Source organism: Actinoplanes rectilineatus, assembly GCF_000962825.1.
In the GTDB taxonomy this organism is placed as follows: Bacteria; Actinomycetota; Actinomycetes; order Mycobacteriales; family Micromonosporaceae; genus Actinoplanes; species Actinoplanes rectilineatus.
This window is the reverse complement of record NZ_JZKF01000007.1, coordinates 171882-225675: the sequence shown is the minus strand read 5'-3', so window position 1 is coordinate 225675 and position 53794 is coordinate 171882. Positions and strand designations below refer to the sequence as shown.

49 protein-coding genes and 1 pseudogene (1 of these 50 running past the window's edge) are annotated in these 53794 nt (G+C 71.1%); 25 read left to right on the top strand and 25 right to left on the bottom strand.

The window, feature by feature from the left end; all coding sequences use genetic code 11:
* Positions 1-133: 133 nt before the first annotated feature.
* A complete protein-coding gene (locus WH85_RS08515) occupies positions 134-475 on the bottom strand; it encodes a gamma-glutamylcyclotransferase family protein (protein WP_045741156.1) in 342 nt (113 codons plus the stop codon).
* 44 nt (positions 476-519) lie between these two features.
* On the opposite strand from WH85_RS08515, the gene WH85_RS08510 reads away from it, so the two are divergent.
* From WH85_RS08510 to WH85_RS08495, 4 genes are all read left to right on the top strand, one after another.
* Entirely contained in the window at positions 520-1044 is a 525-nt protein-coding gene (locus WH85_RS08510; RefSeq protein WP_045741155.1) for an NUDIX domain-containing protein, read from the top strand.
* A 270-nt stretch (positions 1045-1314) separates the two neighbouring features.
* Complete coding sequence (eno, locus tag WH85_RS08505; RefSeq protein ID WP_045741154.1) at positions 1315-2583, top strand: phosphopyruvate hydratase; 1269 nt, start codon at positions 1315-1317, stop codon at positions 2581-2583.
* A 50-nt stretch (positions 2584-2633) separates the two neighbouring features.
* Positions 2634-3410: an SAM-dependent methyltransferase gene (locus WH85_RS08500; protein ID WP_045741200.1), complete on the top strand. Its 777-nt coding sequence runs from the start codon at positions 2634-2636 to the stop codon at positions 3408-3410.
* Between the two features lie 36 nt (positions 3411-3446).
* Positions 3447-6116 (top strand): alpha/beta hydrolase family protein, encoded by a 2670-nt coding sequence (locus WH85_RS08495; RefSeq protein WP_045741153.1) that lies wholly within the window; start codon positions 3447-3449, stop codon positions 6114-6116.
* Between the two features lie 46 nt (positions 6117-6162).
* On the opposite strand, the gene WH85_RS08490 is transcribed toward WH85_RS08495, so the two are convergent.
* The gene (locus WH85_RS08490) at positions 6163-6918 is read right to left on the bottom strand and encodes an SDR family NAD(P)-dependent oxidoreductase (protein WP_045741152.1); all 756 of its coding nucleotides are present in this window, start codon (positions 6916-6918) and stop codon (positions 6163-6165) included.
* An 89-nt stretch (positions 6919-7007) separates the two neighbouring features.
* Between WH85_RS08490 and WH85_RS08485 the strand changes: the two genes are divergently transcribed.
* Entirely contained in the window at positions 7008-7613 is a 606-nt protein-coding gene (locus WH85_RS08485) for a TetR/AcrR family transcriptional regulator (protein WP_045741151.1), read from the top strand.
* 36 nt (positions 7614-7649) lie between these two features.
* On the opposite strand, the gene WH85_RS08480 is transcribed toward WH85_RS08485, so the two are convergent.
* The 4 genes from WH85_RS08480 to WH85_RS08465 all read right to left on the bottom strand — a co-directional run bounded on the left by WH85_RS08480 (position 7650) and on the right by WH85_RS08465 (position 11976).
* Positions 7650-8117, bottom strand: a complete 468-nt coding sequence (locus WH85_RS08480; RefSeq protein ID WP_045741150.1) for an NUDIX domain-containing protein — start codon at positions 8115-8117, stop codon at positions 7650-7652.
* A gap of 64 nt (positions 8118-8181) precedes the next feature.
* Positions 8182-8823, bottom strand: a complete 642-nt coding sequence (locus WH85_RS08475; RefSeq protein ID WP_045741149.1) for an NADPH-dependent F420 reductase — start codon at positions 8821-8823, stop codon at positions 8182-8184.
* Between the two features lie 214 nt (positions 8824-9037).
* Positions 9038-10672, bottom strand: coding sequence for an amidohydrolase (locus WH85_RS08470; protein WP_045741148.1), 1635 nt, complete (start codon positions 10670-10672; stop codon positions 9038-9040).
* 14 nt (positions 10673-10686) lie between these two features.
* Positions 10687-11976: an MFS transporter gene (locus WH85_RS08465; RefSeq protein ID WP_045741147.1), complete on the bottom strand. Its 1290-nt coding sequence runs from the start codon at positions 11974-11976 to the stop codon at positions 10687-10689.
* A 116-nt stretch (positions 11977-12092) separates the two neighbouring features.
* On the opposite strand from WH85_RS08465, the gene WH85_RS08460 reads away from it, so the two are divergent.
* The gene (locus WH85_RS08460; RefSeq protein ID WP_045741146.1) at positions 12093-12986 is read left to right on the top strand and encodes a LysR family transcriptional regulator; all 894 of its coding nucleotides are present in this window, start codon (positions 12093-12095) and stop codon (positions 12984-12986) included.
* Here the strand turns inward: WH85_RS08460 and gabT are convergent.
* Positions 12983-14293, bottom strand: coding sequence for a 4-aminobutyrate--2-oxoglutarate transaminase (gene gabT / locus WH85_RS08455; protein ID WP_045741145.1), 1311 nt, complete (start codon positions 14291-14293; stop codon positions 12983-12985). The two genes, WH85_RS08460 and gabT, sit on opposite strands and share 4 nt — an antisense overlap.
* 93 nt (positions 14294-14386) lie before the next feature.
* On the opposite strand from gabT, the gene WH85_RS08450 reads away from it, so the two are divergent.
* Both WH85_RS08450 and WH85_RS08445 read left to right on the top strand, forming a co-directional pair.
* Positions 14387-15184 carry a helix-turn-helix domain-containing protein gene (locus WH85_RS08450; protein ID WP_045741144.1) on the top strand — a complete coding sequence of 266 codons (798 nt, stop codon included), beginning with the start codon at positions 14387-14389 and terminating at the stop codon, positions 15182-15184.
* A 116-nt stretch (positions 15185-15300) separates the two neighbouring features.
* Complete coding sequence (locus tag WH85_RS08445) at positions 15301-15693, top strand: nitroreductase/quinone reductase family protein (RefSeq protein WP_169792423.1); 393 nt, start codon at positions 15301-15303, stop codon at positions 15691-15693.
* 502 nt (positions 15694-16195) lie between these two features.
* Here the strand turns inward: WH85_RS08445 and WH85_RS08440 are convergent.
* Complete coding sequence (locus WH85_RS08440; RefSeq protein WP_045741142.1) at positions 16196-17128, bottom strand: NADP-dependent oxidoreductase; 933 nt, start codon at positions 17126-17128, stop codon at positions 16196-16198.
* A 67-nt stretch (positions 17129-17195) separates the two neighbouring features.
* Positions 17196-18050, bottom strand: a complete 855-nt coding sequence (locus WH85_RS08435) for an MmyB family transcriptional regulator (protein WP_045741141.1) — start codon at positions 18048-18050, stop codon at positions 17196-17198.
* A 108-nt stretch (positions 18051-18158) separates the two neighbouring features.
* Here WH85_RS08435 and WH85_RS08430 point away from each other — a divergent pair, with 108 nt between their 5' ends.
* Together WH85_RS08430 and WH85_RS52815 are read left to right on the top strand one after the other, a co-directional pair.
* A complete protein-coding gene (locus tag WH85_RS08430) occupies positions 18159-19097 on the top strand; it encodes an NADP-dependent oxidoreductase (protein ID WP_045741140.1) in 939 nt (312 codons plus the stop codon).
* Complete coding sequence (locus WH85_RS52815) at positions 19094-19333, top strand: hypothetical protein (RefSeq protein WP_045741139.1); 240 nt, start codon at positions 19094-19096, stop codon at positions 19331-19333. The genes WH85_RS08430 and WH85_RS52815 overlap by 4 nt, the downstream gene beginning before the upstream one ends.
* Positions 19334-19378: 45 nt before the next feature.
* Here the strand turns inward: WH85_RS52815 and WH85_RS08420 are convergent.
* A pseudogene (locus WH85_RS08420) lies at positions 19379-19747 on the bottom strand (NAD(P)-dependent oxidoreductase); the annotation flags it as partial.
* 83 nt (positions 19748-19830) lie between these two features.
* On the opposite strand from WH85_RS08420, the gene WH85_RS08415 reads away from it, so the two are divergent.
* Positions 19831-20013: a hypothetical protein gene (locus WH85_RS08415; RefSeq protein WP_157410892.1), complete on the top strand. Its 183-nt coding sequence runs from the start codon at positions 19831-19833 to the stop codon at positions 20011-20013.
* Between the two features lie 152 nt (positions 20014-20165).
* Here WH85_RS08415 and WH85_RS08410 read toward each other — a convergent pair whose 3' ends face one another.
* From WH85_RS08410 to WH85_RS08395, 4 genes are all read right to left on the bottom strand, one after another.
* Positions 20166-20492, bottom strand: a complete 327-nt coding sequence (locus WH85_RS08410; protein WP_045741137.1) for a hypothetical protein — start codon at positions 20490-20492, stop codon at positions 20166-20168.
* 10 nt (positions 20493-20502) lie between these two features.
* Entirely contained in the window at positions 20503-21132 is a 630-nt protein-coding gene (locus tag WH85_RS08405; protein ID WP_045741136.1) for a superoxide dismutase, read from the bottom strand.
* Between the two features lie 156 nt (positions 21133-21288).
* The gene (locus tag WH85_RS08400) at positions 21289-22650 is read right to left on the bottom strand and encodes a permease prefix domain 1-containing protein (RefSeq protein WP_245673858.1); all 1362 of its coding nucleotides are present in this window, start codon (positions 22648-22650) and stop codon (positions 21289-21291) included.
* On the bottom strand, positions 22647-23009 hold the full coding sequence (locus WH85_RS08395) for a PadR family transcriptional regulator (RefSeq protein WP_045741134.1): 363 nt from the start codon (positions 23007-23009) through the stop codon (positions 22647-22649). Before WH85_RS08395 ends, WH85_RS08400 begins: the two co-directional genes overlap by 4 nt.
* Before the next feature lie 278 nt (positions 23010-23287).
* Between WH85_RS08395 and WH85_RS08390 the strand changes: the two genes are divergently transcribed.
* Positions 23288-25264, top strand: coding sequence for a protein kinase domain-containing protein (locus tag WH85_RS08390; protein ID WP_045741133.1), 1977 nt, complete (start codon positions 23288-23290; stop codon positions 25262-25264).
* Here the strand turns inward: WH85_RS08390 and WH85_RS08385 are convergent.
* The gene (locus WH85_RS08385; protein ID WP_157410891.1) at positions 25245-25535 is read right to left on the bottom strand and encodes an alpha/beta hydrolase; all 291 of its coding nucleotides are present in this window, start codon (positions 25533-25535) and stop codon (positions 25245-25247) included. The two genes, WH85_RS08390 and WH85_RS08385, sit on opposite strands and share 20 nt — an antisense overlap.
* A 161-nt stretch (positions 25536-25696) precedes the next feature.
* On the opposite strand from WH85_RS08385, the gene WH85_RS08380 reads away from it, so the two are divergent.
* The 5 genes from WH85_RS08380 (at position 25697) to WH85_RS08360 (ending at position 32242) form a co-directional block, all read left to right on the top strand.
* On the top strand, positions 25697-26614 hold the full coding sequence (locus WH85_RS08380; RefSeq protein ID WP_045741131.1) for an ABC transporter permease: 918 nt from the start codon (positions 25697-25699) through the stop codon (positions 26612-26614).
* Positions 26611-27606 (top strand): ABC transporter permease, encoded by a 996-nt coding sequence (locus tag WH85_RS08375; protein ID WP_045741130.1) that lies wholly within the window; start codon positions 26611-26613, stop codon positions 27604-27606. Before WH85_RS08380 ends, WH85_RS08375 begins: the two co-directional genes overlap by 4 nt.
* Entirely contained in the window at positions 27603-29267 is a 1665-nt protein-coding gene (locus tag WH85_RS08370) for an ABC transporter substrate-binding protein (RefSeq protein ID WP_045741129.1), read from the top strand. The genes WH85_RS08375 and WH85_RS08370 overlap by 4 nt, the downstream gene beginning before the upstream one ends.
* Positions 29264-30907, top strand: a complete 1644-nt coding sequence (locus WH85_RS08365; RefSeq protein ID WP_045741128.1) for a dipeptide ABC transporter ATP-binding protein — start codon at positions 29264-29266, stop codon at positions 30905-30907. The genes WH85_RS08370 and WH85_RS08365 overlap by 4 nt, the downstream gene beginning before the upstream one ends.
* Before the next feature lie 243 nt (positions 30908-31150).
* Entirely contained in the window at positions 31151-32242 is a 1092-nt protein-coding gene (locus WH85_RS08360; protein ID WP_083448868.1) for a M35 family metalloendopeptidase, read from the top strand.
* A 364-nt stretch (positions 32243-32606) separates the two neighbouring features.
* Here the strand turns inward: WH85_RS08360 and WH85_RS48110 are convergent, their stop codons facing one another.
* Positions 32607-33446: a helix-turn-helix transcriptional regulator gene (locus WH85_RS48110; protein ID WP_045741127.1), complete on the bottom strand. Its 840-nt coding sequence runs from the start codon at positions 33444-33446 to the stop codon at positions 32607-32609.
* Between the two features lie 102 nt (positions 33447-33548).
* Between WH85_RS48110 and WH85_RS08350 the strand changes: the two genes are divergently transcribed.
* Complete coding sequence (locus WH85_RS08350) at positions 33549-34292, top strand: SDR family oxidoreductase (protein ID WP_045741126.1); 744 nt, start codon at positions 33549-33551, stop codon at positions 34290-34292.
* A 4-nt stretch (positions 34293-34296) separates the two neighbouring features.
* On the opposite strand, the gene WH85_RS08345 is transcribed toward WH85_RS08350, so the two are convergent.
* Positions 34297-34788 (bottom strand): universal stress protein, encoded by a 492-nt coding sequence (locus WH85_RS08345; RefSeq protein ID WP_083448867.1) that lies wholly within the window; start codon positions 34786-34788, stop codon positions 34297-34299.
* 224 nt (positions 34789-35012) lie between these two features.
* Here WH85_RS08345 and WH85_RS08340 point away from each other — a divergent pair, with 224 nt between their 5' ends.
* On the top strand, positions 35013-36296 hold the full coding sequence (locus tag WH85_RS08340; RefSeq protein ID WP_157410889.1) for a diaminopimelate decarboxylase family protein: 1284 nt from the start codon (positions 35013-35015) through the stop codon (positions 36294-36296).
* Here the strand turns inward: WH85_RS08340 and WH85_RS08335 are convergent, their stop codons facing one another.
* Entirely contained in the window at positions 36297-37169 is an 873-nt protein-coding gene (locus tag WH85_RS08335; protein ID WP_052720258.1) for a hypothetical protein, read from the bottom strand.
* Positions 37169-38041 carry a hypothetical protein gene (locus tag WH85_RS50215; protein WP_157410888.1) on the bottom strand — a complete coding sequence of 291 codons (873 nt, stop codon included), beginning with the start codon at positions 38039-38041 and terminating at the stop codon, positions 37169-37171. Before WH85_RS50215 ends, WH85_RS08335 begins: the two co-directional genes overlap by 1 nt.
* Positions 38042-38172: 131 nt before the next feature.
* Here WH85_RS50215 and WH85_RS08325 point away from each other — a divergent pair, with 131 nt between their 5' ends.
* A complete protein-coding gene (locus WH85_RS08325; RefSeq protein WP_157410887.1) occupies positions 38173-38877 on the top strand; it encodes a hypothetical protein in 705 nt (234 codons plus the stop codon).
* 28 nt (positions 38878-38905) lie between these two features.
* Here WH85_RS08325 and WH85_RS08320 read toward each other — a convergent pair whose 3' ends face one another.
* On the bottom strand, positions 38906-40291 hold the full coding sequence (locus WH85_RS08320) for a DUF4331 domain-containing protein (RefSeq protein ID WP_045741122.1): 1386 nt from the start codon (positions 40289-40291) through the stop codon (positions 38906-38908).
* 91 nt (positions 40292-40382) lie between these two features.
* On the opposite strand from WH85_RS08320, the gene WH85_RS08315 reads away from it, so the two are divergent.
* From WH85_RS08315 to WH85_RS08300, 4 genes are all read left to right on the top strand, one after another.
* Complete coding sequence (locus tag WH85_RS08315) at positions 40383-41618, top strand: tetratricopeptide repeat protein (RefSeq protein ID WP_052720257.1); 1236 nt, start codon at positions 40383-40385, stop codon at positions 41616-41618.
* A gap of 575 nt (positions 41619-42193) precedes the next feature.
* Positions 42194-43600: a sulfite exporter TauE/SafE family protein gene (locus WH85_RS50210; protein ID WP_211275311.1), complete on the top strand. Its 1407-nt coding sequence runs from the start codon at positions 42194-42196 to the stop codon at positions 43598-43600.
* A gap of 527 nt (positions 43601-44127) precedes the next feature.
* A complete protein-coding gene (locus WH85_RS08305; RefSeq protein WP_052720253.1) occupies positions 44128-45585 on the top strand; it encodes an NB-ARC domain-containing protein in 1458 nt (485 codons plus the stop codon).
* Between the two features lie 74 nt (positions 45586-45659).
* Positions 45660-46895: an MFS transporter gene (locus tag WH85_RS08300; protein ID WP_045741120.1), complete on the top strand. Its 1236-nt coding sequence runs from the start codon at positions 45660-45662 to the stop codon at positions 46893-46895.
* An 85-nt stretch (positions 46896-46980) separates the two neighbouring features.
* Here WH85_RS08300 and WH85_RS08295 read toward each other — a convergent pair whose 3' ends face one another.
* Entirely contained in the window at positions 46981-47808 is an 828-nt protein-coding gene (locus WH85_RS08295) for an isocitrate lyase/PEP mutase family protein (protein WP_211275310.1), read from the bottom strand.
* A gap of 45 nt (positions 47809-47853) precedes the next feature.
* Positions 47854-48297, bottom strand: a complete 444-nt coding sequence (locus WH85_RS08290; RefSeq protein WP_045741118.1) for a hypothetical protein — start codon at positions 48295-48297, stop codon at positions 47854-47856.
* Positions 48298-48440: 143 nt separating this feature from the next.
* Here WH85_RS08290 and WH85_RS08285 point away from each other — a divergent pair, with 143 nt between their 5' ends.
* Positions 48441-49337 carry an endonuclease/exonuclease/phosphatase family protein gene (locus WH85_RS08285; RefSeq protein WP_083448865.1) on the top strand — a complete coding sequence of 299 codons (897 nt, stop codon included), beginning with the start codon at positions 48441-48443 and terminating at the stop codon, positions 49335-49337.
* A gap of 147 nt (positions 49338-49484) precedes the next feature.
* Here WH85_RS08285 and WH85_RS08280 read toward each other — a convergent pair whose 3' ends face one another.
* From WH85_RS08280 to WH85_RS08270, 3 genes are all read right to left on the bottom strand, one after another.
* Positions 49485-50000: a DUF4260 domain-containing protein gene (locus WH85_RS08280; protein ID WP_063775473.1), complete on the bottom strand. Its 516-nt coding sequence runs from the start codon at positions 49998-50000 to the stop codon at positions 49485-49487.
* A 282-nt stretch (positions 50001-50282) separates the two neighbouring features.
* Positions 50283-51392 carry an SGNH/GDSL hydrolase family protein gene (locus WH85_RS08275; protein WP_052720252.1) on the bottom strand — a complete coding sequence of 370 codons (1110 nt, stop codon included), beginning with the start codon at positions 51390-51392 and terminating at the stop codon, positions 50283-50285.
* Between the two features lie 10 nt (positions 51393-51402).
* Positions 51403-53794 carry the 3' portion of a helix-turn-helix transcriptional regulator gene (locus WH85_RS08270; RefSeq protein ID WP_083448864.1) on the bottom strand. 287 nt of this gene lie beyond the right edge of the window, so 2392 of the gene's 2679 nt are visible here — the last part of the coding sequence; its start codon lies beyond the right edge, outside the window; its stop codon occupies positions 51403-51405.

Genomic DNA, 53794 nt, shown 5'->3' with positions numbered 1-53794 from the left:
GACCCCCGACGAGTCCAGTTCGTCAAGGTCATTCGTTCCCGCTCGGTCAACACCAGCGGCACCATCGGACGGCCAGCACGCGACATCACTCGACGCTACCCCCGAATAATCGGCGAACTTCAGACGCAGGACACTAGTTCTGGGGCGCCGCGACGTACACCCAGGCTGTGTCTCCGGAGGCCAGGGGCGCGGACACCCGCTGGTAGTCGTCGACCTCGTACTCGTCGGCGGCCACCAGCTCCGCGTCGGTGACCTCGAGGACCGAGCCGTCCACCGTGTCGGCGGTGTCGCCGGTGGCGAGCAGGATCGGGTGGTGGGTCAGGCCGCTCACCGCGAGCACGTGCGGATCGGTGATCAGCACCCGGTCGAGGCGGAACCCGACGATCCGGTCCGGGCAGGCGGTCAACTCACGGCCGAACGTGGCCTTCTGCACGGCCGGGTCGCGCAGCGTTCCGTAGGAGAACAACAGGGGCACCGCGTCAGCCTAACCCTGTTGCCCGGTGTTGAGATCATCACGCGATGGAACAGGTCAGCAGTCGCGTGGTCTATCGCAATCCGTGGATGACGGTCCGGGAGGACGAGATCCGGCGGGCGGACGGCAGCCCCGGCATCTTCGGCGTCGTGGAGAAGCCGGACTTCGCGCTCGTCCTGCCCCGTACCCGCGAAGGGTTCTGGATGGTGGAACAGTTCCGCTATCCGGTGGGGCGGCGGGCGTGGGAGTTCCCGCAGGGCGGCTGGGGCATGGATGCCACCGGCGGCGACCAGGCCGACCTGGCCCGCCACGAGCTGGCCGAGGAGACCGGCCTGCGCGCCGCGTCGATGGTCCACCTGGGGCATCTCTACGAGGCGTACGGCTACTCGACGCAGGGCTTCGACGTTTACCTGGCGACCGGCCTCGAAGAGGGCGAACCCGACCGCGAGGCCAGCGAACAGGACATGATCCACCGCTGGTTCAGCGACGCGGAGATCACCGCGATGATCCGCACCGGGCAGATCGTGGATGCGCCGTCCCTGGCCGCCCTGACCCTGTTCACCCTCACCTGACCACGTGGAACTCCGGGTGGGCGGCCTTGACCGGCTCAGGCACGGCGCCGGCCGGGCCGGGCACCTGCTGACCGTCGGGGCTGAGTAAGAAACTGAGGTCCCGACGCGTTGCGGTTGCTGGTAGGCGGGATGCCGCACGGCTGCGGAGCCGCCTGCCGGGGACCTTAAACCCGCACCTCGGGGTACGGGTCAACGCGATTCTTCTCGCGATGACAAGGCTGCCCACCACGGGCCAGGCTGGTGCCGTTACGACGGAACAGGGAGTGTGGGATGACAGCCATCAGCCGGGTCATCGGGCGGCAGATCATCGACAGCCGGGGCAACCCGAGCGTCGAGGTCGACGTGGTGCTCGAGGACGGATCGTCGGGGCGGGCGGCCGTGCCGTCGGGGGCGTCGACCGGGGCCAACGAGGCCGTCGAGCTGCGGGACGGCGATCCGGCCAGGTTCCACGGCAAGGGGGTCGGCCGGGCGGTCGCCGCCGTCAACGGGGAGATCGCGGCGGCGGTGACCGGGCTGGACGCCGAGGATCAGGCGCTCGTCGACGCGACGATGATCGCGCTGGACGGCACGAAGGACAAGGGCCGTCTGGGCGCCAACGCGATCCTCGGGGTGTCGCTGGCGGTGGTGAAGGCCGCGGCTCAGGCCCACCGGCAGCCGCTCTACCGGTATGTCGGCGGGGTCGGTGCGCGGGTCCTGCCCGTCCCGATGATGAACATCGTCAACGGCGGGGCGCACGCCGACAATCCGCTCGACTTCCAGGAGTTCATGATCGCTCCGGTGGGGGCGACGTCCTTCTTCGAGGCGGTGCGGATGGGGTCGGAGGTGTTCCACACGCTGCGGCGTCAGCTGGCCGCGGCGGGACACGGCACCAATGTGGGGGACGAGGGCGGGTTCGCGCCGGACTTCGCGGACGCTGACGAGGCGCTGCGGTTCGTGGTGCGGGCCGTCGAGGAGACCGGGTACCGGCCGGGGGTGGACATCACCGTGTGCCTCGACCCGGCGAGCTCCGAGTTCTTCCGGGACGGCGTTTACGCGTACACCGGAGAAGGGGTGGAAAGGTCGGTGGACGAGCACATCGGCTATCTGCTGGACCTGGCCGGGCGGTATCCGATCTCCTCGATCGAGGACCCGATGGCGGAGGACGACTTCGCCGGGTGGCGGAAGCTCACCGACCAGGCCGGTGACCGTCTCCAGCTCGTCGGCGACGACGTCTTCTGCACCGACGCCGACCGGCTGATCAGTGGCATCGAGGGTGGTTACGCCAACGCGATCCTGGTGAAGGTCAACCAGATCGGCACGCTGACCGAGACGTTGCGGACGGTCGAGACGGCGCACCGGGCCGGCTACCGGGTGGTGATGTCGCACCGTTCCGGCGAGACCGAGGACACCACGATCGCCGATCTGGCGGTGGCCACCGGATGCGGGCAGATCAAGACGGGGTCGCTGTCGCGCAGCGACCGGACCGCCAAGTACAACCAGCTGATCCGCATCGAGGAGGAGCTGGGCGCCTCCGCCCGCTACGCCGGCCTCCCTTATTGATCCTCCTGGATCACGGTGGGACGGTGGACGGTGTGAATCCGACGAGCGGTATGAACGAACCCGATGTCGACACCACCACACACAGCAGCGCGCGGGTCTGGAACTACATCCTCGGTGGCACCGACAACTACGAGGTCGACCGGGCGCTGGCCGACCGGATGCTGGCGGCGTTCCCCGGGATGGCGGTGCTGGCCCGCGAGCAGCGCCGGTTCCTCGGGCGCGCGATCGGCTACCTGGTCCGCGAGGCCGGGGTGCGCCAGTTCCTCGACATCGGCACCGGCCTGCCCACCGCCGACAACACGCACGAGGTCGCCCAGCGGCTGGCGCCCGAGTCGCGGATCGTCTATGTCGACAACGATCCGCTGGTGCTCGCCCACGCGCGGACGATGCTCACCAGCAGCCCCGAGGGCGCCACCGACTACATCGACGCGAACGTGCAGGACCCGGAGCGGATCCTGCGCGAGGCGGCCCGGACTCTCGACTTCGGCAAGCCGGTGGGATTGATGATGTTCGGCATCCTCGGGAACGTCGCCTCCTACGACGAGGCCCGCGGGATCCTGAAGCGGCTCCTCGGCGCGCTGCCGCCGGGCAGCTACCTCGCGCTGTCGGAGGGGACCGCCACCAGCGATCAGGCGCAGTCCGGCAAGCAGGTGGCCGCGGAGCAGGGTCATGCCTACACCCCGCGGACGGTGGCTCAGGTCGAGGGCTACTTCGAGGGCCTCGACCTGGTCGAGCCGGGTGTGGTGCCGACGCCGCACTGGCGTCCGACCGGCGGCGAGGTGGCGTCGGCGATCGACGGGCGCGGTGGAGTCGGCCGCAAGAGCTGATTCATCCATTTGCATCTGTCGACTAAGCATGGACGGATGCGAAGACTGTTCGGGGCCGTCCTGCTGGCGGCGGCCCTCGTGATCAGCGGGACGGGGCCGGTGGCGGCGGCGCCGGTCGTGCCGGCCGGACCGGGTGCCGCCCTGCCGGACGGCTGGTTCGTGGCCGGCGGCAAGCTCGGCTGGCGGGCCGAGCGGCAGGTGCCGGCCGGGGACGCCGCCGTCGAGTTCTGGTCCGGGGAGCGGCGCCTCGGCGTGCCCGCGTTCACCGCCGATCACACCACGTTCACCCTCGACCTGAGCCGGGTGTTCAGCCTGGCCGACCTGTCGGTGCGCACCGGCGGACGGCGCCTCGACCGGGTCGAGGCGCTGCCCCGGCGTACCGCCGAACCCACACCGTCGCCGGCACCGACCCTGCCCGCCACCACCACCGATCCGGGCGTCAAGGGCAAGTTCAAGACCATCTCCGGCGGGTACGCGCTGAGCAGCGTCACGTTGCCCGACTATCCCGAGCCGGTGGAGATGGAAGCCGTCGTGGTCGCGCCGAAGGGGGCGACCGGTCCCCGCCCCCTGGCACTGTTCCTGCACGGACGCCACCCGACCTGCTACTCCGGTGACGACTGGACGATGCAGTGGCCCTGCTCCGAGGGGACGCAGCCGATCCCGAGCCACCGGGGTTACCTGCAGGCGCAGGAACTGCTCGCGTCGCAGGGCTGGATCACCGTGTCGATCTCGGCCAACGGCATCAACGGACAGGACGCCGGGCTGGAGGACGCCGGGGCGCAGGGCCGCTCCTCGCTGGTCCGCGAACACCTCGCCCGGTGGGCGGACTGGTCCGGCACCGGCCGGGCCGGCGCCCCCGCGATCGTCCGGTCCGCGCCGCGCGCCGACATGGGCCAGGTCTTCCTGATGGGACACTCCCGGGGTGGTGAGGGCGTCAACCGGGCCGCGATGGACTCGCTGACCCCGCCGCCCGGTGACTCGATCGCCACCCGCTGGACGATCCGCGGCCTCATGCTGATCGGCCCGACGATCTTCGGCCACGATCCGGTGCCGGACGTGCCGTCGGTGACGATCCTGCCCGGCTGCGACGGCGACGTCGCCGACCTGCAGGGGCAGATGTTCGTCGACGCGACCCGGGGTGTCAGCCGGGGCCGGGCCCTGCACAGTGCGCTGTTCATGATCGGTGCCAATCACAACTACTTCAACACCGAGTGGACACCGGGACAGGCGGTCGCGTTCGCGTTCGACGACTGGGCCGGCTGGGACCCGGACGACCCGGTCTGCGGCACCGGTGCGCCGACCCGGCTGACCGCGGCGCAGCAGCAGGACGCCGGGGCCACGTACATCGCGGCCGCGGCCCGGCTGTTCACCGGCGAGGACCGGATGCGCCCGCTGCTGGACGGCAGTGGGGTACGCGCACCGTCGGCCGGCCCGGCCCGGGTGCTCAGCCACGCGCTCGGCGGCAACCGGGTTCCGGCGCTGCTGCCCGATCCGGCGACGGTCACCGGCGGCGGGGCCCGGATCTGTGCGCTGGTCAGCGGCGACGACGACCGGTGCCTGGCGCCGCGGGCCACCTACTTCCCGTCGGTGCACGGGACCCCGTTCCGCAACACGGTTCCGGAGCCCGGCCGGTGGGCGGCCGACGTCAGCTGGTCGTCGGCCGGAACACCACTGACCCTGACGCCGGCGCGGCCGGTGTCGCTCGGCGACTCCCGGGACCTGGCGCTGCGGCTGATCGTGCCGCCGGAATCGACCGGAACCCGGTTCGGTGTGACGATCGTGGACACGGCCGGGCGGCGTACCGTGCTCGGCGACGTCGCCGCCGACGGCCTGCCGGCCGGCATGATGCGGGCCTCCTACTGGGCGCAGGAGTTGCGGGTGCCGCTCGGTGACTTCCGTGGCCGGATGGCGGGGCTGGAGTTGACCCCGCGGACGGCGAGCGGGCAGGCCTGGCTGCTCGACGCGTGGGGCTACCGGCCCGGCACCCCCGATCCGCGCCCGGTCGCCCTGCCCCGGGTGGACATCGGCGGCCTCACCGTGACCGAGGGCGACACCGGTTCGGTGACCTATCAGGTGCCGGTGCGGATCAGCGGCGGCGACGGTGGCGGCGGCCGGCTGCGGCTGGCGATCCTCGACCGGCTCTCCGGCGGGAGCGTGACCTGGCAGGTGACCGTCGCGCCCGGCACCGGGCTGATCGAGGTGCCGGTGGAGGTGCCCGGCGACACCCTGTACGGCGAGGGCGAGGCGCAGGTGGTGCTCGCCAAGGCGGAGCAGGGTCTGGTCGTCGGCGACTACACCGGTGTCGTGAACGTCCTCAACGACGACCCGATGCCGGTCGTCACCGTCGCACCGGTCACGGACACGGTCGCCGAGGGCGGCACGCTGACCTGGCGGGCGACGCTGTCCACCCGGGCCGAGGCATGGATCCCGGTCGACGCGTGGGCGGTGCCGCCCGCCGACGGCACCGAGCTGTCCACGCGGGACGTCGACCCGGACTGGCTGTGGAGCCTCACCGGCCGCGAACCCGACCCGGAGCTGCCGTTGTCGGGGGCGGACGTGTTCCCGTACACCTTCGTGGAACCGGGGGAGATCTCCGCCGACCTGACCGTGCCGACGATCACCGACGACGTGGCCGAGGGGCCCGAGACGGTCGAGCTGGAGTTCGGCAACGACCTCGGGACGTTCCGCGGGACCGTGACGGACTGAGTCGCCGTCCGTGCCCGGCCGGCCGGCCGGGCACGGACGTCTTTCGTCAGGCGGCCGGGAACACCTGCACCTCGCCGCCGTCGGCGAACAGCTCGCTGCCGGTCATGTAGCTCGACCGGTCGCCGGCCAGGAAGAGCGCGGCCTGCGCGATCTCGGCCGGGTCCGCGACCCGGCGCAGCGGCGTGGAGGCGGCCATCTGCGCGAGGAAGCCGTCGACGTGGGTCTCGTCGCCGGGGATGCCGCGCAGGCCGGGCGTGTCGGTCGGCCCGGGGACCAGGACGTTGACCCGGATCCGGCGCGGGGCCAGTTCGGCGGCCCAGACCCGGGCGAACTGCCGGATCGCCGCCTTGGACGCCGAGTAGGTGCCGCCGCCGGGGCCGCCGCGACTGGCCGTGGTGGAGCCGGTCAGCACGATCGACGACCCGTCCGGCATGAGCGGCAGCATCTTCTGCACGGTGAAGGTGGTGCCGCGCACGTTGGTGTCGAAGGTCCGGTCGAAGCTCTCCGGGGTCAGGTCGGTGAGCGTGTTGAACTCGCCGCCGCCGGCGTTGGCGAAGAGGACGTCGAGCCGTCCGGCGCTCTCGGCGATGCGGGCCGCGACCGTGTCCAGGTCGTCCAGGTCGGCGATGTCGCCACGGATCGCGGTGGCGCCGATCGCCGCGGCGGCCTCGTCGAGTTCGGCCTGCCGCCGGCCGGTGATGAAGACCCGGGCCCCCTCGGCCGCGAAGAGGGCGGCCGTGGCCCGGCCGATGCCGGTGGCGCCGCCGGTCACCAGGGCCACCTTGCCGTCGAGGTCAGTCATGGGGTGCTCACTCTCGTTCAGTTCCGGACTGTACGGTCCAATACAAGCACAATGTTGACCGGTCGGTCCAGAACGAATATCGTCGGGGTATGGCACGCCCCCGCAAGTTCGACGAAGAGCAGGTGCTGCGCTCCGCCACCGAGGCATTCTGGAACGCGGGCTTCGCCGCGACCTCGCTGGACGACCTGATGCAGGCCACCGGCCTCGGCAAAGGCAGCCTGTACGGCGCCTTCGGCGACAAGCAGGCCCTGTTCCAGCGGGTCCTCGACGGCTACTGCGCGACCAGCACGGCACACCTGCGCGACCACCTGGACGGTCCCGGCTCGTCGTCGGCCGACCGTCTGCGGGACCTGTTCGACACGATGGTCACCGCCCTCGGGCAGCCGGGCCCGCACCGGTCCTGCCTGCTCGCCAAGTCGGCGGCCGAGCTGGCGGCCACCAACCCCGAGGTCGCCGACCGGGCACGGCAGACGTTCGTCACGATCGCCGGACTGCTGCAGGCCGAGATCGAGAAGGCCCAGGTCGCAGGTGACGTCCCCGCGGACCGGGACGCCCGCCGCACGGCCCGTCACCTGCTGGCGGTGCTCCGCGGGATGGAGGCGCTGGCCCAGGCCGACGTGGGCGAGGACGTCCTGCGCGATGCCGCCGACGCCGCCCTCGAGGTCGCCGGGCTACGGCGTGATCCGGCGACGTGACCGGTGCCGACACCGGACTGCTTCACGGCGTACCCCTCAAGGGGTCAGATGGCCCGTCGCCTGCAGCAAAGCCCGGCTGAAACGGTTGAGACCGATCGCGGGCAGGCGCTGCGGGGCGAACCAGCGCAGCTCGCTGATCTCCTCCCGGTCGGGCGCCGGAGTCCCGCCGGCGACGGCGGCCTCGAAGACGGCGGTGACATAGGCGGCCCGGTCCCCGTTGGCGTAGGTCACCTCGTAATCGGCGCCGCCGAGCACATCCAGCAGCCGCAACCGGTGGATCCGCAGGCCGGTCTCCTCGCGGATCTCCCGGACCGCCGCCTGGGCCGGGGACTCGCCCAGGTCGACCGCGCCGCCCGGCACCGCCCACCCGTCCTGCTTGCCGGTGTGCCGGACCAGCATGAGCCGCCCGTCACCGTCGCGGACGAGGACCGACACCGACGGCAGCAGGATCAGTTCGTGGCCGATCATCGCCCGTAGCCGGGCCAGGTGCGCGGAGATACCCACCGTGCCAAGCTAACGCCTGCCCCGAGGCCGATTCTTCCGGGTCGCGGTCTCCGGCCGCCGCCGGTCAGATCGTGCGCGTCGCCTTCGCCAGGTTGGCTTCCAGCTCGGCCCGGTCCTGCCTGACGACGTACGCCGGACGGTCCCGCTCGACCCGCCACGACTCGCTCAGCGGGCTGACGTCGACCGCGTCGAATCCGATCCGGTCGTAGAGTTCGGTGGCGAACGCGACCGCATCGGGATGGTCCGAGGAGACCACCAGCGCGCGTCGTCCCGGCGTGCCGGACGGGGAACCGTCGGTGGTGATGGCGGCGGCCGTGATGTGGTTGAACGCCTTGACCACCTTGGAGCTGGGCAGGTGCTGCTGCAGCAGGCCCGAGGTGGTCGCCTCGCCGCGGTCGAGCTCGCCGAACCGGCCGTCGCGTTCCCAGTAGTAGTTGTCGGTGTCGAGCACGATCTTGCCGGCCAGCGGCTCGACGGGAACGTCCTTGTACTTGCCGAACGGCACGGTGACGACCACCACGTCACCCGCGGCGCCGGCCTCCCGTGCCGTCGCCGCCCGCGCGGACGGCCCCAGGTCGTCGATCAGGGCGGAGAGGGTCTCGGGGTCGCGCGAGTTCGCGATCACGACGTCGTGTCCCAGCGCGATCACCGCCCGGGCCACCTGGCTTCCGATGTTTCCGGCCCCGATGATTCCGAATGTCGTCATGATCTGTCGCAACTCCGCAGCACCCGGTCCTATTCCCGCGAAGTCGATCGATCCTGTAGGTGTTGATCGTGGCCGTGATCGCGGTCGGGACCGCCTGACCCGCCGGTCGTCGCCGTCGGCGCGTGGTCGCAGGGCTATCTCCGGCTCCCCGGGACGCGGTCGGTCAACCGCCCGGCACGCTGATCGGTCAGCGAGCCGGGCGGCACGGCCGAGATCAGCGGCGCTCGTGGACGGTCTCGCCGCCGACGACCGTCGCGACCACCGCCACGTCGCGGATCTCCTCGGCCGCGACGGTGAGCAGGTCCCGGTCGAGGACGGCGAAGTCGGCCAGCAGGCCGGGCCGGATCCGTCCCTTGAGGTGTTCCTGGTGGGTGGCGTACGCCGAACCGTGCGTGTACGCGCGGAGCGCCTGCTCCACGGTGAGCGCCTCGGCGAGCCCGAACGCCGCGCCGGAGGCGGTCCGCCGGTTGACCATGTCGTGCAGGCCCCACAGCGGCGGCGAGTCGACGACCGGGGCGTCCGAGCTGCCGGGCAGTTCGACGCCGGCGTCCACCCAGGTCCGCATCCGGTAGAGGCCGGCGGACCGGTCCGGGCCCATGGCGGCGAGCAGCCCGTCGCCGGTCTCGGACACGAACCGGCCCTGGGGGACCGGGATCAGTCCCAGGTCGACGATCCGGCGTACCTGCTCGGGGCTGGTGACCGCGCAGTGCTCGATGCGGTGCCGGGGGTCGGCGCGCGGGTGCAGGCGCTGGGCTTCGGCGTACGCGTCGAGGACCACGTCCAGGGCGGCGTCGCCGATGGCGTGGGTGGCGACCTGCCAGCCGTTGCGGTGCGCGTCGACGATCTGCCGGCGTAGTTCGGGCTGCTCGACGCGGAGGAAGCCCCGTTCACCGGGGGTGTCGTGGTAGTCGCAGCACATCGCGGCGGTCCGGCCGATCAGCGAACCGTCCGAGACGATCTTGACGCCGCCGACGCGTACCCAGTCGTCGCCGAGCCCGGACCGCAGGCCCAGGTCCAGGCCGTACCCGTTCTCGCCGGGCCCGATCGGGCCGAAGTCGTGCAGCGCCTCGATGTAGGGCATGACGGTGGTGCGGACCCGCAGCCGGCCGGACTGCCGGGCGTCCTGGAAGGCGCGCAGGTCGGCGCGGGACGAGCCGAGCCCGCCGACGCCGCCGATGCCGGGTTCGGTGATGCTGGTGATGCCGCGGGCCAGGCAGTGCTCGGAGGCGGCGGCGAGCGCGTCGCCCAGCTGCGGCAACGGCACCGGGAACAGCACGTCCGACACGCGCGTCATGGCCTCCTCCTGGAGCAGGCCGGTCGGCACCCCGTCGACGCGGACGACGGCGCCGCCGGGCACCTCGGGCAGGGCGTCCAGTCCGGAGAAGCCGGCGGCCCGGGCGGCGGCGGAGTTGGCCACCGCCATGTGCTTCGAGGTGTGCACCAGCCACACCGGATGCTCCGGCGCGATCCGGTCCAGCTGCTGCGCCGTCGGGTGGGCGCCGATCTTGTTCTGGTCGTACCCGTGCCCGATGATCCACGTGCCGGGTGCGAGTCGCGCGGCGCGCCCGGCCACCGCCGCGAGCAGGGCGTCGAGGGTCGGCGCTGCCGGCGCCGACACATCGAGCTGGAGCATCTCCCGGCCGACCATGGAGAAGTGCTGGTGGGCGTCGTGGAAGCCGGGGACCACGGTGGCGCCGCCGAGGTCGACGACCCGCCGGGCGGAGACGCCGTCGAGGTCGTCGTCGAGGGCGGCGACGCGGCCCTGCCAGACGCCGATCCGGGTCGCGCGGGGGTGGTCGTCGTCGACGGTGTGGACGACGGCGTTGGTGAAGATGGTGTCGAGTCGCACGGTCGGTTCCCCTCTCAGGCGGCGACGGGCCGGCGGCGGGTCCAGGCGGCCAGGCCGGCGACTCCGGCGGCGGTGACAAGCAGGATGACGATGTAGAACACCGCGATGCCACCCCAGCCGCCGGTACGGGTGGCGATGTACTGGGCGATGAACGGGGTGGTGCCGCCGATCAGCGTCGAGCACAGCTGGTAGCTCAGCGAGATGCCGGTGTAGCGCACCCGGGCGGGGAACGCGGCGGCGAGGAAACCGGCCAGGACGGCGTAGTAGCCGGCGCCGGCGACGATGCTCAGCGCCAGTCCGATGAAGATCGGCACGGCCTGGCCGGTCTGCACCAGCAGGAACATCGGGATCGCCACGACGACGTTGGCGGCCAGGCAGACGGTCATGAAACGGGCCGGGCCGGTGCGCTCGGCGATCAGCGCGGCGAACGGCTGCCAGACGAACTGGGTGATGGCCAGCAAGAGCAGGATGTTCAGCATCGTCTGCCGCGGAACGCCCAGCTCGGTGGTGGTGTACGAGAGCATGAACGTGTTGGTGAAGTAGGCGGCCGCGATGCCGCTGACACTGGCCAGCAGGGCGAGCACGACGACCACCGGGTGCCGGGTGAGGACCTCCTTCAGCGGGGCGCGTTCCGGAGCTGCGGCGGCGACCCGTTCGGTGAACTCCGGGGTCTCCTCGACCTTGAGCCGCACCACCAGGCCGATCACCACGAGGACCGCGCTGACCAGGAACGGCAGCCGCCAGCCCCAGGACAGGAACGCATCGTCGTCGAGCCGGCTGACCAGCAGGAACGCGAAGGTGGCGAGGATGCTGCCGGCCGGGGAGCCCTGCTGGACGAACATGCCGGCGAAGACGCCCCGGCCGCGTTCGGCGCTCTCCGAGGCCATCAGCACGGCGCCGCCCCACTCGCCGCCGACCGCGAAGCCCTGCAGGAAGCGGAGCACGACCAGCAGGATCGGGGCGGCGACACCGATGCTCGCGTACCCGGGGAGCAGACCGATGCAGGTGGTGGCCGCGCCCATCAGCACCAGGGTGGTGACCAGGGTGCCGCGGCGGCCGAACCGGTCGCCGAGGTGGCCGAAGACGATGCCGCCCAGCGGGCGGGCGACGAAGCCGACCCAGAGGGTGGCGAACGAGGCGAGGATGCCGGCGGCCGGGCTCACCTCGGGGAAGAAGACGGTGCCGAAGACGAGGGCGGCGGCCGTACCGAAGATGTAGAAGTCGTACCACTCCACGGCGGTGCCGATGAACGAGGCTAAGCCCGCGCGGCGGGCTCGCCGGGAGTCGGTGGTCAACACGCCCATGGGTTCTCCTGAATCGGCGAGGTGCAGTGCGGCCAAGCCTTCCGGCCTGTGCTCATGCCGTCCAATGCCGGATGGTTTCCGTTTCCTTGCCTTCCAGGCAATGCGAGAATCCGCAGATGGTCGAACTACGCGTCCTGCGCTACTTCGTGGCGATCGCCGAGGCCGGCAGCCTGACCGCCGGCGCCGAGGCGGTCCGCATCAGCCAGCCTGCCGTGTCCCGGCAGCTACGGGCGCTGGAACGGGAGCTGGGGGCGGATCTGTTCCGCCGGGGCAACGGGCCGCTGCAACTCACCCGGGCCGGCAGCCGCATGCTGTCGGTCGCCCGCGACCTGCTGCGCCGCGAGGGCATGGCCCGGCAGGTGCTGCGCCTCGGCGCGTCCGGCGAGCTGAGCGGCACCCCGGAACTGACCGTGGTGGCGCCGCTGGCCACCCTGCACGACCTGGTGGCGCCGCTACTCGCCGCCCGCGGGGCGGACCTGCCGGTGATCGACGGGGTGGAGATGGAACCGGCCCGGGTCTTCGACGAGATCGTGGCACTCGGTGCCGACCTGGGACTGTCGACGTACCCGCCGCCGGCCGGCTGGCGGGCCCGGCGGCTGCCGGACATCCCGCTCTACGCGCAGGTGCCGGCGGGCCATCCGTACGCGGAACTCGACCGCATCGAGCTGATCGACCTGCTCGACGACCCGCTGATCGTGATGAACCGGACCAACATGGCCCGGCTGGTGGTCGACGAGGCCCTCGCCGGGCTCGACCGGCGGCCGGCCCGGCTGGTGGAGATGAGCTCCTCGCTGCTGGCGCAGGGGCTGGCGGCGGCCGGCCGCGGGGTGGCGCTGCTGACCAACTGGTCACGGTTCGACCTGGCCGCCGTGCCGGTGAGCAACGGCGGCCGTCCGATCCTGATCCCGATGTACGCGGGCTGGGACCCCACCCACTACGCGGCCGATCTGCTGATCCACCTCATCGACGAGATCGAGGAGTTCTGCACGACGGCGATCGCGCGGTCCTAACCGGCCAGCGCCTCGCCCAGCACGTCGAGGGCATCGTGCAGCAGGTCGTCGGAGATGGTCAGCGGCGGCAGGAACCGCAGCACGTTGCCGTAGGTGCCGCAGGTCAGCACGATCACGCCACGCCGGTGCGCGGCGGCGGCGACCGCCTTGGCCAGCGCCGCATCCGGCCGCCCGGAGTCCGCTTCGACCAGCTCGACGGCGATCATCGCGCCGCGGCCGCGGATGTCGCCGATCCGCGGGTCGCCGTCGCGCAACGCGGACAGTCGCGCGGTGAGCAGCTCGCCGATCCGCCCGGCCCGCGCGATCAGCCCGTCCTGCTCGATGGTCTCGATGGCGGCGAGCGCCGCCGCACAGGCCAGCGGATTCCCGCCGTACGTGCCGCCGAGGCCGCCGGTGTGCGCGGCGTCCATGATCTCGGCCCGGCCGGTCACCGCGGACAGCGGCAGGCCGCCGGCGATGCCCTTCGCGGTCACGATCAGATCGGGTACGACGTTCTCGTGCTCACTGGCGAACCAGGCCCCGGTACGGGCGAACCCGGTCTGCACCTCGTCGGCGATGAACACCACCCCGTGCTCCCGGCACCAGCCGGCGAGCGCGGGCAGGAACCCCGGCGCCGGGGTGATGAAACCGCCCTCACCCTGGATCGGCTCGATCACCAGGGCCGCCAGGTTCGCCGCACCCACCTGCTTGTCCAGCTGATCGATCGCCCGGGCGGCGGCGTCCGCCCCGGACAGCCCGCCGTCGCGGTACGGGTACGACAGCGGTGCCCGGTACACCTCCGGGGCGAACGGCCCGAACCCGTGCTTGTACGGCATCGACTTGGCCGTCATCGCCATCGTCAGGTTGGTCCGCCCGTGATAGGCGTGGTCGAACACCGCGACGGCCGGCCGCCCGGTGGCCAGCCGGGCGATCTTCACGGCGTTCTCCACCGCCTCGGCGCCGGAGTTGAACAGGGCGGTCCGCTTGTCGTGCGTACCCGGCGTCAAGCGGTTGAGTGCCTCGGCCACGGCCACGTACCCCTCGTACGGGGTGACCATGAAACAGGTGTGGGTGAACGCCCGGACCTGCTCGGTGACGGCCGCGACGACCCGCGGATCGCTGGCGCCGACACTGGTCACCGCGATGCCCGAACCCAGGTCGATCAGGTGGTTGCCGTCCACGTCGACCACCACGCCACCGCCGGCACCCGCCGCGAAGACCGGCATCGTGGTGCCCACCCCGAAGGCGACCGCGGCCTTCTTCCGTGCCATCAGTTCCTGCGATCGCGGTCCGGGGATCGCCGTCACGAGTCGTCGTCGTTGCTCCATGTCAGCAGTCTGCGAAGCTCCAGCTATGCCGTCCAATACTTGTTGAGCCACCAACCCATGCCTGCCGGGCATGTCGAGTCGTAGGCTGACCGGATGGAGACGTCGGGCCGCCGGGCGCTGGGGGAGTTCCTTCGGACGATGCGGGAGCGGCAGCAGCCCACCGGCTCCGAGTCGGCGGTCTCCTCACGGCGCACTCCGGGCCTGCGCCGTGAGGAGGCCGCCGCGCGGGCGAACATCTCCGTGGCGCACTACATCAACATCGAACGGGGCACCGGCGCCAGCCCGTCCCCGCAGGTGCTGAACGCGATCGCGCGCGGGCTCCGCCTCGACCCGGGCCAGACCCGGCATCTGTTCGAACTCGCCGGCGAAGCCCCACCCCGGCCCCGGCAACCGCCGATGGAGCTGCCCGCCGCCACCAGCCGCCTGCTGCGCACACTGGAACCCACCCCGGCCCTCGTGCTGAGCGCCCGGTTCGACGTCATCGCCCAGAACGACGCCGCCGTCGAACTGCTCGAGGATTTCACCGTGACGGCCCCGCGCCGCCGTAATCTGATCCGGCGGCACTTCCTGCCCGAGGCCGGTGACGACGGCGACATCTGGACCTCGGCCGGGCTCGAAGCCTTCACCCGGTTCGCGACCGCTCAGCTGCGCCGGACGGTGGCCCGGTACCCCGACGACGAGGAGACCGCCGCACTCGTCACCGAGCTCCGCGAACACAGCCCGCACTTCCGGGAGGCCTGGGCGCGGGTGCACACCGGATTCCGGGGCTCCGGCCGGGTGGCTCTCGGCGCCGAGACCGTGACCTGTGACGTCATGCTGGTCCCCGACCAGGACCAGTACGTCGTCTTCCTCTCTCCGGACGGCGGACTACAGGTGGCGTCCCCGTCCTGACCCGGGAGATACAACCTGTGGCTGTCTCCTCGATCCTCCGCGCGATAGCTTCGGATCGCTATCGAGGAATGCGGAAAGATCCATGGAGAACAAGTATGAGTGGCTGGATCGATCCGATGATCGACGAATTTCAGCGCAGCGGCGGCGATCACCCCCGCTTCGGGCGTGACCTGGTCCTGCTGCACGGGATCGGAGCGCGGACCGGCGAGCCCCGTTCCCATCTGACCCGGGGAATCGCCTTCCGCGGAGGATGGGTCGTCGCGGCCACCTTCGGCGGCAATCCCCGGAACCCCGCCTGGGTGAACAACCTTCGCGCCCACCCCGACATCGATGTCGAGGTGCCGTTGCCGACGGCCGGCATCGAAACCCACAGTGTGCGCGCGGTCGAACTCGACGGACCCGACCGCGAGGCGGCCCGGCAGAGGTTCCGTGCCGTCTCACCGGTCTTCGCCCAGTTCGAGGCCGGCGTCGACCGGACCATCCCGATCTTTCACCTGATCGTTCGCTAGACACGTTTCGTCGTCAGGGTCCGCGTGGCGAATTCAGCCGCCCACCACGCCCGTAATCACCACACCCACCCGAGCGTGGTGACTTCAGGCGCCCAGCACGCCCGTAATCAACACACCGCCACGGGTGTGGTGACTTGGGGCGTCCAGCGCGCCCGTAATCAACACACCGTCACGGGTGTGGTGACTTCGGGCGCCCAGCGCGCCCGTAATCACCACGCGGACGGGCTTCGCACCCTGACCGCGAAACGTGTCTAGTCCGTGGCGACGGCGGCCGCGACAGCGCGCGCCTGCGGTGTCGCCGAGGCGGTCAGGGCTGTGTCGAGACGGCTGGGGGAGAGCCGGGACCGGCCCGTCGGTCATCGTGAAGCCGTCGTCCTCGCCCGCCACGACCGGATTGCCGATGGCGTAGTACCGGTCGTGGCCGTCGATGTGCGAGATCCGGAACAGGTCCAGGCCTCGACGGTGGACTCCGCCGCCCCGGTGACGGCGGTCGTGCCGAGGTTCAGGCGGGCAGGACGATGGTCTTTCCCGGAATGCGGCCGGCGGCTGCTTCGGCGTGCAGGGCGGGCAACTCGGTCAACGGGATCCGGCGGGTGACCTCGACCCGCAGTTCGCCCTTGTCGATCATGGTCACGAGTTCGGTGAGGCGTTCGCGGTGGGGCAGGACGAACACGGTCGCCGCGGTGACACCGCGGGACTCGTCGCCCGGGGTGGCCATGAAGGCGGTGGTGCTGACCACCTTGCCGCCGTCGCGGACCAGGGCCACCAGCGCGGTGAACCGGTCCGGGTCGATCGGGGCGAGGTTGAGCAGCACGTCGACCGGCTGACCGATCGCGGTCAGGGCCTCCGTGGTGGTGTAGTCGACGATCTCGTCCGCCCCGGCCGCCTGGACGGCCTCCCGGCTGCGGGCGGTGGCGGTGGCCACGACGTGGGCGCCGGCCTGCTTGGCCAGGGCGACGGCGTACTTGCCGACCACGCCGCCGGCGCCGTTGATGAAGATCCGCTGACCGGCCTGCAGGGCGCCGTCGTCGAAGAGGGCCTGCCAGGCGGTCAGCGCCACCGACGGCCACGCGGCCGCGTCGGCCAGCGGGATGGTGGTGGGCGCCGGGACCAGGCGGTCCGCGGGGGCGATGACGTACTCGGCGGCGCCGCCGTCGCGCTCCATGGGCAGGAACCCGACCACGGCGTCGCCCACCCGCAGGCCGTCGACGCCGTCGCCGAGCGCGTCGACGGTGCCGGAGACGTCATAGCCGGGTACGTGCGGCAGCACGACCGGGATCGGCAGGAAGCCCGCCCGCATGCCGTTGTCGGCGGCGTTGAACGCCGAGGCGGCGACCCGGATCCGCACCTCGCCGGCGCCCGGGGCCGGCTGCTCGACGTCCTCGTAGCGCAGGACCTCGGGACCGCCGACCTCGTGGAAACGTACTGCCTTCATGACTGAGCCTGCTTTCGTGGTGGTTCCCGTCCGGTGACGTCAACCAACTTCGCAGGTTCGGCCGGATCTAACCTGGGCCAGATCGGCCCACCCTGACGACCGCCGGGCCGTCGGCCGCACCCACCACCTCCGCCAGGCGGGCCGCATCGGCCGAACCGGGCGTCGCGGTCAGCATCAGCGCGGCCAGGTCGTCGCCGGGGATGGCGAGCAGGCTCCCGGCCAGCGCGACCGGGGCACCCTCGGGATGCAGGAAGGTCGCGGTGCTCTGGTACGCCTCCACCGGCCGGGGCGCGCGCCATGAGGTGTCGAACAGCCGGCTGCGGGTGCGGAGTTCGTCGACCAGTTCGGTGAGCGGGGCGTCGGTGGGATACCGCAGCAGTGCGGACTTGAGCTGGGTGACGAGGATCGTCTGGTGGTCGGTCGCGTCCGTCTGGGATTGCTGGAAACCGTCGAACGGATCGCAGAACGTGCGCCACGCGACGTTCCAGTCCCAGCGGCTCCCGGTGAGATCCCAGTGTTCCAGAGCGAGGAAGGCACTGTTGACGGCGATCAGGTTCATCGCGGCGTCGGAGACGAACATCGGGGTGTCCGGGAAGCTTTCGAGCAGCCGCAGCGCGCCCGGACCGAGATCGGTCGGCACCTGCCCGCCCGCGGCGGCGTACCCGGCCAGCGCACAGAGCCGTTCGTAGTCGGCCCGCCGGACCCGCAACGCGCGGGCGATGGCGTTCACCACGCCGGCCGACGGGTGGCTGCGTCCCTGCTCCAGCCGGCGGACGTAGTCCGCGGACATCCCCGCGAGGTCGCCGAGCTCCTCCCGCCGCAGGCCGCGTACCCGCCGTCCGCCCGCCGGCAGGCCGACAGACTCGGGTGCCGTGTTTTCCCGCAAGAGGCGCACTGCCGCGCCGAACTCGTGACGTTCCACGGCACCAGTGTGCCTCGGCCGCCGCAAGGTGGGCCGGACCGGCCCAGGTGGGATCCGCCGGATGCTGCGACGTTGGTCAGCGTCCCCATCACGAAAGCGGGCCCAGCTGTGAAGACAGTACGTTTCCACCGGTTCGGCGGCCCCGAGGTCCTGCGGTACGAGGACGTCGAGCGGCCGGACCCGGGCGCCGGCGAGGTGCGGATCCGGGTCGCCGCGACCTCGTTCAACAGCGTCGACGCCGGCATCCGCGCGGGCCTGCTGCGGGGGCCGGTCCCGGTCCGGCTGCCACACACGCCCGGCATCGACGTCGCCGGCACCGTGGACGCGCTCGGCCCGGGCACGGCCGACGTCGCGGTGGGGGACCACGTCGTCGGGTTTCTGCCGATGACCGCTGCGGGGGCGGCCGCGGAGTACGTGATCGCGCCCGCGGAGACCCTGACCGGGGTGCCGAGGCAGTTGTCGCTGACCGATGTGGCCGCCCTGCCGCTCGTCGGCCTCACCGCCTGGCAGGCAGTGTTCGACCACGGCAACCTGACGGCCGGGCAACGGGTTCTGATCATCGGTGCGGAGGGAACAATCGGTGGGTACGCCGTGCAGCTGGCCAAGGAGGCACGTGCGCACGTGCTGGCCACGGCGAGTCCGCACCGGACGACATGGGTCACGGCCGTGGGAGCCGACGAGGTGGTCGACCGTACTCTCACCGGCGTCACGGAACGGGTCGACCTGGTCCTCGACTTCACGCCGCTTTCCGCGTACCGGATGAACGCCCTCGTCTCGTTGATCCGTGACGGCGGCACACTGGTCAGCACCACTGCCGAAAGGCCCGTCCCCGGCGACGGGAAGCGTGGTGTGCGGGGCGTCGGCCTGCGGGTACGCGGCGACACCGACCAGCTCGCCGACCTGGTCGCCCGGGTCGGCACCGGCGAGTTGTTCCTCGACGTCGCGCACCGGGTGGCACTGGCCGATCTGCCGGCCCTGCACGCGCGGGCGATGACGACGCCGCTGCCGGGCAAGGTCGTCGTCCTGGCGCCCCGGCCCGGACGGTGACGTGGTTCACCGTCGAAGATGCGCCGACCACGTGGCGGCGACGGCAGGACATGCGGCTGGTGGACGGCAGCGCGCTGCCGTGGCTCTGTGGTGGCAGGAGCGGTGCGCGCGGCATCGAGGCAGCCGCCGATGCGGGCGACCCGGCGATGGTCCGGCTCCGCGAGAACGGAACGGTGCAGGCCGTCCGCGCCGCCCACGACTGGACGTCCGAACACCGTCTCCTGCTCGAACCCTGACACGCGGCCGGGCCCGCCGGCATCAAGGGTGCGGCGTGGTCGTCGTCATTCGGCGAGGCTGGGTGCCTGGCGGGACCAGCGGTGCGCGCCGAGTTCCTCGACGATGAAGCGGGCGACGTCGGTACGCGTGACGCGCCGGCCACCCAGGGGTGTGCTGTCGTCGGTGGCGCGGTAGCTGCCCGTCGGCTCGCGGTCCTGGAGGTAGGTGGGCCGCACGAAGGTCCAGTCGAGGTCGGTGTCGCGCACGATGCGTTCCATGTCGGCCATGTCGGCGTACAGGTTCGCGCCGATCGGGCGGATCAGGCCGCGGTACCACCAGGCGTGGTGGGGGTCGTCGTGCCGGACGCCGACGGAGGTGATGGCCAGCAGCCGTTTCACCCCGGTGGCCCGCATCGCCGCCACGATGGCGCGGGCGCCGTCGGAGTAGAGGCGACCGGCTGCGCGGCCAGCGAGCCCTGACGGTGGCCGGCAACGCGGCCGGGGCCACTGAGGAGGTCATGTCCGAGGCCGCCGGATCGGAGCTCGACGCGGTCTACGGCGGCCTGCCGGCGGACACCCACCCGACCATCCATGCTCTGCTCCCCGTGATGACCACCGCCGGGCGCGACAGCCGTGCCTACGCCGACTGGAAGCTCAACGTCGTCATCGACGGACTGCTGCGCCACCGCCGGCCGTCGTAACGCGGTCACCCGTCCGGCGACTCCGGGCTCGGCGGAGGATCGCTGGCTCACCGGGACGGTGCTTCGGGCGTACCCCCGAAGGCTCTTGAAAAGCCGGTGTTTCGCAAGGCCGGCCGGCGCTCCGCGGCGGAGCGACCGGCCGGGCGGGCACGTCAGGCGGCGTCGCCGTGGGCCTGGGGTCCGGCGTGGACGACCTCGGCCATCAGGAGGGTGAGCTCCTGGACGAGTTCGTCGGTGGTCTGGCCGGTCTGGGAGCGGATCAGGCTGAGGGCGAGTTCGGCGAGCAGGCAGAAACCGCGGGCCTGGGTGCGTTCGTCGCCCATCGCGGCCAGTAGCTCCTCGGCGCCGGGGAAGTCGCCGCGGTGCTTGGCGGCGATCACTCCGGCGGCCTGCTGGGCGGCGAGGAAGACCGGCCCGGGACCGCCGGCCCCGGGGGTGCCGCTCCCCGGGGTGTGGTCGGCCGGGCCGGTGTCGTTCAACGGTGGATCCTCACGGTGCGACGATGAGCGGGTTGCCGGCTGCGCGGGCCGCGTCGAAGCGCTTCGTCACGTCGGACCAGTTGACCAGGTTCCACAGGCGGTCGACGTAGTCCGGGCGGACGTTCTTGTACTGCAGGTAGTACGCGTGCTCCCACGCGTCGAAGACCAGGATCGGCGTGGAGCCCTGGCCGACGTTGCCGTGGTGGTCGTAGACCTGTTCCACGATCAGGCGCTGGGACAGCGGTTCCCAGGCGAGGACGCCCCAGCCGGAGCCCTGCACACCCTTGGTGGCGGTGGAGAGCTGTGCGGCGAACGCCTCGAACGATCCGAAGTGTTCGGCGATGGCCGCGGACAGTTCGCCGCCGGGGCGGTCGGCACTGGCGCCGGGCCGCAGGTTGTTCCAGAAGATCGAGTGCAGCACGTGGCCGGAGAGGTTGAAGGCCAGGGTCTTCTCCAGGCCGACCAGTGCGGAGTAGTCGCCCTTGTCGCGCGCCTCGGCGAGCTGGTCGAGGGTGTCGTTGCTGCCCTTGACGTACGCCGCATGGTGCTTGCTGTGGTGCAGTTCGAGGATCTGCCCGGACATCGCCGGCTCGAGTGCGCCGTAGTCGTAGGGCATGTCGGGAAGCGTGTAGATCGCCATGTTGCCCAGTATCTACTATTGCCAACTCTTGGCAACTGCACAATCATGACATCAGGGTGATTGCCCTCAGCGGCCCGGGCGGTCGTTGTCGACACTGAAGGGCGTCCCGGCCCGCGATGATCCACGCTGCGGGACGCCCTTCGCCGGCGCGCCGGATCAGGCGAAGTCGAACAACGGAGGGAAGATCAGCACCACCACCCACGACCAGGCGAAGTAGACCGCCAGATACCGCGTCTGCCAGCTCTCCAGCCGGCCGAACGGCATCCGCCCGCGCAGGAACCCGACGAACAGCCACGCCGACCAGGCCAGGTTGGTCAGCAGGATCAGGTTCTCGCCGAGGGCCGCGCTCTTGTTGGGGGTGAACCCGAACCCGGTGATCCGGCCGGTGATCGCCGCCAGCACCAGCATGTCGATGAGCAGCGCGCAGACGACCAGCCCCAGTTGCAGACGGTCGAAGACGCCGGGCTTCGCGGTCAGGTCGCGGGAGGAGATCGCGTACAGCAGGAGGCCGAGGACGACGACGAGCAGCAGATTGAACAGGATCAGCGCGTCGCGATCCACGTCGATGCCGTTGTTGGTCCAGATGGCGGCGACCAGGAACGCCAGCAGGGTGACCGCGAACAGCGGCGTGAACACCCGGGTCAGGACCGGCGCCATGTTCTCGATGACGCTCTGCTTCGCCTCGACCAGCCAGGCCGCCACGACGACCGCGGCGATGCCGCCGCACGGCACCATCCAGTGCTCGATGAAGTGGCTGGGGTGCAGGCCGATGGCGTTGAAGGTGCCCGCAGTGAACGCGATCAGCACGCCCCCGCCGAGGCAGATGAGCACGAAGTAGATCGCCCATTCGCCGGTGAACCGGATGAAGTCCATCCGCAGCCGGCTCGACCGCCAGTCACCACCGGTGTACGCGAGCCCGACCACCAGCCACAGCGCGATCGGCAGGTGGATCGCGGTGAGAGTGATCGAGAACGAGTCGTCGGCAAGGCGGAACGCGTTCGCGCCCACCGCCCCGACGGCGAACAGCGCGGCCACGATCCCGGCCAGGCGCAGGCCGGCCCGGCGGCGCCAGATGAAGTAGCCGGCCAGCGGTACCAGCGCGAACAGGCTGAGATTGGTCACGTAGAAGTTCTCGGCCGCGTCGAAGGCGTCCGGGATCTTGATGCCGATCGCGGCGAGGACCGCGAACAGCACCATCATCGGCACCTCGCGGCGGGTCCGTGCGGCGGCCGGGGTGCCGGCGTCGCCGGGCAGCACGAGTTGCTTCCACAACCGTTCGGAGTGTTCCCGGGCGAACTCGCGGGACAGCTCGTCGAGGCTGCCCATCCGCTTGACCGCGATCAGGAACGCCTCGTCGGCGTGCAGACCGGCCTCGATCAGATCACCGATCCGCTCCCGCAGATGGTCCTCCAACTCGGCCGCGTCGTCGTCGTGCAGTTCGGGCCGGCGCTGCATGTAGGCCCGCCATGCCGCGATCTGGCGTTCCAGATCGCTGTCGTTGTCACTCTCGACGGTCAATGCCCTGTCTCCCAAAGCGGCGTCATGGTCGGTGTGCTGTTCCAGACACCCCGCAGCGCGTCGACGACGGTGTCCCACTGCCGGCGCTGCTCGGCGAGTTCGGCCCGGCCCTGCTCGGTGATCCGGTAGTACTTGCGGCGCCGCCCCTCGGGCGGGCTCTGCCAGGACGACTCCACGTGCCCGAGCCGTTCCAGCCGGTGCAGCAGCGGATAGAGCAGCCCTTCGGTCCACTCCAGCCGCCCGCCGGACAGGTCGTTGATCTGCTTGAGGATCGCGTACCCGTAGCTCTCGCCCTCGGCGAGAATGCCCAGCACCAGGGGGGTCGCCGACGCGGCGACCAGGTCTTTGGCGATGCGCACACGGCCTCCTTACCTAGAACTGCAAGGCATAGTAGTTCTAGGTATCAACCCCGGACAACCGCGGTGGTCCGGCTGCGCGATTCCTGCACGCTTCCTTCACGGGTACGGGTGAACAGTCGGCTATCCGATCGATGTCTGGAGTCCGTTGATTCACTGTGCTCTCTGGGACCATGGATTCGGGCAGGAAGCGATCAGTCGAGTCTCTGCTGCTCAGCTGTATTCGGGACCCTGACAGGGTCAGCGACGATCAGTTGCGCGGACTACGCCGGCCTGCTCTGGTGACCGGTGCCGTTGCGGTACTGAACAACATTCTTGATCACCTTTACGAGTTCGAGAGTGCCGACGTGGTGGGGGAGTCCGGGTTCGTCGCCGCATGTGAGCAAGCCCGGTCCCGGGCCGCTCAGGAGGGCTTCGCTCAGGCGCGGCTCCTGTCCGGCCTGCTGGGGCTGATCGGTCTGAATGTGGAACTGCTGCGCCGTCGTTTCGAGCCGCCGGACGCCGGGGCGCAGTCGGCATCGGACGAGTTCTGCCGGAGACTGCTGGAGGACAGTCCCGCTGTCCGCGAAGCGATCTACGAGGTGTACCGGCCCCGAGGGCGACGGTCGGGCGATCTCGCCGTGGAGGAGTGGGAACGGCTCACACCGAGTACGTTCCGTTATTACAAGGCCGGAACCACGTCAGCGATCCTGACGGCGGGGTACCGCGAAGGCGAGGCGGAATCCGGGCGCTTCGTGGTCAAGTGCGTGTTGTTTCCATGGAACAAGATGTCGGCGGTGGCGACGGCCACCGCGGGTTACGCCGCCGTCTACGGTACGGCGCGTATGCCGGACTCGATCGTGCAGCCGATCGCCTCCACCGAACGGTGGGTGCTGATGCCGAAACAGGAGGGCGAGACGCTTCGCGAGCGGTTCAACGCCCGGCGTTCCGAGTTGGCGCATCGCCCCGACCGGGCCATCGCCGAGGCCCGGAAGCTCCTGGGTCCCCTGATCAAAGCCCTTGAACTGCTCTCGGCGGCGGGGACCCAGCATCTCGATCTCTCCCCGAGTAACGTGATCATCGCACCGGACGGCACCGCCAAATTGATCGACCTCGGTCGCAATCACCTGTACAGCCGGCAGGTCGGTATTGCCGAGCACGACGACTCCGTCTATGTGGCGCCGGAGGTCAAGAATCGTGGTGCGGCACCCACCTCGGACATCTACTCGATCGGCATCATCCTGATCGAGATCCTTGCTGGGGCGCCACCACGGGACGGGCGTGTGCCGGACGTGATCTACGAGATGAGCCCCGCGCTCGGCCGAGCCCTCGACGACCTCATCGAGGAGGACCCGCACCGCAGGCTGCTCCTGGTGCGGGGGCTGGGCGAGGGGACCTATCCGGCACTGGAACGATTCTTGAGCACCGCGTTCGCGGTGGTCGCGACCGAACCGGTGGCGGAGAGCAAGGCGTTCTGGCGTACCTACAGCAGGTTCTCACCCACATCACGTGAGCTGCTGACGCAGTGGCGGAAGTTCCGTTCCGCCCGAGGCGGCGGCGACTCGGCATACCTGCTGTTCTTCACCCTGCTGGCAGGCCTGGCATGGTGGGGCACCTTCGCCCGTACCGGCTGGCCGGAGGTGACCGACTTCGTCGAGGATTTCCCGAAGCTGCCGGAAGCGCCCACCCCCGCCGTCTTGATCGCGTTCGCGCAAGGGCTGATGGTCGCGAAGTTCTATCAGACCATTCTGGCGCGACTGAGTACCCGACGGCTCGGCGGTCCGCTGAACAATCTCACCGAGGTCTTCATCCGCGGTACGACGCTGCTCGCATTGCCCACCACCCTGGTGGCGGTCGGCTGGAAGCCGGAGTTGTGGGCATGGTCGTGCGCGGCCGGCGCCACCCTGGTGGCCACGACGAATCTACTGCTCCTGCTCACGATGAGACGGCTCTTCGCGGCGGGGCAGGCGGCACGACTGTCCACCGTGCCGCCCCCGGAACGCCGGTACCCTCGCGGCTTCGAGCAGTGGTGGTGGACCATGCTGCTGTACGCCGTCGTCATCGGCGTCATCGCCGCAGGGCTGGACGAGGGCTGGATGAAAGACGAAGGCGCCTACGTCTTCGGGCTGCTCGTCATCAACATCGGCATCCACTACATAGCCAAGTGCGCCCTCGCGGGCCCGGCCATCCGTGGCGGCATCGCCCGTAGCCTCGTGGTCGGTGAAAGGCTGGCGGCGGAACGGGCGGCCCGGGCCGAGGTCACGAGTCGCCCGGGCTGATCTCCACCGTCAGGAAGGTGCGAACGGCGGCCAGCCGGTCGTCGGGGAAGCCCATGTCGTGGGCGCCGTGCAGGATCAGGGTCGGGCGGGCCCATGGCGGGTCGAAGTCGGTGTAGGCCGTGGCCGAGGCCGGGATCAGCCGGTTCACCAGGGTGGGGTTTTGCTCGACGAGGCGCATGGCGATGCGCCCGCCGAAGGAGAATCCGAGGATGTCAGCGGTGGGATGTCCGGGGGAGTGCGGTGGCTGCGCGGGTGAACAGCCGGACCCCATCGACGGTGACCGCTGGCATTGTGCTCCCCTCAGTGGACGCTCAAAACCTACTGTACATATATGTGTTGTAGGTCTCTTGTCGGGGTGGAAAACCAGTTGACGGCCCTACGATCAGGGCCGACGTCGATGGAAGGCGTCACCGGAACCGAGAAGAAGGCACCATGGTCGTCGACATCCCGCCCCCTGAACTGGCGCGGCACCCCCTGCGACAGCTGGCGTCGGACCGGTGGGCGGTGGCCGGCGGCGCCACCATCGTGGTCTTCCTGCTGATCGCCCTCGCCGCGCCGCTGCTGTCCGGGCTGGAGGGCCACGACCCCTACACGTACGACCTGGACGCCGTCTCGGACACCGGCGCGCCGCTCGGCTTCGGCGGCGGGATCAGCGTCGAGCACTGGTTCGGGGTGGAGCCGATGACCGGGCGCGACCTGTTCGCGATCGTGGTGCACGGCGCCCGCACGTCGTTCCTGGTCGGGTTCGCCGCGACCGCCCTGGCGGTGCTGATCGGCGTGGCCGTCGGGCTGACCGCCGGCTACCTCGGTGGCTGGTACGACCGCCTGGTCAGCCGGTTCATCGACGTCCTGTTCGGCTTCCCCTGGCTGGTCTTCGTGATCGCCCTCGGCGCCATCGCCCCGGCGGACCTCCCGAAGCAGCTGCTGATCATCCTGGTGATCGGCCTCTTCGGCTGGCCCGGCATCGCCCGTGTCGTCCGCGGTCAGACGCTCGCCCTCAAGCAGCGCACGTTCGTCGTGGCGGCCACCGCGCTCGGCGCCGGGCCCGGTCACCTGCTGCGTCACCAGTATCTTCCGAACCTGACCTCGACGATCATCGTCTACAGCACGATGACCATCCCCGGGATGATCGGCGCCGAGGCGGCGCTGTCCTTCCTGGGCGTCGGGGTGCCGCCGCCGACACCGGCGTGGGGGCGCACCATCGGCGACGCGGTCGGCTGGGTGCAGACCGACCCGATGTTCCTGGTGTTCCCGGGTACCGCGTTGTTCCTGATCACGCTGGCGTTCAACCTGTTCGGCGACGGCCTGCGCGACGCCCTCGACCCGCGGACCCGGGGGCTGAAGCGATGACCGCCCTCAAGCGGCTCCCGGGTGTGCTCGGCACCCTGGTGGTGATCAGCCTGCTCACCTTCGCGGTGTTCTACCTGCTGCCCGCCGACCCGGCGCAGCTCTCCTGCGGGCGCCCGTGCACCCCGGACCGGCTGGCCCAGGCCAGCGCGTTCATGGGCTACGACAAGCCCTGGTTCCAGCAGTACCTGGACTTCCTCGGCGGCATCGTCACCGGTCGGCACTTCGGGGCGGGCCGGGCCGCGGTGGACTGCGCCGCACCCTGCTTCGGCTGGTCGTTCCGGCTGAACGCGCCGGTCACCCGGCTGCTGCTCGACCGGGCGCCGGTGACGTTCTCCATCGCCGGCGGCGCGGCCCTGCTCTGGCTGGTCATCGGCGTCGGCGCGGGTGTGCTGGCCGCGGTCCGGCGGGGCACCGCGATCGACCGGTCGGCGATGCTGCTCTCCACCGTCGGCGTCTCCGCACCCAGCTACCTGGTGGGCCTGCTCGGCATCCTGCTGTTCGGTTTCACCCTGGACATGGTTCCGGTCGGCGGCTACATCCCGCTGGCCGAGAGCCCGGTCGACTGGGCCTGGCACCTGATCCTGCCCTGGACCGTCCTGGCTCTGCTCAACGCGGCCGTCTACGCCCGGCTCACCCGCGGCCAGATGATCGAGGTGCTGGGCGAGGACTACATCCGTACCGCCCGGGCCAAGGGCCTGCGGGAACGCCGGGTGATCGGCCGCCACGGGCTGCGCAACGTGCTGATCCCGGTGGTCACCGTTTTCGGCCTGGACCTGGGCACCCTGCTCGGCGGCGCGGTGATCACCGAACGGGTGTTCAGCATGCAGGGCCTCGGCGCGCTGCTCATCGACGCCGTCGGCACGGTCGACCTGCCGGTGATCGTCGGCGTCACCCTCTTCTCCGCCCTGTTGGTGATCGTCGCCAACGTCCTCGTGGACCTGGTCTACAGCGTCCTCGACCCCCGTGTAGGAAAGGAAACAACCTCCCGATGAGAAGAACCCGCGGATTCACCGCCGTGGCGCTGTCCGCCATGCTCCTGATGGCCGGCTGCGGCGCGAACGCGGCGGACGACAGCGACGACGCCGGAGGGGCCGGCAAGGGCGGGAAGCTGACCGTCCTCAGCGCCTCGACCGACATCAACTTCGACCCGGCGAAGAGCCAGAACCTGGCCATCACCACGCTCGGCCTGGTGCTGCGCCGGCTGACCACCTGGGACATCCAGCCGGGCAAGACCGCCCAGGTGGTCCCGGACCTGGCCACCGACACCGGCACCGCCAGCGACGACGGCAAGACCTGGACCTTCACCCTGAAGGACGGCCTCAAGTACGCCGACGGCACCGCGATCACCACCGCGGACATCAAGTACGGCGTGGAGCGCTCGTTCGCCGCCGAGCTGTCCGGTGGCCTCGGGTACCACAAGGGCCTGCTGATCGGCGGGGACACGTACCAGGGCCCGTACACCGGCGGTGACCTCGCCTCGATCGAGACGCCGGACGACAAGACCATCGTCTTCAAACTCAAGGCCGCGTACGGCGACTGGCCGTGGATCGCGTCGATGCCCGCGTTCACGCCGGTGCCGAAGGCCAAGGACGACCCGAAGGCGTACTCGCAGAACCCGGTGGCGTCCGGCCCGTACCAGGTCTCCTCCTACCAGCAGGGCACCGCGGTCACCCTGACCCGCAACCCGAACTGGGACGCCGCCACCGACAGCGTGCGCACCGGCGGCCCCGACGAGGTCGTCTTCCAGCTCGGTCAGGACGCCACCGTCGCCGCGCAGCGCCTGATCGCCGACTCCGGCGACGACCGTGACGCCTTCGGCGCCGGGTTCGTCCCGCCGGCCCAGCTCGCCCAGATCGAGCAGAACGCGAGCGCCAAGCAGCGTCTGGTCACCTCGGACGCCGGAGCCCTGTCCTACCTGGCGCTCAACACCCGGCGCGGCGCGCTCAAGGACGTCAAGGTCCGGCAGGCGATCCAGTACGCGGTCGACAAGTCGGCGTACCAGGTGGCCACCGGCGGCGCGGCCGGCGGTGACCTGGCCACCACGCTGATCACCCCGGGCATCCCCGGCCGTGCGGAGTACGACCTCTATCCGGCCGGGGAGTCCGGCGACGTCGCGAAGGCGAAGCAGCTGCTCGCCGAGGCCGGCCAGACCGCCCTCAGTCTGACGCTGCTGTCCGAGAACGACCAGCAGAGTCTGGCCGAGGCGCAGGCGATCCAGCAGGGTCTGCAGCGGGCCGGCATCACCGTGACGATCAAGCCGGCCGACGAGACCACGGTCACCGACACCCTCACCGGCGACAAGCCCGACTTCGACATCGCGGTCAGCAGCTGGCAGCCGGACTTCCCCAGCGCCAACGGCAACATCCAGCCGCTCTTCGCCACCAGCGAGATCGGCGGCGGCGGATACAACATCTCCCGCTACTCCAACGCCGAGGTGGACAGGCTGATCGAGCAGGCGCTCGCCACCACGGACCCGGCCGCGGCCCAGGCCCTGTGGGCGCAAGCGGACAAGCGGATCCTGCAGGACGCGCCGGTCGTGCCGCTGAAGTACAACAAGAACTCGTTCCTGCACGGCTCCAACGTGCAGAACTTCTTCGTGGCGGCGTTCCCGGCGTACCCGAACTACCTCAAGGTAACGCTGAAGAACCGATGACCGAGACCACCGTGTCGCCGCTGCTCGCGGTGGCTGACCTGGCCATCTCGTTCGACACCGGCGACGGTGGGCACCAGGCGGCCCGCGGTGTGGCTTTCCAGCTGCACCGCGGGCGCGTCCTGGCCCTGGTCGGCGAGTCCGGCTCCGGCAAGAGCGTCACCGCGATGTCCATCCTCGGACTGCTGCCCGGCAACGCCCGGGTCGCCGGCAGTCTCCTCTTCGAGGACGAGGAACTGATCGGCTGCGGACCCGAGAAACTGCGCGCCCTGCGTGGCGGCCGGATCGGCACCGTCTTCCAGGAGCCGATGGCGGCCTTCAACCCGGTCCTCACGCTCGGCGATCAGATCGCCGAAGCAATTCACACCCACAAGATCTTTGAGGGTACGAGCGTGAAGCTCCGCGTCCGCCAGTTGCTCACCACCGTCGGGCTCGACGACCCCGACCGCGTGGCACGGTCGTATCCGCACCAGCTCTCCGGCGGGCAGCTGCAACGCGCCATGATCGCGATGGCGATCAGTGGCGACCCCGTGCTGCTGATCGCCGACGAGCCGACCACCGCCCTGGACGTGACCGCGCAGGCCGGCATCCTCGACCTGCTGCGCGAACTCCGCGACGACCGGGGCATGGCGATCCTGCTCATCACCCACGACATGGGTGTCGTCGCCGACCTCGCCGACGACGTGGTCGTCCTCGACCGGGGACGGGTCGTCGAGACCGCGCCCGCCGGCCGGCTGTTCACGGAACCGGCTCACGCGTACACGAAGGCCCTGCTGGAGGCGGTGCCGCGCCTCGGCGACCCACGGCCGGCGCCCGAGCCGGGACCGGAGGTGGCCGCCGTCGGTGACCTGGTCGTCGAGTACGGACGGTTCCGCGCGGTGGACGGCGTCACCCTGCGGGTCGGCGCAGGCGAGGTCGTCGGACTGGTCGGCGAGTCCGGCTCCGGCAAGTCGACCGTCGGCCGGGTCCTCGCCGGACTGGTCCCGGTCACCGCCGGCACCGCCACGGTCGGCGGCGCGGACCTCACCCGGCTGACCCGGCACCCGTGGCGGCACGCCCGCGCGCTGCGCCGGCTGCGCGCCGGCATCGGCGTCGTCTTCCAGGACCCGGCGTCGTCGCTGAACCCGCGCCGCACCGTCGGCGACAGCATCACCGAACCGCTGGTCCTGCACCGTGACCTGGACGCGGCGGCCCGGCGCGCCCGCGTCGAGGAGTTGCTCGACGCCGTCCGGCTCCCGGCCGGCCTGCGCACCCGCTATCCGCACGAGATGTCCGGTGGGCAGCGCCAGCGGGTCGCCATCGCCCGGGCGCTCGCGCTGAACCCGGCGCTGCTGATCGCCGACGAACCGACCAGCGCCCTGGACGTGTCGGTGCAGGCGCGGATCCTCGACCTGCTGCGATCGTTGCAGCGGGACTTCGGGTTCGGATGCCTGTTCGTCAGCCATGACCTGGCCGTGGTGGAACAGGTCGCCCACCGGGTCGCGGTGATGCACCGGGGCACCCTGGTGGAGGAGGGCACCTCCGGCGAGGTGCTGCACCGTGCTCAGCACCCGTACACCCGGAAGCTGCTGGCGGCGGTCCCGGTGGCCGACCCGGTCCGCCAAGCGGCCCGCAGGGTCGCGAGGACGGCAGGCGTGCCGTAGTCCCCACGGGATTGGACCGCATCTCACGCCCGGCCCTTGTCGGCAGGCCCTCCGGAGAGCCGTCCGGGCCCGGGCCGTCCTCGGTGACATCGACCCGCGATATGACCCATCAGGGATGACAGGTTGTATAGACAGGCAGGAGGAATCTTATAGATTTAGATCAATAGATGTTTTTGCATCGACTCCCGTCCTATTGACCCCGATAGGGCATCCCCGAGAGTCGATGGCGAGAAAGGAAATCACGTGCGCATCTCTCGACCTCCGCTCTGGGCGGCGTGCCTCGCTGTCGCGGTTGCGATTCCCGCGGCCGTCACCGCCGCCACGGGCGCGGCGGCAGCGCCCGGCGTCACCGGCCTCACCGCGACCGTTCAGGTCGGCCAGGTGACCGGAAGCGCACTCACCGTGCGTGTCACGGTGCGGAACACGTCATCGTCGGCCGTCGACGTACTCTCCCGGGACCTGCCGCAGGCGCGCGAGTCCACATCCGTCCTGGCCGTGACCAGGGATGGCGTGCCGGTGCCCTATCGCGGCAGGCTGGCGAAGCTCGGAGCACCGACCGCGGCCGACTACACCCGCATTCCCGCCGGCGGCAGCTACGCCGTGACCGTGGACCTGGCCGCCGACTACGACCTGTCCCGGCCGGGAACCTTCACCGTCGCTCTGGCATCGAACCAGGTGCGGGCCTTGAACCGGGCGACCGCGACCCCTCAGGACACGCTCCGGGTCGACGCCGGTCGCGCCACCGTCCGCACCAGCGCCGCCATCCGCAGCGCCGGCAAGGCGGCAAGCGTCGCGCCGACCGTCACCGAGCAGGTGAAGGTCGCCGCCGCCGCGGTCAGCATCACCTACCGGGGCTGCACGACGAGTGAACAGACCGCGCTGGCGACGGCCGTCACGAACGCCGCGACGTACTCGCAGAAATCCACGACGTGGCTCACGGCGAACCCGTCCGGTGGGGGCGCCTACGCCACCTGGTTCGGCACCTACAGCGCGTCGCGGTTCTCCCGTGTGACGTCGGCCTACAGCAAGATCACCACCGAGCTGACCACCAAGGCCCTGACGCTCGACTGCACCAGCAACGAGGACTACTACGCGTACGTCTACCCGGACGAGCCTTACATCATCTACCTCTGCAACGCGTTCTGGACGGCGCCGGCCACCGGTACCGACTCGAAGGCCGGCACCCTGATCCACGAGTCGAGCCACTTCACCGTCAACGGCGGCACCGACGACCACGCGTACGGCCAGACCGCGGCGAAGGCGCTCGCCATCTCGAGCCCTGCCAACGCCGTCGACAACGCCGACAACTACGAGTACTTCGCCGAGAGCCGCTGACCGGCGACCAGCTCGTTCCGGCACGCAGCCCGTTCCCGGGTCCTCGGGGCGTCGTGGCGAATCGTCCACGATGCCCCGGGCCGGGGACGGGCTGCGTGCCGACCGGTGGGCGTACCGCAGCCATGCCGCACCGGCAGCCGAAGATCCAGCCCGGCGAGCGGGTCCCGATGGACACGTTTCGTGGTCGGGGGCGCGAAGCCCGTCCGCGTGGTGACTTCGGGCGCGCTGGGCGCCCCAAATCACCACACCCGCGTGGGGTGTGGTGATTACGGCCGTGCTGGGCGCCCGAAGTCACCACGCTCGTGGTGGGTGTGGTGATTACGGCCGCGCTACGGGCCCCACGTCACCACACGGATGCTGTCACTCAGATGCGCAGCGCCTCGGGACGAAGCATGAGATGTGCCATCAGGTCGGTGTGGGCGGTGCTGTCCGGCGCGGCGGTGTGCACCAGCAGCCACTGATCCGGATCGGGCAGCGCCAGGATCTCGTGATCAAGGGTGAGCGCGCCGAGCTGCGGGTGGGCGAACCGGGTGCTGCCGAACATCCGATGGTGTACGTGGTGACCGGCCCACAACCGGGCGAAGGTCCCGCTGCCGAGCAGCAGTTCACCGGCCAGCTCGCAGGTGCCGCGGTCGGCGTCGTCGGCGACGGTGGTGGCGCGCAGGAAACCGACCGTCCGTTCGGCGACCTGTTCCCAGTGCGGGAACAGATCCCGGGAAGCGTCGTCGAGGAAGAGGAACCGCAGCAGATTGCCGCCACGGAGATCGCCGTAGAGAGCGACGGCCGCCGGATTCTGGTCCAGCACCTCCAGCCAGCGGCCGAGGATCAGCGCGGGCGAGCCGTGGACCGCGGCGAGCAGCCGCTGCGTACCCGGCCGGACCTGCTGGCGGGGACGGCGGCGGCGACAGTCCGCACGGCCCCGGCGGGCGGCCCCGGCCAGGGCGTACAGATGATCGCGTTCGTCGGCGTCCAGATCGAGGGCGGCGGCGAGAGCACCCAACACTGCCGGGGAGGGGTGGATGTCGCGGCCCTGCTCCAGGCGGACCAGGTAGTCCGGGCTGAGACCGGCGCGCTGGGCGAGCTCCTCACGGCGCAGTCCGGGTACGCGGCGACCGGCGCCCGCTTCCAGACCCAGGTCGGCGGGGCGTAAACGGTCACGGCGGGTCCGGAGGAAGTGGCCGAGGCCGGTGCTCTTGTCGCCCATGGTCCCAGTGTGCCCGGCCGGCGTCCGGGGAGCCTGGCCCTGGAAATCCTAGGACCAGGCTCGGTCTGGTGGTGGCCGGCGCTCTCCACGACGGTGATCGGCATGACGAAGAATCTTGACGGCCGCGTCGCCGTCGTCACCGGGGCGTCGTCGGGCATCGGCGCCGCCACCGCGGTACGGCTGGCCGCCGACGGGGCCCGGGTGGCGGTGCTCGCCCGGCGGACCGACCGGTTGCAGGAGGTCGCCGCCGGTGCCGGAGCACTCGCGATCACGGCGGACGTGACCCGGCCCGAGGACCTCGACGCCGCGGCGGTGACCGTTCGCGATCAGTTCGGCCCGGCCGACCTGGTGGTCGCCAACGCCGGGGTGATGCACGTGGCGCCGTTCCTCGAACAGCAGCGCGACGAATGGGTACGGATGCTCGACCTCAACGTGCTCGGCGTGCTCGACACGGTCCGCGCGTTCCTGCCCGGACTGCTGACGGTCGCCGACAGCGGCCGCACCGCCGACCTGGTGATCGTGTCGTCGCTCGGTGCCCGGATGCACAACCCCGGGTTCGGGGCCTACGGTGCGACCAAGGCCGCGGTGTCGGCGCTGGCCCACAGCCTGCGCGTCGAGTTCGGGGCGCGCGGGCTGCGGGTCACCAACGTGGAACCGGGCGTCACCGACAGTGAGCTGGGGGAGCGGATCGCCCACGACGGGTGGCGGGAGATGCTCGCCGCGCACAAGGAGGCGATGAACCCCCTGGCGGCGTCGGACATCGCCGACGCGATCGCGGACGCGGTGGCCCGGCCGCGCGGCGTCCACATCCGCGAACTGCTGGTCCACCCGACGACCCTGGCGTGATCGCTCACTGCTCCTGGACCAGGCGGCGCAACTCGTCGTCGAGATCCCGAGCCCGGCCGCCCGCCGTCATCCGGGGCGCCGGCACGACGACCACCGGGCAGGGAGCGAAACGCAGGCAGTAGCGGGCGGTACCGGGTCCCAGCCAGCGCCGGCGGCGGGTGCCGAGCACCAGCAGGTCGTCCTCGGTGAGCAGGTCGGCCAGCGCGGGACCCGGCCGTCCCCGCGGGGTACGCACGACGAAGGTGATGCCGTCCGGTGCCGGCCCGAACGCCTCGTCGATCGCCGTGCCGATCTCGGCGGCGCACGACCGCATCAGGTCGGCGGCCCACGACGGTGGCGGCTTGCTGCCGTGGTCGGGGTCCGGCCAGGCCCGCACCGCCGTGACGGCGGTGCGGCCGCGGCGCCGGGCCTCGGCGACGGCGTACCGCAGAGCGGCCAGCCCGGGGAGCGACGCGGACACTCCGACCACGATCCGGCCGCGGGGATGAGGAGTCATGTCGGCTGCCCTTTCGCCGATTGCCGTCCACTCCAGTGCAACCCGCCGATGATCACCTGGCAAGCGTTGTTGACGACTTCGGTACGCCCCTGCGACCGGTGTCACGCGGCCGTCAACATTTCTCGGCGTCCCGTCAACGTCGCGTATCCGCGTCTTCCGTCGCGTCGTACAAGGACGGACGGTGAGGGCATGAGCCTGAACCGGACCGGACGTAGGTGAACGCGATGACGCTCGCCGAGTTGATCCCCTCGCTGGGTGTGTCGCTGCGGGCGGCGCGCCTCGACGCGGACCTGTGGCCCGCCTCAGCCCGCTGGGGCGAGCACGGCGACCTGCTGATCGGCGGCGTCCGGGCGGGTACGGTCGCCGCCGCCCACGGGACCGGGGTGCACCTGCTGGACGGGGCCGACGTCCGCGCCCGGTGCGCCGCCTACGCGGCCGGGTTCGGCAGCGACGCGGTCGCCTACAGCGCCAGGGCCGGCCTGACCGTCGGCACGGGACGGTGGATCGCCGGCGAGGGGCTGGGCTGCCACGTCGGATCGGCCGCCGAGCTGCGGACCGCCCTGGTCGCGGGGTTCCGTCCGGAACGGATCGTCATGTCCGGCAGCGGCAAGTCGCTGGCCGACCGGGAGGCCGCGTACGCCTGCGGTGCGGCCCTGGTCGTCGGCACTCCGGCGGAGATCCAGGCGGTGATCGCCCGGGCACCGGCCGGCCAGCGGGTGTTCCTGCGCGTGGTGCCGTCCGCAGTCGGCGGCCGCCATGTGCGGTACGGATTCCGCCCCGGTTCACGATCCGCTCTCGCCGCGGTCGAGGCGCTCCTCGCCCGGCGGGACCTTCGACCGGTGGGAGTCGACTGCTCGGCCGGACATCGGATCAGCCGGTTCGGCGCCTTCGAGAACTGTCTGCGGGACGCGATGGAGTTCGGCGCCCGGGTGTACGCCCGGCACGGCCTGGCGATCGGCGCGGTCAACCTCGGCGGCGGTCAGGCGGTGCCCTGCGCGAGTGGGGACGACGGGTTCGCCGTGGCGCCGTTCGCCGCCCGGATGCGGGCGCTGATGCGGCTGGCCGCCGACCGGCACCGGATGCCCGAACCGCGGTTGACCGTGTCACCGGGACGGTCGGTCACCGCGCGGGCGGGCGTCGCCCTGCACCGGGTCACCTCGGTGACGGTCGTCGACGGGGTGCTGCGGGCCGGCGTCGACGGGAACCTCGGGTGCGGGCCGCACGTGGACTGCGCGGGACGGCATGCGACCGCGCTGATCGGGCGGGTGTCGCCGGCGCGGGCGCTGCCGGCCTCGCTGACCGGCGAGCCGCCGGTCCGGGCGGGCGGAACACTGACCGGTTCGGAGTTGCCGGCCGACACCGCGGTGGGGGACCTGATCGCGATCGCCGGGGTGGGGGCGTACCACGGCCGGGGCGCAGGGCCGACGGTGCTCGGGGTGGGGGACGGGGTGGTGCGCACCCTCGCGGCCCGGGAGTCGTGGGAGCGTCTGCTGCAGGACGCCGCCTGATCAGGGGTCCAGTTGGAGGCGGACGTCGTCGTTGTACGGGATCACCAGGGTGCGGCTCTCGGCGGTCCAGTGGGCGGGGACCAGGAACAGGCGGTCACCGGCCGACAGCAGCAGGCGCAGGCCCTGGTACCGGTGCGGGAATGGGCCGGGCAGGGTGGTCTCGGTGACCTCCGGTGGCAGGCCGGCGATCGGATCCTTGGTGTCGAGCAGGACGGCGGGCTCGGTGGGCAGGTCCAGGGCGTCCTGGTAGGCCCGGCCCTGACCGAACGCGGCGGCGAACGAGTTGGCCGCCCAGAACAGGCCGACCAGCATCAGGGCGGCGGCGACCGCGCCGGCGTAGCGGAGCGGGCGCGACGGACGGCCGGGGGTGAGGATCCAGCCGCCGTAGGTGATCAGTACCGGACCGGCGGCCAGGGCGAGGGCACTGGTGCCGGGTGTCTCGGTCTGGGACACCTCGACGACCAGGATGCCCACGCAGGCCCTGGCCACCAGGAGTACGCCTGCGGCTGTGGTGAAGAGGCCGACGATCGTCGTGAGGCGGGCGGTGCCGGGACGCTGGAGCAGCCGGGTCACCGCGGCGTGGCAGAGGGTCAGCAGCAGAACGGTCAGGAGGAGGAGGGCGATGGGGGCGTAGACGACTTCCAGCGCGTACAGAATGAGGTTCTGATTGGAAAGACCGGTTAAATCAAGACTTATCCCGAAGTAGGCGAAGCGGGCTCGGGTGCCGATGTAGCCGAAGTAGACCAGCAACGCGGTCAGCGCCGTGGTGGGGGCGATCAGGCCGGCCAGGTCACGGAGGCGGGTGGCCCAGTCCGGGGCGGGCTCGGCGGGTGCCGGTGCCGGTGCGGTCCGGCGGCGGGCGAGCCGGTCCATCAAGAATCGGGCTGCGGCTCGGAGGAGCAGAACGGGCTGGAATCCTCGCTGTCCGCGGCCGGCACCCGGTAGCAGAGCGTCGTCGCGCCGGTGTCGGACCAGGTGAGCACGGCCGGACGATCCGAGGTGGGCGGATCGTCGCGCAGGACGGCCACGTCGCAGGCCGCCGTCGCCACCGAGGTGCACCGGACACGGAGATCGAGTGTGACCTTGCCGCGGTACTCGCCGGCCGTCGTCGTGTCGGCGACCGTCTCGGCGAAGCAGCCGTTGCCGGGCGCGAGGGTCAGGTTCCGTTCGCAGGGCGGTCTGCCGCCGGTGTTGGAGTCCTCGGCGCAGCCGCCGGGTTGGATCTCCAGCCGTCCGGAGACGCGGACGCCGGTCACCGTGACCGTGGCGCCCAGCCTGGTGTTGGTGAAGACGGCGCACATGGTCCGCGGGGTGTCGTTGTCCAAGAGGGCGCCGCCGACCCGGATCGCGTGGGTCGGGACGGGCGGATCGGGGGCGGGACGGCTGCTCGTCGGTGTTCCGCTCTCCGGTGTTCTGCTCTTCTCTGGCGTCCTGCTGTTTTCCGGCGTTCCGCTCGGTGGGGAAGCGGCCGTCGTGGGGGTTCCACCTCCGGGTGTTCCCCCTGGCGTCGTCTCCGCTGTCGTTTCCGCCGTCGTTCCCTCCGGAGAGTGAACGGTTGACGGAACCGCGGAGCTGCCGACGACCGGATCCGGGATGACCACCGTCGACGACGGCACGCCGGTGCCGGCCACGAACTCCGCGCGAGTGGAACCAAGGACGACTCTGACCAGCCAGAACGTGCCGATGGCCAGGAATGCGGTCAGCGCGGCGCTGACGATGACGACGCGACGACGGTCCGCGAACATGCAGGCTCCCCTCAGGACTGCCTGCCTGCCTATCACGCGGCGTGACGGCGCCGGTCTCCGCCGAGCGACCCACCTTTCCCGCCGATCATCCACCGGGCACATCGGTGACCGGCGTTCGGTAGGTTGCCGACGTGACCGATCTTCCGGCGTACCGGAGAATCCTTCTCCGTCTCATGATCCGTGCCCGCGCCTCGGCGTCGGGTGTGGTGCGTGCACACCTGGCCGAGGCGCTGGGACGGCACGGTGTGGCCGTCATCGAGGGCGGCGAGCCGTACTGGAAGGAGCCCGACAAGCTGGAGTTCACCGTCTCGCTGACGCCGTCCGGCCGCGCGCCTGACTGTGCCGGGGCGCTGAAGGCCGACTCGGCGGCCGGATGGGACTGGGCGCCGGGCGGCGAGGGCTGGGTGCAGCGGGGCGGGCCGGCGTTCCTGCACCCCGACATGGACTGGGCCACCATGGACGTCGAAGAGGCGGAGACCCTGCCGGGGTACGCGTCCGGCGACATCGTGGTGATCGGTGACTGCCCTCTCGCGCGGGAGGACGGGCTGGTCGGCACCGAGGCGGTGATCAGCGGGTTCGCGGTTCCGCTGTCTGCCGACGACGTCTGGGGCTATTCGGTGTTCCCGGCGGTCCGCGATCGGGTGTACTGCTTCGACGAGCCGGAACTCCTCCCGACCGGCCGACGCGCGGAGCCGGCCGCCGAGACGGGACCAGCCGCCGAGACGGGACCGGCCGCCGAGACGGGACCAGCCGCCGAGGCGGACCCGGTCACCGAGGCGGGCCCGGCCACCGTGATCAGCGTCAGTCCCGAGGGCCGGATCACCGGATCCCCGTAGCTCGAGGATCCGGTGGAACGCCGCCGGTCTACGACTCGTTGACGCTGGTGGTGTTCGGCAGGGCCACGTACGGGAAGGCCGGCCGGAACTCGTGCTCGTTGGCGTCCACGCCGTCGCCGAGCGTGTCGACCGCCGTGTTGTGGTCGGCCAGCAGCACGCCCTCGGCGGCCCGGACCGCGATGTCCAGCACGTCGTCGGTGAGGCGCCGCCCGTTGGGGAACCCGGCCAGGTCACCGCCGAGCACACCCATCCGGTCCGGTGTCTCGGCCACCGGCACCTTCATGTTGAGGCGCAACTGCTCGCTGGGCTTGAACTTGTCCGCCTTGACGTCCCGGTTCAGGCGCTGCGAGTTGAGGTCCGCCTGCACCGGGCCACACGCCTTGCAGACACCGGTGAGGAACACCTCGACCAGGTCGTTGCGCGGGGTCGCCGGCGCCGGGATCTTGTAGATCGCCTCCATCAGGACGGGCAGTTCGGGCGTGACGACCGCGGGCAGGAACCTCGTGTCGCCGGACGGTTCGGAGGCGTTGAACTCGTTCTTGCGGCTCAACGGCAGGACCGCCTCGTTGACCAGCGGGTTACCGAGCCGGGACACCTGCTGCCAGGTCGCCGGCTTGCCCTTGACACTGGCGCCGAGCCGGGACGTGGTGGACCAGATGCCGATCACCGGGTTGGCGGCCGGGTTCGTCTTGAGCGCCAGGTCGTACTTGGACACCTGCAGGGCGATCGTGTTCACGTTGTAGCCGCGCAGCGTGTCCTTGCCGACCTCGGACAGGTCGGCGCCGTACAGCAGGTCGAAGACGCGCAGGTCGGCGAAGAACGGGTCGTCGGCCTGGCCGGCGAACGACTTGCCCTTGACCCCGTTCGAGCCGGAAGGCCCGGCGAAGGGGGTGATCGCGGCGTTCGACAGGGCGGCGTAATCGGGCATCGACGCCTTGCCGGTGTACGACGGGGCGACCAGCGCGTCCTTGAGCAGGGTGGTGGTCTTGTCCTCGGTGATGCGCTGCAATGTGTACCGCTGGCGGACGTTCAGGTGCGGGTCGTCGAGCGACGTGACCGGACCGGTGTTGTAGAGGAACGTGTTGACGTTCCGGCGGGTGGTGCGGAACGTCCAGCGGTACGTGATGTCCGCTTCCGCGTCGCCGTTGTTGTCAATGTTGATGTCGTGGACGGTGTCGGTGGCGAACGGGTAGAAGTTCGGTCCGCCGTCGGGTTCCTGGAACGGCTGCCAGTTCGCGATCACGGTGACGGTGCCGGTCGCGTCGGGACTGACGAAGGCGTACAGGTCGGTGTTGTCGAGCTTCGGGGTATCGGCGATCAGCGGCGCTTCCCGGTGCGAGGAGGCGGCGACCGGGGCCGGGCCGAGTGCGGTGAGAGCGGTGAGGCCGGTGAGGGCGACCGCGATCAGTTTCATTCTTTAGTGATATCAGCGAAACATCCCATTTGAGCTCTATACCGGCATTTAGCATGATCAAATGTGGCGACGATGGTGTCAGGTAGCAGCGGTGACGGGAGCCGCGGCGGCGATCCTGATCGTGGCCGGAGCGATGCTGCCGGGCGGGCCGCCCCAGGAACCTTCCCCCCGGGCCGACGGCGGCCGGACGCACCGGGAAACCCTCACCGAGCACCTGCAGCGGGTGCCCGGTGACTGGCGTTCCTGGGCCGCGCTCGGCATGTCGCACGTCCAGGACACCCGGATCACCGGCGACCCGTCCCACCTGGCCGCGGCCGACACCGCCCTGACCAGGTCACTCGCCATCCACCCCCGGGACAACGCCGACGCGCACACCGGCCTCGGCGCGCTGGCGGCCGCCCGGCACGACTTCGCCGGTGCGCTGCGACAGGCCCGCCAGGCGGTGGCGGCCGACCCGTACTCGGCGGACGCGTACGGCGTGCTCACCGACGCGTTCGTCGAACTCGGACGCTACGGCGAGGCCACCGACGCGGTCCAGCGGATGCTCGACCTGCGCCCCGGCCCGGCCTCCTTCGCCCGCGCCTCCTACCTGCGCGAACTCCACGGCGACGACGCGGAAGCCCGCGAGCTGATGCGCCGGGCACTTGATACGGCGGACACCCCCGACGACAGGGCGTTCGCCGAGCAGCACCTCGGCGCCCTGGCCTTCGGATCCGGTGATCTCGTGACGGCGGCGTCCCACTATGCGGCCGCGTTGCGCCAACGACCGGAGCGGCCGGCCCTGCTCGCCGGCCGGGCCAGGGTGGCCGCCGCCCGAGGCGATGTGGAAGCGGCCGCGACGGACCTCCGGGCGGCGGTGGCGATCCTCCCCGCGGTGGAATACCTGAGCCTGCTCTCCGACGTCCTGCTCGCATCCGGCGACCGCGCCGGATCCGCTCATGTTGACGAGTTGATTCGTGTCGGCGAGCATCTGGACGCGACGACGGTCGACGTTGACTTGGTGCACTTCCACGCCGACCGTGGTGCGGGACAGCGGGCGGTCGTTCTCGGACGGGCGTTGCTGCGCTCCCGGCCGTCGGTGACGGTCGAGACGGCGTATGCGTGGGCGCTGCACAGCGCTGGGCGCGATCGGGAGGCGCTGCAGCAGGCGGACCGCGGCCTGCGGCTGGGCACCCGGGACGCGCGCGCCCACTTCCAGCGGGCCGTGATCCGCCGGTCGCTGGGCGACGAGACCGGCGCAGCCGCCGACTTCCACGAGGCGTGGACGATCAACCCGTACTTCTCGCTGCGGCACGAGGCGGCCCTACGTGCGGCCGTGGCCCGATGAAGCGCCTGACCGCCGCAACATCGACGGCAGCCACACTGGCCGCCATGGTCGCCGCGGTCGTGCCGGGGGCCGTACTCGCCGCGGCGGTCGCGCCGGGAGCTGCTCGCGCTGCGGTGGTCACCCCACAAGCTGCTCGCGCCGCGGTGGTCGCGCCGGAGGTTGCTCTCGCCGCGGTGGTCGCGCCGGGCGCCGCCCACGCTCGTTCACCGGGAGCTGCTCCGGCTCGCCCGCCGGGTGCTGCTCCGGCTCGCCCGCCGGGTGCTGTGCCCGCTCATCCGCTGGGCAACTTCACGACCAATCAATACGCCGGGTTGCGTGTCACGCCGTCAGGTGTCGACGTCGACCATGTGCTGGATCTCGCGGAACTCCCTGCTTTCCAGATCAAGGTCCTTCCCGGGTACGCCGTGAAGACCTGCACCGAGATCGCGGCAGCCGGCACGCTCACGGTCGGCGGACGGGCGCTGCCGATGAGCGGTGAGGACGCGGGACTGACGTTTCCCCCTGGTGCCGGAGGTCTGACCACGCTGCGCCTCCAGTGCCGACTGCACGCCGACGTGCGGCCGGCCGACGGGGACGTGATCACCTTCGGACTCGGCTACCTGCCCGACCGGATCGGGTGGCGCGAGATCACAGCGGTCGGCGATCACCTCACGGTGACGGAATCCAGCGTGCCGTCGTCCAGTGTCAGCGAGCGGCTCACGTCGTACCCGGCCGGGACCGCGAACCTGGACGTCCGCGAAGCGCGACTGACGGTCCGCGCCGGGGGCCCCGCCCAGGGTTCGTCCACCGGGGACCTCGGGGCCGACGGACGCCAGGATCGGGTCGCCGACCGGCTGACCAGGTGGTTCACCGGCCTGGCCGGCAGCGTCCAGTTGAACTGGGGGATCGGCGTCCTCGCACTCCTGGGCGCGGTGATCCTGGGCGGAGCACACGCACTGGCGCCCGGCCACGGAAAGACGGTGATGGCGGCGTACCTCGTAGGCACGAGAGGCCGCCTGTCACACGCCCTCTGGACAGGTGTGACGGTGACGATCACCCACACGGTGGGCGTGCTGTTCCTTGGGGTGGCCCTGGCAACCACGGTCTCCCTGGCTCCGGGTGCCCTGTATGCATGGTTACGCCTGATCAGCGGCCTGTTGATCGCGGCCGTGGGCGGTCATCTGCTCTGGCGCGCGTCGTCGGCCCGCCGGACAGCCGCGCTCATGCCGGCGCCGGTCCATGTGCACTCGGTACTCGGCGGACAGGCCGACTCGCCGGTTCACACCGGCCCGTCGGTTCGGACCGGTCCGTCGGTTCGGACCGGCCCGTCAATACGCACCGGCCCGCCCCTTCATGTTGATGCGTCTGCCAATGTTGACTCCTCTTCTCATATTGATGCTCCTGCTCGTGTTGATTCCCCTGTCCATACCGTCGTGGCCGACCATGCACATGGTGCTTGCAGGGCACACGAACATCCACACGAGCATGTTGACCACCATCCGCACGAGCATGGCGACCACCACGCACACGCGTATCCGCACGAGCATGGCGACAAGCACGCATACGAGCATGCCGACCACAGTGCGCATGAGCATCAGGGTTCGTCGGGACACACTCATGCGCACGGCGGGTGGGTGCACACGCATCCGGTGTTGCCGGTACCTGTTGACGGGGAGCCGTTTCGGGCGCGGACCGTGCTCGCCATCGGACTTGCCGGGGGACTGGCGCCCAGCCCGTCGGCGGTCGTCGTCCTGCTCGGGGCTATCGCGCTCGGGCGGACGTGGTTCGGGGTGCTGCTCGTCGTCGCGTACGGAACCGGCCTCGCCCTTGTCCTGATCGGCATCGGCCTGGCGCTGGCACGCTGGGGGGAGCGCCTCCGGCCGTTCGGCAACGGTCGGCTGGCCCGGACGCTGCGCCACCGAATGCCCACCCTGACCGCCGGCGTCATCCTGCTGGCCGGTATCGGTACGGCCGTTCTCGCGCTCGCCACCATTTCTGTCTGAAGCAACTCCGCCACCGTTCGGAGGCCGCCTCGGCCGAAGAGTCCTGTTCTGGATGGTGTCGGTCAAGGTAGAGCCACCCGCCGAGTCGGCGACGAGCCACTGAGGTGATCGCAGCAAGATTCGCGTAGGTGGCGGTGATCGAAGTGGATGAGGTGGCTTGCGGCGTCGACGATGTCGCCGGTCCTGTTCGGGTTGATGGAGAGGCCCGGAGCGCGCGGCTCAGCAGCTGGCGGACGAGTGCCGGAGGCTACCTTTGTAGTGATAATCCCGTTTGCCTGTTCGGTACGCCTTGGCGTGGTGCCCACCTTGTCGCAGGGTGAGTGATGGGGCACAGGTTGTTATCCTATCGGTTTGGTGGGACTTAGGTTATCGTCAAGCGGGTCGATAACGTCTGAAGTGGACACGCGGGGGTCTACTGTGCAAATCGCTGAGCCATGGCCTGATCCGTTCGCTCGCCCGTGGCGGACGCGAACATCGTTTCCGTTATCGTCCGGTACGTCGCGCTGTGACGTGAGTCGAGGTGAGCGGTGGCCAGGCCTGAACGTCTGATCGATCCGGATTCCGGGCCGCTCGCGGAGTTCGCCAACGACCTGCGAGCGTTGCGTAACCACAGGGGAAAGCCGAGTTACCGGGACCTCGCCAAGACCGCCCTGTTCGCCCCGTCGGTCCTTTCCAGTGCCGCGAGCGGCCACCGCCTGCCGACCCTGCCGGTGACGCTGGCGTTCGTGGCGGCCTGCGGTGGCGATCAGCCGGCGTGGGAACAGCGCTGGCATCGCCTCGCGAACCATCTTGGTGTTGATGAGGAGACCGTCGCACCGGCCGAGAAGAGCCCGGGACCGGGCGCGGGACCGGGGCGAAAGGGCGGTCCCGTCGCGGCGCGTCTGCCACGGCCGGCGCAGATTCCGCGGGATCTCACCACGTTCGTCGGCCGGGAATCGATCGTGGCGCAGGCGATCGGCCGGATGCGGCCCGATGCCGGCACGCGGCGCCCGTTGTTGATCACCGGTCCGGTCGGTGTCGGCAAGACCGCGCTGGCCCTGCGCCTGGCAGCCATGGTGGCGCGTGACTATTTCGAAGGTCAGCTCTACGCCGACCTGGGCTGTACCGATCCGCGGGAAGGCACCGACGCTGTCGTGGTCGGGTTCCTGCACGCGATGGGCCTGCCCGCCGAGATGCTCCCCGGCGACCCGGCCCAGCGGGTCAACCTCTACCGTTCCATGCTCGCGGAACGCCGGCTGCTCGTCCTGCTCGACGGGGTCACGGACGAGAGGCAGGTCCGTCCGCTCATCGGTGCGGCCGGGCGAAGCCTGACGATCGTCACCAGCCGGGCCCGGCTGCTCGGCCTCGACGACACCCACCGGATCGAGCTCTGTGCACTCAGCCGTGACGAGTCGGTGACCCTGCTCAGCCTCATCACCGGCGTGGGCCGCATGCGCGCCGAGAGCGACGCCATGGCCGTGGTCGCCGACGCCTGCGGCAACTTTCCGCTCGCGCTCAACCTGCTCGGCCGCCGGCTCGCCGCCCGGCCGGAACAGACCATCAGTTCCGTCGCCGACCAGCTGACCCGGGCCGACCCCGCGCTGGAGCTGATCGCGGTCGGTGACATCCGGCTCCGCGACCGGTTCGCCGCCGCCTACCAGCGGCTGCCGGACGACACCCGGACGGCGCTGCTGGCCCTGACCCGTGACCTGTCCGACGGGACCACCGCCGCCGCGGCCGCGACCGTGCTGAACATCCCGCAGGCGACGGCCGACGCCCGGCTGGAGTCGAGCGTCGACGCGGGTCTGCTGTGGCGCTCCGCCACCACCGGCCGGTACTTCTCGCCCCGGCTGGTCGGGGTGTTCCTCAGGCAGATACGCGGGGGAGGCGACTACGACGCGCGCCTGATCGAGGGGCCGCGGCGGGCCATTCTCCGTTCGGTTCCGCGAACGGAGCCGGTCAATCAGGAGCCCGCCTTCAGTGGATTCCGCTTCGAGTGCGGCTGACGTGCCCCGCGGAATTGATTTTTCGGGAGCCGTCGTTCTACCGGTCAATCGGTGGCTCTGGTGGGATCGCAGCCATGGCGAGCACTACGACGAACGCACGGAAGCGCCGGGATTCGCCCGGCGTCCTGGCGAGTTTCCGCGCTACCCCGGTTCCGGTCAGGTACCTGCTCGGGGGCATATTGGTCAACCAGGTGGGCGCTTTCGCGCAGAGTTTCCTGCTGCTCTATCTGACCGTCAACCGGTTCTCGATCGGTCAGGCCGGTGTCGCGCTCACGGTCTACAGCGCGGGGGCGGTGCTGGGCACCCTGGCGGGCGGGGAGGTGACGCACAGGGTCGGCCCGCGCCGGACGATCATCGGTGCGATGTCCGTCTCGGCCGTCCTGATCTCGATCGTGCCGTGGCTGGCCACGCCGACTCTCTACCCGGTACTGCTGGTCGCGGTCGGCCTGGCCGGGCTGGCCACCCAGGCTTATCGGCCGGCGTCGTCGGTGCTGCTCTCGGAGCTGATGCCCGCGGAGAACCGTGTGATGGCGTTCGCGATGCAGCGCACGGCGATCAGTGCCGGTTCCGCGCTGGGCCCGCTGGTCGCGGCCGGGTTGGTGCTGATCGACTGGGACCTGCTGTTCTGGGTCGACGGTGTGACCGCTCTGGCGTACGCCGGCCTGGCGTTGATCTTCTTCCCGGCCGGCACCGCGGCCGCCGCCTCCGAGGACGCCGAGGCCCCGGCGGGGAACGCCTACGCCACTCTGGTGCGGGACGGCCGTTTCCTGTTGTTCCTGGCCTCGATGCTGCTGGGTGCGTTGATCTATGCCCAGTACTACGTCGCACTGCCGTTGCAGATCACCGCCGACGGCTATCCCACCGCGGTCTACAGCGCTGTTCTGGCCGTGTCGTCATTGACGCTGATCCTGTGTGAATTGAAGGTCACCTCCTATGTCCAGAACCGTCCGGCGAACCGGGTCAGTGCGCTCGGCCAGGCGATTTTCGGCATCGGCCTGATCGGGTACGCGCTGGCGACGTTCAATGTGGCACTGCTGTTCGTCGCCACCGTCGTCGTCGCGTTCGGGGCGATGATCAGTGGTCCGATGATGTTCTCCTATCCGGCGACTTTCCCGGATGCGGTGAAGGCCCGATACATCGCCGCTCACCAGGCGTCGTTCGGGCTGGGGCTGGCGCTCGGGCCGGTCTTCGGGGTGGCGGTCTGGGAGGCGTTGCACGGCGGTGTGTGGTGGATCTGCGGTCTGCTCGGTCTGGTCTCCGCGGCCCTCGCCCTGTTCTCGATGGCGCCGCAGAAGACGCCCGCACCGTGACGTAGCCGTGTGCCCCTGAAGGAGAACGAACGCGCAGCACCGGGCGGCCCGAGACAGGTCCGCCCGGCGCTGCGCAGGACGGTGATCAGCGGGTGAAGGTGCCGTTGACCGTGCCGAAGTCGATCGCGTCGGCTGCGTCGCCGTAGTCGCCGTCGCCGAGCAGCGTGGCCGCCGCCCGCCGGGTGGCCTCCAGCGCGACCTGGGTGAGCAGCGGGCCGACGCTGACCCGGGCGACGCCCAGCTCACCGAGTCGCCGGATGGAGGGGGCGCCCGGGCCCGCCATGATGTTCACCGGGCCGTCCACTCCGGCGACCAGCGCCTCGATCGTCGGTTCGTCGACCACCCCGGGAACGAACAGGCTGTCGGCGCCGGCGGCACGGTAGATCGCGAGCCGTTCCAACGTGGCGTCCAGGCGGCTGCCGGCGGGCCCGACCTGGCGCAGGTAGGTGTCGGTGCGCGAGTTGACGACCAGGTCGCCGCCCGCGGACGCGGCCGCGGACCGGGCCGCCTGGATCCGCTCGGCCTGCGCCTTCGGATCGAGTAGTGGTGTGTCACCGGTGCCCGGCGCGTCTTCCAGGTTGATGCCGGCGATACCCAGCTCGACCAGCTCACGGACGATCGCCGCGATGTCGTCGGGCGAACCGGTGCCGTAGCCGCTCTCGATGTCCGCGGTGACCGGGACGTTCACCACGGCCACGATCCGGCCGACCGCCGCCAGAGCGTCCTCCCGGCTCAGCTGCTGGCCGTCACTGCGACCGTGGGCCCAGGAGACGCCGGCGCTCGTGGTGGCGATCGCGGCGGCGCCGGCCGATTCGATGATCCGCGCGCTGGCCGCGTCCCACGCGTTCGGGAGCACCAGGGGGCGCCGGTCGTGCAGAGCGCGCAGTTCCTGGGCCCGCGTTGTCTGACTCAATGAGATCTCCTCGGATGTCGGTACGGGGAATCGGACAGCCCGGGGTCACCGGAGGCCGGTGGCCACCCGGACACTGAACAGGTCCAGCTCGCGGAACGCGGTGGGGCGCACGTCGCGCAGCCGGCTCGACCAGGCCGAGACCGTGCTCTGGTACCAGAGCGGAATGGCCGGCATGTCGGCCAGGATCAGCTCCTCGGCCCGCCGGTAGAGCTGCCAGCCGGCCTGCTGGGAGGGCGCGGCGTCGGCCTCCGCGAGTAGCGCGTCCACCTCGGGGTTCGAATAGCCGCCGTGGTTCTCGGAGCCGCCGGTGCGATAGATCGGGTTGAGGAAGTTCTCGATCGACGGGTAGTCGGCGATCCAGCCGTGCCGGTGACGCACGGCGGGGCGGCGGCACGGCCGGGTCTTCACTTCATCGGGTACGACGTGACACTCGGCGGCATGCTCCGGCAGGCCGCCCTCGAATCCCGCCGGGTCGCGCGTGCCGTCCACCGGACATTGGGCGGCACGGGGAAGTGACCGGTGGACGGCACAGGAGAGACCGGCGGGCTGCACAGGAGTGACCGCGGGCTGCGCGATCCCGGAGCCAAGATCTACAGTGGTCGAAACTGATCGATCTTTCGGGGGAGTAACACTTGAGGAAGCTCCGTGCCGCCCTCACCGGCGCACTGATGATGCTCGCCACGCTGCTGCCGGTGAGCCCGGCCGCGGCCGCCGCGCCCGCCGGCACCAACCTGCAGCTGATGTCCTGGAACATGTGCGGGTCGCAGCGGGCCAGCTGGAACTGTGGCGCCTATGGCACCGTCGCCGACAAGCTCGGCGTCATCGAGGACCACATTGCGAAGAACTACGTGCAGGCGCTGCTGCTGCAGGAGATCTGCGAGGACGACCTGACCGCCCTGATGGGCCGGCTCGGGTCGGTGTGGCACAAGAATTTCGCACCGTACTACTACTCCAACAACGGTGTGCTCACGAACAGCCGCTGCGGTGAGGACGGCAGCAGCCGCCAGGACCGGATCGGCACGGCCATCGTCATCGGTGCCGGTCTGTCCAACCCGAAGACCCTCACCACGACCCAGCCGTGGAACGGGCAGAACACCGTGCAGCAGTGCGCCACGGCTACGTACTTCGACAACATCCGGCTCTGCAACCTGCACCTCGCCCGGTACGGCGTGAACCCCGACCACCCGACCTGGGACTACGCCGACGACCAGCTCGCCGAGGTGAAGGCCGAGGTCGACAAGTACGACAGGGTGGCTTTCGGCGGTGACCTCAACGTGACGCCGCCGGACTGGCCCGGCAACTCCCGTGCCTGGGTGTGGCCGGCCGACCTGTACTGGAACGGCACCACCGGTTACCGCGAGTGCGACCAGTCCGACCCGGCGAACCCGCTGCGCACGGGGCGCTCGACGACCGTGTGGAACGTCAAGTTCGACCACGTGTTCAGCACCGAGCCGTGGCGCTGGTGCGCGGTGGCGAGCACGCCCTATTCGGACCACGCAGCCGTCATCTTCAGCATGAAGATCGCCTGATATCGGGTACGTCCGGCGGGCCGGTCCGGTGATCCGGCACCGTCCCGCCGGACGGCCGCCGTGCGCCGGTGGGCCGGCCCGGCGGGTCGCCACCGTGTCCGGGGCCTTCTTCGACGCGGACGACGCGATCGGCGAACCACACCCGGTCTACTGCTGGGTGGCCGGCTGAGCAGGGACAGCCCGCCCTCGCGCAGCGTCGTGACCGTGGTCTCGCCGTACGCGATCGTGTTCGGCAGTGGAGAGAAGGCCCCGCTGAACAGGCGGGCGCTTGCCGGGGCCGTGGACGCCGAGGTGGGTGATGGTGAAGCCGTGGTCGTACTTGACGCCGTACTTCATCAGCCGGTCCAGCCCGATGTGGAACAGCCCGACGGCGCCGGCGACGGTGAGGGCGGTGATGTCCGCGTATGCGCCGACGGCGAGCAGCGCGATCGGCAGGGGCGCGGTGTGGGCGAGGTTGTAGAACCAGGCGCCCACCTTCGGCCCGGCCAGGTAGGCGAACCAGGTCAGGTCGGGGACCAGGAACAGCGCCGGCACCAGCCACCAGGGTTGTCCGGTGCCGGCGTAGAGGGCGAGGGCGCCGGCGGCGACGGCGAGCCCTTCGGCGCGCAGCCAGGTCAGGGGCCGTCCGGTGACCACGCCGGCGGTGGTCGGTTGCTCGCTCATGTCGTTCCTCACGCCTTGGCTAATTGAGTTAGCTAAAAGCTAATTGTATTAGCTAGCGACTGTCAAGGTTCCCGCTCGACGGGTTCGCGGCGGCGCTCGCGCTGATCACGGCCCGCGCCCGCCGGGGCGCGTCGTGCTGCGCACCACCTGACGAACCGTCCACAGTCGCCTCGTTCGGCCAGGTCGGCGCTGTCCGGTCGGCATGCCGGGTGGCCGCCGTGGACGGCGAGGTCACCAAGCGGGAGAGCGTGGTCCTGGCCGAGCTGCGGAGACGCCGCACCTCTATGTGAGGGTCCGGAGGTGGGCGGTCAGGGCGTCCGCGATCAGCCGATGGTCGCGGGCCGACGGGTGCCAGTCGCAGCCCATCAGGTCCAGGCCCAGGGCGGCGTTGTCGTAGTGGAACGCCTGGACGCGCGGGTCGCCGGACGCGGCGGCGACCTGGGTGATCGCGTCGGTCAGGGTGGCGTTCAGGGTCGGGTGGGTCAGCAGGATCCGCGGGTTCGGCCCGTACCGGTCCCGCAGCCTGCGCAGGAACCCCAGGTAGGCGGTGCGGAAGTCGGCGGCCAGCGTGGCCTCGTCCGCCCACTGCTCGCCGGCGTGCACCGGTGTCGAGAAGTCGTTGATGCCCAGACCGATGACGATCACCTGCGGACGCCAGCTCGCCGGGCGCTGCCACACGGCGGTGGACGCGGCCTGCAGGGTCCGGTCGTAGTAGGTACGGTAGTCGGTTCCCGGGTCGCCGCCGTCGTAGTTGCGGACCATGCCCCGCCCGGACCACGCGTTGAGCTGGTAGTCGGCGTTCAGCGCGCGGGCCGTCAGCGCCCCGAAGCTCTGGTCGGCGTTGGAGTTGCGGTCGACGCCGCCGGTCGGCGAGCAGTCGCGGACCGTGGACATGTTGCCGTAGCCGGCGGTCCACGAATCGCCGATGAACTCGATCTGACGGTGACGGGCGGCCGGGGTGCCGACGATCGCATTGCCGGGACCGGCGACGAAACCACCGAACTGTCCGGGGGTCCAGGGGCTCTCGGTGCGCTTCGCGAGGCGTACCCGATGACGGGCTTTGACCCAGATGGTCTGCCGGCCCGGCTGGGTGAGGGTGACCGGCGGCTGGTCGTCGACGGTCACGGCATAGTCGTTGACCGCGTCGTCGAGGACGATCCCGACGTCGCCGCCGCGGACGGTCGCCTCGAAGTAGACGCCCGGCCAGGTGTAGCGCACCTCGGCGCCGCGGTCCTCGACGCGGCCGGGGGTGTGGACACCGGGCAGTGCCGGTGCGGCGGCCTGCCCGGTGGCCGCGGAGAGGGGGTCGGCGGTGGCCTGGTCCGGGGCGGGGACGGCGACGGCGGCGGTGGCCAGGACGAGTGCGGCGAGACTGATCGGGAGCGCTCCCATGAAGAGAAGGCTATCGATGAGCGATGGCATCTTTCAACTGGATGCGCGACGTGATGCCCAACTTCGGGAACAGCCGGTACAGGTGCGAGCCGACCGTGCGGTGCGACAGGTACAACCGCTGGCCGATCTCCCGGTTGGACATGCCCGCTGCGGCCATCGTGGCGATCTGCAGCTCCTGCGGGGACAACCGCTGCCAGCCGTCGGGCGCGGGCCGGCTGCTGCTCTCGCCGGTGGCCCGCAGCTCCTGGCGGGCCCGCTCGCTCCAGCCCTGCGCGCCGAGCCGGTCGAACGCCTCGCGGGCCGCCCGCAGCGGCTCCCGGGACTCGGCGATCCGGCGGTGCCGGCGCAGCCACGACCCGTACGCGAGATCCAGCCGCGCCCGCGGGAACGGCCAGCGCGCCGGATGCCGGTCGATCGCGTCCCGGAACAGCTTCTCGGCGTCGTCGTCGGGGGCCAGCGCCGCCCGCGCGTAACGGACCGACACGTGCAGCGCCGGTGACGGGCTGACCACCGCCAGCTCCTCGAGGCCGGCGAGTACGAGACGGGCGTCCTCGAGGCGGTCGCCACTGTGCATCGCCGCCTCGGCGAGATAGCTGATCAGCCAGCACTGCAGGGCCCGCTGGTACGCCGGATGCTCCGGATCGAACGCCGGGCGGAACTGGTCGTACGCCTCCGCGTACGCGCCGGACGCCAGCGCGGCCAGCCCCCGGGACTGGTGGGCGGACGACGCCACCGCCGACGTCTGGTCGTCCCCGACGATCAACGCGACCTGCTCGCCGGCCCGGCCGGTGTCGCCGCGCAGCCCGGCCATCGCCGCGTCCACGTGCCGGGCGGCCAGGATCCAGTCCGGCTGGCCGGTCTCCACGGTGGCCCGGACCGCCTCGTCCGCCATCGTCGCCGCGTCCGCCCAGACACCGCGGTGCATCGCCGCGCTGGCCTCCAGGGTGAGCACCTGCCCGAGCAGGGCGAGACGGCCCTGGGCGCGCAGCCCGTCGGTCGCCGGACCGGCCACCTCCAGGCACCGGTCGAAGTCGCCGGTGATGTAGGCGGCCAGCACCAGCAGCGCCAGCTCACCGGGGTCGCGGGTGGCCGCGAACACCTCCGGCAGCGCGGCGATCACCCGGCCGCCCTGCTCGATCGGCTCGGCGAACGTGAGCACCGACAACCGGACCGGCTCGGGCACCGGCAACTCGTCGGCGAGCGCCGCGATCGCCCGGCGCTGCGCCGGGCCAGGCTCGGTCCACCAGCAGCGCCGGCCCGCCCCGACCAGCAGCAGCCCGGCCAGGTCCTGCTCGCCGGCCGCGGCCATCCGGCGGGCCTGCTCGGTGATGCCCCGGATCGCCGCGACGTCCCCGGCCCGACCGTCGTCGAGCACGCCGGTCAGCAGCATGACCCGGGACTGCTCGCGGGGGGTGTCCGCGATCGGCCCGGCCTCGTCGACCAGGCTGCGGACCAGGTGGTGGTGACCGAGTTCGAAGGCCAGCTCGGCACTGTCCAGCAGCCGCCGGGCGCGGTCCGCCGGGACTGCGGTGAGCCGGGCCGCCCGCTGCTGGACGATGTTCGCCGCGGCCAGGGCACCCCGGTCGCGTTCCCGCCCGGCCACCTCCTCGAGGGCGTCGGCGATGGCGGCGTCCGGTCCGGTGGCGGCCGCCGCCCGGTGCCACAGATGCCGGTCCGCCTGCTCGGCGAGCACCGCCGACCAGGCGAGATGCGCGCGCCGGCGGTCGGCGTCGCCGGCCCGGTGGTGCACGGCGGCCCGGATCAGCGGGTGCCGGAACCGGATCCGCCCGCCGTCGAGGCTGATCAGCCCGGCCACCTGTGCGGCGGTCAGCGCGTCCTCGGTGACCCCGGCGGCGGCCAGGATCTCCGACGGCAGGCCCCGGCCGTCGTCCAGCGCCGCCGCGAGCAGCAGCGCGTTCGTCGCGGCCGGCAGGTCGTCCAGCCGGGCGCTGAAAGCGCTCTCCAACCGGGCGGTCAGCGGCAGCATCGACGGCAGCACCGCCGCGTCGTCCCACCGGCCGGCCCGGATCGCCGCGGGCAGTTCCACCAGGGCGAGGGGGTTCCCGGCCGCCTCGGTGAGCAGCCGCTCGCGAGTGGCCGGAGTCAGGTCCGCCGCGTGCCGCCGGAGCAGGGCCCGGGAGGCGTCGTCGTCGAGACCGGTCACCTCGACCAGGCGGCCGTCCAGCGACGAGCCGGACCGGGTCGCGGCCAGCACCGCGATCGGCTCCGCCGCGATCCGCCGGGCCAGGAACGCCAGCACCTCGACGGTCGCGTCGTCCAGCCAGTGCAGGTCGTCGGCGAGGACCACCACCGGGCCGGCGTCGGCCAGCAGCTCCAGGGCGGCCAGCGCGATGAAGAAGACGTTCTGCGAACCCGGCGACATCCCGAACGCCGCCAGCATC

Bases quoted from the DNA above. Each gene is read 5' to 3' on its own strand.
- WH85_RS08510 (WP_045741155.1), top strand. From the start codon at position 520: ATGGAACAGGTCAGCAGTCGCGTGGTCTATCGCAATCCGTGGATGACG.
- eno (WP_045741154.1), top strand. From the start codon at position 1,315: ATGACAGCCATCAGCCGGGTCATCGGGCGGCAGATCATCGACAGCCGG.
- WH85_RS08500 (WP_045741200.1), top strand. From the start codon at position 2,634: ATGAACGAACCCGATGTCGACACCACCACACACAGCAGCGCGCGGGTC.
- WH85_RS08495 (WP_045741153.1), top strand. From the start codon at position 3,447: ATGCGAAGACTGTTCGGGGCCGTCCTGCTGGCGGCGGCCCTCGTGATC.
- WH85_RS08490 (WP_045741152.1), bottom strand. From the start codon at position 6,918: ATGACTGACCTCGACGGCAAGGTGGCCCTGGTGACCGGCGGCGCCACC.
- WH85_RS08485 (WP_045741151.1), top strand. From the start codon at position 7,008: ATGGCACGCCCCCGCAAGTTCGACGAAGAGCAGGTGCTGCGCTCCGCC.
- WH85_RS08475 (WP_045741149.1), bottom strand. From the start codon at position 8,823: ATGACGACATTCGGAATCATCGGGGCCGGAAACATCGGAAGCCAGGTG.
- WH85_RS08465 (WP_045741147.1), bottom strand. From the start codon at position 11,976: ATGGGCGTGTTGACCACCGACTCCCGGCGAGCCCGCCGCGCGGGCTTA.
- WH85_RS08460 (WP_045741146.1), top strand. From the start codon at position 12,093: ATGGTCGAACTACGCGTCCTGCGCTACTTCGTGGCGATCGCCGAGGCC.
- gabT (WP_045741145.1), bottom strand. From the start codon at position 14,293: ATGGAGCAACGACGACGACTCGTGACGGCGATCCCCGGACCGCGATCG.
- WH85_RS08450 (WP_045741144.1), top strand. From the start codon at position 14,387: ATGGAGACGTCGGGCCGCCGGGCGCTGGGGGAGTTCCTTCGGACGATG.
- WH85_RS08445 (WP_169792423.1), top strand. From the start codon at position 15,301: ATGATCGACGAATTTCAGCGCAGCGGCGGCGATCACCCCCGCTTCGGG.
- WH85_RS08440 (WP_045741142.1), bottom strand. From the start codon at position 17,128: ATGAAGGCAGTACGTTTCCACGAGGTCGGCGGTCCCGAGGTCCTGCGC.
- WH85_RS08415 (WP_157410892.1), top strand. From the start codon at position 19,831: ATGTCCGAGGCCGCCGGATCGGAGCTCGACGCGGTCTACGGCGGCCTG.
- WH85_RS08405 (WP_045741136.1), bottom strand. From the start codon at position 21,132: ATGGCGATCTACACGCTTCCCGACATGCCCTACGACTACGGCGCACTC.
- WH85_RS08385 (WP_157410891.1), bottom strand. From the start codon at position 25,535: ATGGGGTCCGGCTGTTCACCCGCGCAGCCACCGCACTCCCCCGGACAT.
- WH85_RS08380 (WP_045741131.1), top strand. From the start codon at position 25,697: ATGGTCGTCGACATCCCGCCCCCTGAACTGGCGCGGCACCCCCTGCGA.
- WH85_RS08375 (WP_045741130.1), top strand. From the start codon at position 26,611: ATGACCGCCCTCAAGCGGCTCCCGGGTGTGCTCGGCACCCTGGTGGTG.
- WH85_RS08370 (WP_045741129.1), top strand. From the start codon at position 27,603: ATGAGAAGAACCCGCGGATTCACCGCCGTGGCGCTGTCCGCCATGCTC.
- WH85_RS08365 (WP_045741128.1), top strand. From the start codon at position 29,264: ATGACCGAGACCACCGTGTCGCCGCTGCTCGCGGTGGCTGACCTGGCC.
- WH85_RS48110 (WP_045741127.1), bottom strand. From the start codon at position 33,446: ATGGGCGACAAGAGCACCGGCCTCGGCCACTTCCTCCGGACCCGCCGT.
- WH85_RS08350 (WP_045741126.1), top strand. From the start codon at position 33,549: ATGACGAAGAATCTTGACGGCCGCGTCGCCGTCGTCACCGGGGCGTCG.
- WH85_RS08345 (WP_083448867.1), bottom strand. From the start codon at position 34,788: ATGACTCCTCATCCCCGCGGCCGGATCGTGGTCGGAGTGTCCGCGTCG.
- WH85_RS08340 (WP_157410889.1), top strand. From the start codon at position 35,013: ATGACGCTCGCCGAGTTGATCCCCTCGCTGGGTGTGTCGCTGCGGGCG.
- WH85_RS08335 (WP_052720258.1), bottom strand. From the start codon at position 37,169: ATGGACCGGCTCGCCCGCCGCCGGACCGCACCGGCACCGGCACCCGCC.
- WH85_RS50215 (WP_157410888.1), bottom strand. From the start codon at position 38,041: ATGTTCGCGGACCGTCGTCGCGTCGTCATCGTCAGCGCCGCGCTGACC.
- WH85_RS08320 (WP_045741122.1), bottom strand. From the start codon at position 40,291: ATGAAACTGATCGCGGTCGCCCTCACCGGCCTCACCGCTCTCACCGCA.
- WH85_RS08300 (WP_045741120.1), top strand. From the start codon at position 45,660: ATGGCGAGCACTACGACGAACGCACGGAAGCGCCGGGATTCGCCCGGC.
- WH85_RS08280 (WP_063775473.1), bottom strand. From the start codon at position 50,000: ATGAGCGAGCAACCGACCACCGCCGGCGTGGTCACCGGACGGCCCCTG.
- WH85_RS08275 (WP_052720252.1), bottom strand. From the start codon at position 51,392: ATGGGAGCGCTCCCGATCAGTCTCGCCGCACTCGTCCTGGCCACCGCC.